At 61.1% G+C, this 57671-nt stretch carries 51 protein-coding genes, 3 tRNA genes and 3 pseudogenes (2 of these 57 cut by a window edge); 25 read left to right on the top strand and 32 right to left on the bottom strand.

The genetic code is table 11. The features are described 5' to 3' along the window. Window positions 1-1359, bottom strand: partial view of a 5-methyltetrahydropteroyltriglutamate--homocysteine S-methyltransferase gene (metE, locus tag FME68_RS07145; RefSeq protein WP_158396898.1) — the 5' portion only. It extends 906 nt beyond the left edge of the window; the window shows 1359 of its 2265 coding nt (coding positions 1-1359); its start codon is at window positions 1357-1359; its stop codon lies beyond the left edge, outside the window. Further along, window positions 1356-2279: a methylenetetrahydrofolate reductase gene (locus FME68_RS07140; RefSeq protein WP_070821462.1), complete on the bottom strand. Its 924-nt coding sequence runs from the start codon at window positions 2277-2279 to the stop codon at window positions 1356-1358. Before FME68_RS07140 ends, metE begins: the two co-directional genes overlap by 4 nt. Window positions 2280-2643: 364 nt before the next feature. On the opposite strand from FME68_RS07140, the gene FME68_RS07135 reads away from it, so the two are divergent. The 4 genes from FME68_RS07135 to FME68_RS07120 all read left to right on the top strand — a co-directional run bounded on the left by FME68_RS07135 (window position 2644) and on the right by FME68_RS07120 (window position 7319). Further along, complete coding sequence (locus tag FME68_RS07135; protein WP_158396896.1) at window positions 2644-3486, top strand: hypothetical protein; 843 nt, start codon at window positions 2644-2646, stop codon at window positions 3484-3486. 166 nt (window positions 3487-3652) lie between these two features. Next, window positions 3653-3856, top strand: a complete 204-nt coding sequence (locus FME68_RS07130; RefSeq protein ID WP_158396894.1) for a hypothetical protein — start codon at window positions 3653-3655, stop codon at window positions 3854-3856. An 83-nt stretch (window positions 3857-3939) separates the two neighbouring features. Further along, window positions 3940-5514 carry an ABC transporter transmembrane domain-containing protein gene (locus FME68_RS07125; RefSeq protein WP_158396892.1) on the top strand — a complete coding sequence of 525 codons (1575 nt, stop codon included), beginning with the start codon at window positions 3940-3942 and terminating at the stop codon, window positions 5512-5514. Continuing rightward, window positions 5511-7319 (top strand): ABC transporter ATP-binding protein, encoded by a 1809-nt coding sequence (locus tag FME68_RS07120; protein WP_158396890.1) that lies wholly within the window; start codon window positions 5511-5513, stop codon window positions 7317-7319. Before FME68_RS07125 ends, FME68_RS07120 begins: the two co-directional genes overlap by 4 nt. A gap of 45 nt (window positions 7320-7364) precedes the next feature. Here FME68_RS07120 and FME68_RS07115 read toward each other — a convergent pair whose 3' ends face one another. Beyond that, window positions 7365-7607, bottom strand: a complete 243-nt coding sequence (locus tag FME68_RS07115; protein WP_102234277.1) for a ribbon-helix-helix protein, CopG family — start codon at window positions 7605-7607, stop codon at window positions 7365-7367. Between the two features lie 150 nt (window positions 7608-7757). Here FME68_RS07115 and FME68_RS07110 point away from each other — a divergent pair, with 150 nt between their 5' ends. Continuing rightward, complete coding sequence (locus tag FME68_RS07110; RefSeq protein WP_158396888.1) at window positions 7758-8288, top strand: GNAT family N-acetyltransferase; 531 nt, start codon at window positions 7758-7760, stop codon at window positions 8286-8288. A gap of 59 nt (window positions 8289-8347) precedes the next feature. Here the strand turns inward: FME68_RS07110 and FME68_RS07105 are convergent. Then, window positions 8348-8420: transfer RNA gene (locus tag FME68_RS07105), tRNA-Ala, on the bottom strand. Between the two features lie 187 nt (window positions 8421-8607). On the opposite strand from FME68_RS07105, the gene FME68_RS07100 reads away from it, so the two are divergent. After that, window positions 8608-9522: a polysaccharide deacetylase family protein gene (locus FME68_RS07100; RefSeq protein ID WP_158396885.1), complete on the top strand. Its 915-nt coding sequence runs from the start codon at window positions 8608-8610 to the stop codon at window positions 9520-9522. A gap of 222 nt (window positions 9523-9744) precedes the next feature. Here FME68_RS07100 and FME68_RS07095 read toward each other — a convergent pair whose 3' ends face one another. Beyond that, window positions 9745-11517 carry a hypothetical protein gene (locus FME68_RS07095; RefSeq protein WP_158396883.1) on the bottom strand — a complete coding sequence of 591 codons (1773 nt, stop codon included), beginning with the start codon at window positions 11515-11517 and terminating at the stop codon, window positions 9745-9747. Window positions 11518-12101: 584 nt separating this feature from the next. Between FME68_RS07095 and FME68_RS07090 the strand changes: the two are divergent. Continuing rightward, window positions 12102-13312 (top strand): annotated as a pseudogene (locus FME68_RS07090) (IS1249 family transposase). 151 nt (window positions 13313-13463) lie between these two features. On the opposite strand, the gene FME68_RS07085 reads toward FME68_RS07090, so the two are convergent. From FME68_RS07085 to gyrA, 4 genes are all read right to left on the bottom strand, one after another. Then, a tRNA-Ala gene (locus tag FME68_RS07085) sits at window positions 13464-13536 on the bottom strand. Between the two features lie 9 nt (window positions 13537-13545). Continuing rightward, a tRNA-Ile gene (locus tag FME68_RS07080) sits at window positions 13546-13622 on the bottom strand. Between the two features lie 101 nt (window positions 13623-13723). After that, window positions 13724-14071, bottom strand: a complete 348-nt coding sequence (locus FME68_RS07075; protein ID WP_070512874.1) for a DUF3566 domain-containing protein — start codon at window positions 14069-14071, stop codon at window positions 13724-13726. A gap of 3 nt (window positions 14072-14074) precedes the next feature. Next, complete coding sequence (gyrA, locus tag FME68_RS07070; RefSeq protein ID WP_158396881.1) at window positions 14075-16663, bottom strand: DNA gyrase subunit A; 2589 nt, start codon at window positions 16661-16663, stop codon at window positions 14075-14077. 79 nt (window positions 16664-16742) lie between these two features. Here gyrA and FME68_RS07065 point away from each other — a divergent pair, with 79 nt between their 5' ends. The 4 genes from FME68_RS07065 to FME68_RS07050 are packed head-to-tail and all read left to right on the top strand — an operon-like array spanning window position 16743 to window position 18179. After that, window positions 16743-16964 carry a CopG family transcriptional regulator gene (locus tag FME68_RS07065; RefSeq protein WP_158396879.1) on the top strand — a complete coding sequence of 74 codons (222 nt, stop codon included), beginning with the start codon at window positions 16743-16745 and terminating at the stop codon, window positions 16962-16964. After that, the gene (locus tag FME68_RS07060; RefSeq protein ID WP_158396877.1) at window positions 16961-17221 is read left to right on the top strand and encodes a cell filamentation protein Fic; all 261 of its coding nucleotides are present in this window, start codon (window positions 16961-16963) and stop codon (window positions 17219-17221) included. The genes FME68_RS07065 and FME68_RS07060 overlap by 4 nt, the downstream gene beginning before the upstream one ends. A 54-nt stretch (window positions 17222-17275) precedes the next feature. Then, entirely contained in the window at window positions 17276-17722 is a 447-nt protein-coding gene (locus FME68_RS07055) for a hypothetical protein (protein WP_158396875.1), read from the top strand. Window positions 17723-17732: 10 nt separating this feature from the next. Beyond that, window positions 17733-18179, top strand: coding sequence for a DUF6918 family protein (locus FME68_RS07050; protein ID WP_158396873.1), 447 nt, complete (start codon window positions 17733-17735; stop codon window positions 18177-18179). Between the two features lie 116 nt (window positions 18180-18295). Here FME68_RS07050 and gyrB read toward each other — a convergent pair whose 3' ends face one another. The 5 genes from gyrB to dnaA form a co-directional block, all read right to left on the bottom strand. After that, entirely contained in the window at window positions 18296-20344 is a 2049-nt protein-coding gene (gene gyrB / locus FME68_RS07045; RefSeq protein WP_328287758.1) for a DNA topoisomerase (ATP-hydrolyzing) subunit B, read from the bottom strand. 129 nt (window positions 20345-20473) lie between these two features. Next, a complete protein-coding gene (locus FME68_RS07040) occupies window positions 20474-21016 on the bottom strand; it encodes a DciA family protein (protein ID WP_049155655.1) in 543 nt (180 codons plus the stop codon). Continuing rightward, the gene (recF, locus tag FME68_RS07035) at window positions 21009-22187 is read right to left on the bottom strand and encodes a DNA replication/repair protein RecF (protein ID WP_158396871.1); all 1179 of its coding nucleotides are present in this window, start codon (window positions 22185-22187) and stop codon (window positions 21009-21011) included. The genes FME68_RS07040 and recF overlap by 8 nt, the downstream gene beginning before the upstream one ends. A gap of 5 nt (window positions 22188-22192) precedes the next feature. Then, a complete protein-coding gene (dnaN, locus tag FME68_RS07030; protein ID WP_046648700.1) occupies window positions 22193-23374 on the bottom strand; it encodes a DNA polymerase III subunit beta in 1182 nt (393 codons plus the stop codon). Window positions 23375-23946: 572 nt separating this feature from the next. Beyond that, the gene (gene dnaA, locus FME68_RS07025; protein ID WP_158396869.1) at window positions 23947-25596 is read right to left on the bottom strand and encodes a chromosomal replication initiator protein DnaA; all 1650 of its coding nucleotides are present in this window, start codon (window positions 25594-25596) and stop codon (window positions 23947-23949) included. A 796-nt stretch (window positions 25597-26392) separates the two neighbouring features. Here dnaA and rpmH point away from each other — a divergent pair. Genes rpmH through FME68_RS06985 form a run of 8 tightly spaced genes read left to right on the top strand, consistent with a single transcriptional unit; the run spans window position 26393 to window position 31329 of the window. Further along, window positions 26393-26536 carry a 50S ribosomal protein L34 gene (gene rpmH / locus FME68_RS07020; protein WP_003847033.1) on the top strand — a complete coding sequence of 48 codons (144 nt, stop codon included), beginning with the start codon at window positions 26393-26395 and terminating at the stop codon, window positions 26534-26536. A gap of 3 nt (window positions 26537-26539) precedes the next feature. Continuing rightward, a complete protein-coding gene (gene rnpA / locus FME68_RS07015; RefSeq protein ID WP_046648702.1) occupies window positions 26540-26908 on the top strand; it encodes a ribonuclease P protein component in 369 nt (122 codons plus the stop codon). Further along, complete coding sequence (yidD, locus tag FME68_RS07010; RefSeq protein ID WP_175975006.1) at window positions 26896-27174, top strand: membrane protein insertion efficiency factor YidD; 279 nt, start codon at window positions 26896-26898, stop codon at window positions 27172-27174. The genes rnpA and yidD overlap by 13 nt, the downstream gene beginning before the upstream one ends. A 9-nt stretch (window positions 27175-27183) precedes the next feature. Then, entirely contained in the window at window positions 27184-28173 is a 990-nt protein-coding gene (gene yidC, locus FME68_RS07005; protein WP_049155646.1) for a membrane protein insertase YidC, read from the top strand. Between the two features lie 23 nt (window positions 28174-28196). After that, window positions 28197-28826, top strand: coding sequence for a 16S rRNA (guanine(527)-N(7))-methyltransferase RsmG (gene rsmG / locus FME68_RS07000; protein WP_328287757.1), 630 nt, complete (start codon window positions 28197-28199; stop codon window positions 28824-28826). Window positions 28827-28836: 10 nt separating this feature from the next. Continuing rightward, entirely contained in the window at window positions 28837-29685 is an 849-nt protein-coding gene (locus FME68_RS06995) for a ParA family protein (RefSeq protein WP_046648705.1), read from the top strand. A 6-nt stretch (window positions 29686-29691) separates the two neighbouring features. Further along, a complete protein-coding gene (locus FME68_RS06990; RefSeq protein WP_328287756.1) occupies window positions 29692-30747 on the top strand; it encodes a ParB/RepB/Spo0J family partition protein in 1056 nt (351 codons plus the stop codon). Between the two features lie 6 nt (window positions 30748-30753). Continuing rightward, a complete protein-coding gene (locus FME68_RS06985) occupies window positions 30754-31329 on the top strand; it encodes a hypothetical protein (protein WP_071409613.1) in 576 nt (191 codons plus the stop codon). Window positions 31330-31334: 5 nt separating this feature from the next. Here the strand turns inward: FME68_RS06985 and FME68_RS06980 are convergent, their stop codons facing one another. The 9 genes and pseudogenes from FME68_RS06980 to FME68_RS06940 all read right to left on the bottom strand — a co-directional run. After that, window positions 31335-32519: an N-acetylmuramoyl-L-alanine amidase gene (locus FME68_RS06980; protein ID WP_328287755.1), complete on the bottom strand. Its 1185-nt coding sequence runs from the start codon at window positions 32517-32519 to the stop codon at window positions 31335-31337. Between the two features lie 65 nt (window positions 32520-32584). After that, a complete protein-coding gene (gene trxA, locus FME68_RS06975) occupies window positions 32585-32908 on the bottom strand; it encodes a thioredoxin (protein ID WP_046648711.1) in 324 nt (107 codons plus the stop codon). Between the two features lie 7 nt (window positions 32909-32915). Then, window positions 32916-33842 carry a thioredoxin-disulfide reductase gene (gene trxB, locus FME68_RS06970; RefSeq protein WP_049155640.1) on the bottom strand — a complete coding sequence of 309 codons (927 nt, stop codon included), beginning with the start codon at window positions 33840-33842 and terminating at the stop codon, window positions 32916-32918. Window positions 33843-33896: 54 nt separating this feature from the next. Further along, window positions 33897-34472 (bottom strand): RNA polymerase sigma factor, encoded by a 576-nt coding sequence (locus FME68_RS06965; RefSeq protein WP_158396865.1) that lies wholly within the window; start codon window positions 34470-34472, stop codon window positions 33897-33899. A 105-nt stretch (window positions 34473-34577) separates the two neighbouring features. Continuing rightward, window positions 34578-37088 carry an aminopeptidase N gene (pepN, locus tag FME68_RS06960; protein WP_158396863.1) on the bottom strand — a complete coding sequence of 837 codons (2511 nt, stop codon included), beginning with the start codon at window positions 37086-37088 and terminating at the stop codon, window positions 34578-34580. Between the two features lie 158 nt (window positions 37089-37246). Continuing rightward, complete coding sequence (locus FME68_RS06955) at window positions 37247-37780, bottom strand: YceI family protein (protein ID WP_158396861.1); 534 nt, start codon at window positions 37778-37780, stop codon at window positions 37247-37249. Window positions 37781-37991: 211 nt separating this feature from the next. Continuing rightward, window positions 37992-41234, bottom strand: a complete 3243-nt coding sequence (gene murJ, locus FME68_RS06950; RefSeq protein ID WP_158396859.1) for a murein biosynthesis integral membrane protein MurJ — start codon at window positions 41232-41234, stop codon at window positions 37992-37994. Window positions 41235-41243: 9 nt separating this feature from the next. Further along, on the bottom strand, window positions 41244-43385 hold the full coding sequence (locus tag FME68_RS06945; protein ID WP_328287754.1) for a hypothetical protein: 2142 nt from the start codon (window positions 43383-43385) through the stop codon (window positions 41244-41246). Further along, window positions 43382-43966 (bottom strand): annotated as a pseudogene (locus FME68_RS06940) (NUDIX hydrolase); the annotation flags it as partial. The gene FME68_RS06945 and the pseudogene FME68_RS06940, both read right to left, overlap by 4 nt. A 46-nt stretch (window positions 43967-44012) precedes the next feature. Here FME68_RS06940 and FME68_RS06935 point away from each other — a divergent pair. The 4 genes from FME68_RS06935 to FME68_RS06920 are packed head-to-tail and all read left to right on the top strand — an operon-like array spanning window position 44013 to window position 47117. Then, complete coding sequence (locus FME68_RS06935; protein ID WP_144013728.1) at window positions 44013-45446, top strand: CCA tRNA nucleotidyltransferase; 1434 nt, start codon at window positions 44013-44015, stop codon at window positions 45444-45446. 2 nt (window positions 45447-45448) lie between these two features. Next, the gene (locus FME68_RS06930; RefSeq protein ID WP_070512915.1) at window positions 45449-46048 is read left to right on the top strand and encodes a YqgE/AlgH family protein; all 600 of its coding nucleotides are present in this window, start codon (window positions 45449-45451) and stop codon (window positions 46046-46048) included. A 35-nt stretch (window positions 46049-46083) separates the two neighbouring features. After that, window positions 46084-46800, top strand: coding sequence for an AzlC family ABC transporter permease (locus tag FME68_RS06925; RefSeq protein WP_158396853.1), 717 nt, complete (start codon window positions 46084-46086; stop codon window positions 46798-46800). After that, complete coding sequence (locus FME68_RS06920) at window positions 46785-47117, top strand: branched-chain amino acid transporter permease (protein ID WP_144013730.1); 333 nt, start codon at window positions 46785-46787, stop codon at window positions 47115-47117. Before FME68_RS06925 ends, FME68_RS06920 begins: the two co-directional genes overlap by 16 nt. Before the next feature lie 10 nt (window positions 47118-47127). Here FME68_RS06920 and FME68_RS06915 read toward each other — a convergent pair whose 3' ends face one another. The 4 genes from FME68_RS06915 to FME68_RS06900 form a co-directional block, all read right to left on the bottom strand. Then, a complete protein-coding gene (locus FME68_RS06915) occupies window positions 47128-47436 on the bottom strand; it encodes a hypothetical protein (RefSeq protein ID WP_158396851.1) in 309 nt (102 codons plus the stop codon). 6 nt (window positions 47437-47442) lie between these two features. Continuing rightward, a complete protein-coding gene (locus tag FME68_RS06910; RefSeq protein ID WP_144013731.1) occupies window positions 47443-48402 on the bottom strand; it encodes a bile acid:sodium symporter family protein in 960 nt (319 codons plus the stop codon). 74 nt (window positions 48403-48476) lie between these two features. Beyond that, complete coding sequence (locus FME68_RS06905) at window positions 48477-48848, bottom strand: Rieske (2Fe-2S) protein (RefSeq protein WP_158396849.1); 372 nt, start codon at window positions 48846-48848, stop codon at window positions 48477-48479. Between the two features lie 511 nt (window positions 48849-49359). Beyond that, window positions 49360-49824, bottom strand: a complete 465-nt coding sequence (locus tag FME68_RS06900) for an SdpI family protein (RefSeq protein WP_158396847.1) — start codon at window positions 49822-49824, stop codon at window positions 49360-49362. 156 nt (window positions 49825-49980) lie between these two features. Between FME68_RS06900 and FME68_RS06895 the strand changes: the two genes are divergently transcribed. After that, window positions 49981-51216, top strand: coding sequence for a dicarboxylate/amino acid:cation symporter (locus FME68_RS06895; RefSeq protein WP_158396845.1), 1236 nt, complete (start codon window positions 49981-49983; stop codon window positions 51214-51216). Between the two features lie 359 nt (window positions 51217-51575). Continuing rightward, the gene (locus FME68_RS06890) at window positions 51576-52781 is read left to right on the top strand and encodes an HNH endonuclease signature motif containing protein (RefSeq protein ID WP_230308921.1); all 1206 of its coding nucleotides are present in this window, start codon (window positions 51576-51578) and stop codon (window positions 52779-52781) included. Window positions 52782-52871: 90 nt separating this feature from the next. Here the strand turns inward: FME68_RS06890 and trpA are convergent. The 5 genes and pseudogenes from trpA to FME68_RS06865 all read right to left on the bottom strand — a co-directional run. Beyond that, window positions 52872-53701: pseudogene (gene trpA / locus FME68_RS06885) on the bottom strand (tryptophan synthase subunit alpha). Next, entirely contained in the window at window positions 53701-54915 is a 1215-nt protein-coding gene (trpB, locus tag FME68_RS06880; protein ID WP_158396841.1) for a tryptophan synthase subunit beta, read from the bottom strand. The pseudogene trpA and the gene trpB overlap by 1 nt, the downstream one beginning before the upstream one ends. A gap of 45 nt (window positions 54916-54960) precedes the next feature. Next, window positions 54961-56343: a bifunctional indole-3-glycerol-phosphate synthase TrpC/phosphoribosylanthranilate isomerase TrpF gene (trpCF, locus tag FME68_RS06875; RefSeq protein ID WP_158396839.1), complete on the bottom strand. Its 1383-nt coding sequence runs from the start codon at window positions 56341-56343 to the stop codon at window positions 54961-54963. Further along, entirely contained in the window at window positions 56321-57358 is a 1038-nt protein-coding gene (gene trpD, locus FME68_RS06870; RefSeq protein WP_158396837.1) for an anthranilate phosphoribosyltransferase, read from the bottom strand. Before trpD ends, trpCF begins: the two co-directional genes overlap by 23 nt. Further along, window positions 57358-57671: the 3' portion of an anthranilate synthase component II gene (locus FME68_RS06865; RefSeq protein ID WP_158396835.1), read on the bottom strand. Its footprint extends 331 nt past the window's final position; only the last 314 of its 645 coding nucleotides appear in the window; its start codon lies off the right edge, out of view — the gene reads right to left on this strand; its stop codon occupies window positions 57358-57360. Before FME68_RS06865 ends, trpD begins: the two co-directional genes overlap by 1 nt.

The raw sequence follows: 57671 nt of genomic DNA, 5'->3' as shown, positions 1-57671 counted from the left end.
GAGCTCGCCCTTGCGGTGTGCGGCGCGGGCGGCGCGAATCTCAGCAGTCTGCGGGAAGGAGCCGATGGTGGTGGTCGGCAGCTGCGGCAGGCCGAGGGCCTCCTGTGCCTTGTTGCGCTCGGCGAACTCCGGCTGGCGCTGAACCTGGCCCTCCGGCAGCTGCGCGGTGCGGTCCTGCACTGCCTGGTCGTGGGTGCGGGAGGACTCGGCGCGGGTGCGCACGGCGCGGTCGGCCTGCGCATAGGCCTCCGGGGTGTCCAGCGGGCCGGCGGCGAGTGCGACGACCTCGCGGATCTTCTCATCAGCGAAGGCGAACCAGGTGGCGACGTCCACCGGAAGGGAGGTCTCCGCCTCCACGGTGTGCGGCACGTGCTGGAGGGACACGGAGGTGGTTACGGAAACGCCTTCGCCGAGGCTCTCGAGCTTCTCGCGCAGGTCGCGCAGGTTGGCGGCCCAGACGTTGCGACCGTCGACCAGGCCGGCGGCGAGGTGGGTGGCCTCGGCGAGCTTGGCCACGCGCTCGAGGTAGGAGTTGTCTAGGGCCAGGGTACCGACGGAGAGATCCACCTGGACCGCTTCGGGCTGAAGCTCGGCGATGGCGTCGAGGCCAGCATTGAGGGAACCATAGGGCGTGGTCAGGTAAACCTGCGGGCGCTTCTCCGCGCTCAGGATGCGGCCGTAGGCACTCTTGAGTGCGGCGGCGAGGGTGGAGTCGTCAGCGGCGGCGAGGTCAGCCACGAGGGCTGGCTCGGCGAGCTGGATCCACTCGACGCCGGCGTCGTGAAGCTCAGCCAAGACAGTGAGGTAAGACTCGACTGCCTGATCGAGGTGGTCCAAGGGCTGCTTGGTGGCACCCTCGGCCTGCTTGGACAGTGCCAGCAGGGTCACCGGACCAACGAGGACTGGGCGCACGGTGTGGCCGGCGGCGCGGGCCTCCTCGACGATCTTCAGCACGCGCTGCGGGCGGGCGCTAAAGGCCTGGTCATCGGTGATCTCAGGGACGATGTAGTGGTAGTTGGTGTCGAACCACTTGGTCATCTCCAGCGGCGCGGTGTCCTTGTTACCGCGGGCCAGGGTGAACTCATCATCGAGGCTCTCGCCCTGGGCAGCGCCCACGGTCAGCGCGGTCTCGAGGACGTGGTCGTAGTAGGCGACGTCGGCCGGGATGGCGTAATCCTCAGTGAGGCCCAGCTCCTTGAGGCGGGCGTAGGTGTCGAGGCGCAGGGAGTGCGCGGCGGATTCGAAGGTCTCGGCGTCGATTTTGCCGGACCAGTAGGACTCCAGCGCGCGCTTGAGCTCGCGGTGGGCACCGACTCGTGGGTAGCCCTCAATCGTGGCCTTGGGGAATGGTGCGGTCATGGGGTGACTCCAATTCGATGTAGCAGGTCAGTCGTAATGTCTGGATTGTTGTGCGTGTAGATGTGCAGCCCGTCGGCGCCGGCGTTCATCACCGACTTCGCCAACGAGGCTGTAATCTGCATGCCGATTTCTTTCTCTTCCTCGGGGGAGGTCGCTGCCGCGAGCTGGTCAAGGACCTTGGTCGGCCCGTCCAACCCGGACAGCTGGCACATTCGCTCCACCCGAGCACGGCTAGTCATAGGCATGATCCCGGGGATCAGCGGAATGCGCACACCCGCCAGCCGGGCGCGCTGGGCGAAGCGGACGTAGTCCTCCGCGTCGAAGAAAAGCTGGGTGATGGCGAAGTCTGCGCCGAGGCGCTGCTTGGCCAAAAGGACGTCGATATCCTCGTCCGGCGTCGCGGACTCGGCGTGGCCGTTGGGATAGCAGGCCACGCCCACCGCCAAGCGCCCGGCCGCCAAGCGCGCCACACGGTCGGATTCCCAGCGGCGGATGAGCCGGACCAGGGAATCAGCGTGCGGCAGATGACCTTCGGGCATGCCGCCCTCCGGCAGGTCGCCGCGAAGGGCGAGGAGGCCGCGGACGCCGGCGTCGACCAGCGTGTCGATCCAGCCAACGAGCTCTTCCTCTGTGCCGGCGGTGCAAGCCAGGTGGGCCAAAGGACGCATCGCGGTATCGCGCGAAATCTTCTCAATAAACGCCGCGGTTCCCTCCAGCCACCCGGAGCGCTGGGAGCTGGTGACGGCGATGTAGTCGGGGTTATACGCGGCGAGCGTGGCCAATAAGCGGTCAATCTTGGCGGCGTCCGCATCGTGACGCGGCGGGATCACCTCGAAAGAGAGAGCGGTGCGCTTGAGCTCCTTAGGCGTATCTTCGCTGATTTGGTCTAGTGGCGCGGATGCGGAGAGTCGCGGGGACATGCTCACCTCCTCTGCAGGTTATCGTTGTTTATCGTCGGTGTTGATGTCCCAAAACGTACCAAGCTGTCCATTTCTCGCGAAAGGGTTTTAGTATTGGTGATACCTTTAGAACCCAGTCAGCTGCACCGTTAACGCAAACCCACAATGAATAAAAACCCGCCTCATCCGTACAAAGCTGTCTATTTTCTTTGAACAGCTCGCGGCCTTTGCGCATATGGTGGCGGGACCTGCGCGCCGCCACTACGCTGAAAGGGAGTATCCAGCGCGAACGCGGGCACACCCCGGTTCGGCGCCGACAATCACTCCATAAACAGTTGTCCAACACACATCACCTCAGTATTGACATAAAGGAGCACCTGAGCCCATGAACCCCGCCGCCCTGTCCACAGCCATCAGCGCCACCTCCGCCCTGGTGGAGCGCCTCAAGGAACGCCGCGATGAAAAGGCTCGCGAGGCCTACTCCGTCCTGGAGACCGCCGCCGCCCGCATGGAAGAGCGCGATGGTGATTGGTTCTCGGAGGCCCGTCGCGAAGCGGGTGCCGTAACCAAGGCCGCGCACTCCCGCCTCGAGCGCGCCCTGGAGGAGCTGAAGGAACGCAGCGAAGAAGCCACCGAGAAGCTCTCCGAGGCTGCCGCGGAGGCCCAGGACAAGGCCTCCAAGCAGTGGGAGAAGACCCAGAAGCAGGCGGAAAAGAAGGCCTCCAAGGCCCGCAAGCAGGCTAAAAAGAAGGCTTCCAAGGCCGAAAAGAAGGCCCGCCGCATCAGCGGTAAGGACAAGAAGAAGGGCTCGAAGATCTGGCTGATCTCCGCGCTCGTTGCCGCTCTTGCTGCCATCGGCGGCAGCATCTACTACTTCTTCACCCAGAAGAAGGAGAAGGAGTCCGCCGTCCCGCCGCGCGTCGAAGACTTCTCCTCCCCGTCTGCACCGCAGGGCTCCACTTTGGTCTACACCTCCACCACTGAGGACGATGCCAAGAAGGAGTCCGACCTGGCTGAGGAAGGTGTCGTCGAGCGCGACGAGGAGCTGCTGGGCTCCCTGGATGAGCAGCTGGCCAAGCACCGCGAGGAAGAAACCGCTATTCAGGACGCCGTCGAGACCGAGATCGAGGTCAGCAACGCCGACAAGAAGGATGCCGACACCTCCCGCATCACCGACGACCACGAGTCCGAGGGCAAGCACCGCCTCCACACCGAAGAGGAGAACTAATCCCCCATCCTTGGGGGTGCGTGTTTCGTTGCCTTGATCTCACTCCTTTGCCTGCACGGGCCCGACCTGCTTGAATCGAGGGTTAATCGGCATCGATCGTGAAGGATCGGTGCCCGCGCGCAGTTTTGCGCCGCCACCGTATCAGCAGCAGGCAAGGAGATCAGGAATGAGCTTCGAATCACTCATCGTCAAGCTCAAGAGCGGGGACACCTTCTATTTTCCGGCCGGTGCCGTCAGCGGTGATCCGTCCACCCGCGTGGATAACCTGCGCTTTGCCATCGAAAACGGCACGCAGTTCACCTCCGTCGATGACTACGGCGTCGACCGCGAGTTCAACGGCTACGACGTGGACAACTACCACTTGACTTAAGCCGCGTACCCCATTACAGCGATCCTTCTTTGCTGTAATCTGAATCACCACCTTATGCGCATTGCGCTATAAGATGAGTCCTTATGACTCACTATCCACGCATGCGGACGTGGTCGTGGTACCTCCCCGATGAACCACCTACCGGGGAGGTATCCCTCACTGAGACCACCGACTTCTCTCGGCCCGGCGCCGCCACGTGGCGGATGCTGGGTGCCCAACGCACCGGCGTCATCGGCATCTTCATCGCTACCCTCATCAACGCACCGCTGGGCGCATTAGTCTCGGTCATCATCGGCCACACTACGCAGTATGCCTTTTCCGATCCCTCCTGGCGCACCGTAGCCTTGCCGCTTGCGGCTACCGCGGTCATCCTCTACGTCGCCTATATCTGCGAAGCCACAGCGGATGCTTTCACGGATCTGAGTCAGGCCCGCAGCACCCACACGCTGCGCCTGAACCTGCTGGATAAGCTGCTGGGTGCCTCGACCGCCGGGATTAGCCCCGGCCGGCTGCTCAACACGATGGATGAGGATTCGCATTACATCGGCCAACTCAAGCAGATCCTCAACTTCCCACTCGTCATGGTCGGCTACCTCCTAGGCGCCGTGGTCAGCCTCGCTCCGGTTTCCTGGCAGGTCTCCGCCGCCCTACTGATCGGTGCCCTCGCCACCGCGCTGGCCTCGTGGGCCACCACCAAGCCGCTGACCAAGGTTGCTGCGCGCCGCCGCCAGCTGGAAAACACCGCGTTGTCACTCGCCACGGACTTCGCCCAAGGTTCCCGCGTTATCAAAGGCCTGGGCGCCAAGGACATTGCCCGCCAGCGCTTTTCCGACGCCGCTCACGAAGCCCTAACCACCATGCTCCACGAGGCCAAGCTCTCCTCCCTCATGGCCTGGGTGCGGCAGATGGTCCCCGCCTCCTTCGCGGTGGGCATCCTGGCCTGGACCTCCTGGGAAACCTTCGAAGGCCACATTGCCCCCGGCGGCATGATGGCGATTACCATGCTCGCACCCCCGGCATTGACCGCGCTCGGCGTATCGCTGGGCCTGCTCACCGAGAACTGGGCCAGAGCACGCGCCTCCGTGGAGCGTGTTGGCGAGCTGCTCGGCCAGCTCGATACCACTACTGAGAAGACAACCGGCACGCCCATCGAGCTCTCCCCTGGCCTGCACGTGTGGATGCCCACGACCGCCGCGGGCCGCAGCACCGTGGATTCCTGGGTGCGCTACCTCAACGACAACGGCGCTTTGTGTCCGCCGCACCGCATCTCCGTGCTGGAAGGCACCTTGCAGGACAACGTCGATCCGCTGCGCGCGGCAACCCAAACCCAAACCCACGACGCCCTGCACGCCTCCGCCTGCGAGGACATTGTTATCCGCCTAGGCGGGCTAGGCCCGGGCGGCGAGCTTCCCACCGCACCCATTGGTGAGGCCGGCCTCAACCTCTCCGGCGGCCAGCGCCAGCGCGTCGCCCTGGCCCGCGCACTCGCACTCGATCCCGACGTTCTCGTGCTCGATAACCCCACCACGGGGCTGGATTCGTTGACCCTGGCGGACGTCGCCAAGCGCGTGCGCGAACTGCGCGCCGACAAGACCACCGTGGTAATCACTTCCGCCTCCACGTGGGCCGCCAACGCCGATGAGGTGGTGGAGCTATGAGCAACCACCCCACCACCACAGACCGCGCGGATGCCTTAGCGCCCGCCTCCCCACAGGAGTGCCTGCGTTTTCTGAAGACCCTGCCCAGTGCCCCCAGCAGGCTCGGCATCGTCCTCTTCTTCGGCCTGTTTACTGTCACCGTCATCATGATGAACCTGGTCTCCCAGGTGCTCGGCCGCGTCGTCGACATCATCCAGGGCGTGGAGCTCCCCGTCCTTGGCACGGGACGCACAGCCATGGTCGGCGCACTCATCGTCATCGCGGTGGGCTTCCTCGTGGAGGTCACCGGCCGCACCCTGGGCCGCTACCTGGTCACCTCCACCACCCGCCGACTCTCGGTGGATCTGCGCACCTCAGCACTAGATTCCACCCTCGGTGCCCCCGTGCCGGCCGTCATGGAGCTAGGTACCGGCAACATCATCACGCGCCTGTCCAAGGACATCGACACCGTGGTCATGGCCATCTCCATGATGGGTGACCGCTTGGTGCTCACCCTCTTCATGCTGCCGCTGACCGCGCTCATGATGATCTTCATCCACCCCGCTTATGCGCTGCTCTTCATAGCGGTGAGTTGTCTGCTCTACCCCTTCATCCGCGGCACCATGCGGGATATCCCCGCCATCGCCAACGAGGTCTCCTCGGTGGAGGCCTACCGCAACAACGTGCTGTTGGACACCATCCGCGCACTGGAGACCCTCCGCCAGTTCTCACTCAAAGACTGGGCGCACGCGCGTATGGAGCGCTACTCCTGGGACACGGTACAGGCCTGGGGCGACAAGGTTCCGCTCATCAACCGCATCGTTGGCCAGGGCGCCCTAGCCTTCGCGGTGCTGCTGCTGGGCTCTGTCCTCATGTCTGTGCCCATGGTGATCTGGGGCTGGCTGACCCCTGGTGAGGCCACCGCCGCCGTGCTCTTGGTCATGCGCCTAGAGATCCACGTCTTCAACATCCTCTTCTTCGCCGGTGAGATTCAGCATTCCGTGACCTCCCTCGGCCGCGCCGTCGCCCTGGCCACCCTCGAGGACAGCGCGCACACCAGCGCGAACCAGAAGGACACTCCCCGGCTTAGCGACGCCCCCACCATCACCATCGAGCACCTCTCCTACGCTTACCCCGGTGGGGCGCCAGTGCTTAACGACGTCTCCCTGACCCTCACCGCCGGCACCACCACCGCCCTCGTGGGCACCTCCGGCGCGGGCAAATCCACCCTCGCCTCCCTCGTGGCGGGCCTGCAGTACCCCACAACGGGCACCATCAGCCTCGACGGGATTGATACCGCCACGGTGCCGAATACCTGGATCACCGAGCACGTCGCCCTCATTACTCAGGAAGTCCACCTCTTCTCCGGCACGCTGCGCAGCGACCTGCTGTTGGCGAAACCCGATGCCAGCGATGAGGAACTGTGGCGCGCGCTCAACACCGTGGGCCTCGATGAGAATTCGCGCTGGCTACCCCAAGGCCTGGACACGCTCATCGGCGCCGGCAACGAAGAGATCGGCGCGGAGGCCGAGCAACAGCTCTCACTGGCCCGCATGATCCTGCGCCAACCGCCAGTACTCATCATGGATGAGGCCACCTCCGAGGCCGGCTCTGAGCACGCCGAGGTACTCGAACACGCCGCCAAGGCCGTCACCAAAGACCGCACCTCACTCGTCGTTGCCCACCGCCTGGACCAAGCCCGCGAGGCCGACCGCATCATCGTCATGGAACAAGGCCAGATCGTCGAGGACGGCACTCACGCCGACCTCATCGCTCTGGGCGGGCGCTATGCCTCGGCCTATGCCCAATGGGAGCATGGGAAATAGGTGAGAGCACAGCAAGCAGAACCAGCCAGGGAATAGTCGCGCATCTTATGCGACGATCTGCTTGATTGCCCGTCGAATCAACTCAGACCGGGTCACCTTCTCCTTTGCTGCAACCCGGTCAAGGTTTGTTAACTCTTCCTGCGTCAGCCTTACGGCCACAACTTTGGCAGGCTCAGAACCTCGTCCGGGACGCCCACGCCCTCGCTTTTTCAACTCCTGCGGGTTATAACCTCGCTCGGCTTCAGCGACCCAGGCATCCAATTGCTTATCAGTAACTTTCACAGTCATGGGATTATCGTATAACGAAAAGTTGTCTCTGTCACCGCCTAGAGAGTCACTAGAAAAGTGCAATTGGAACCTCCGCTGACAACGAACCTACGAATCTTCCTCCCCGTCATCGGCTCTTGCCATTCAGCGCAGCTACTTTTAGCCCTTACCATGGAGCTCATGCATCTTCTTTCCCTTACTGAAGCCGACCGCACCTATCTGGCCCGTATCAACTTCCTTGCCGATACTTTCGGCGATGAGCACAAGGAACTCCCTGAAGGTTTCGAGGAAGGTTTTGACTATTACCTCGGCGATTGGGAGCCTTCCCGCGGAGGTTTCATCGCTTGGGACGGCCACGTCCCCGCCGGTGGCGTGTGGCTGAACTGGGGCACGGCTGAACGCCATGGATTTGGACACGTGGCGGAAGGTATCCCGGAGCTCGCCTTGGCCGTGGAGCCCCGCTTCCGGGGCCAGGGTGTTGGCACCCTGCTGATCGACGCCGCCACCGACCTCGCCCGTGAAATGGGCGCCCCGGGGATCTCGCTCTCAGTGGCTAAAGACAACGACCGCGCACATCGCCTCTACCTCCACCTGGGTTTCGAGCCAGTCAGCGAGTGGGACGGCCACATCGTCCTGGTCAAGCGCTTCGACAGCAACGCCAATGCCAAAGACATCGACGAGGCCACATCAGACGAAGACTGAACAGCAAGCAGAAGACCTAGGCAGAAAACCTAAAAGGCGCTCACACAGTGAGCGCCTTGTGGAGCATAGGAGAATCGAACTCCTGACCTTCTGCTTGCAAAGCAGATGCTCTACCAATTGAGCTAATGCCCCAGCAGCTACATAGCGTACTCCTTGTGCGCCCATCTACGAAATCATGACTGGCAGAACAGTCCCCACCAAGCGCGGTAACTTTCGTCACTTTAGTTAACTCACTCCTCATTAGTTGCGTGTCACCTGAGAAAACAACACGCGGAAGAGGGACAATGAGTCGTCTCTGAAACTTTAGTGGAAGGTCGTCATGCGCCGAATACTCCTCCGCTCCGTAGCCGCCCTCACGCTGGCTGCCACCGTTACGGTGCCACAGCAGGCAACTGCCCAACAACTACCCACACTGCCGCAGCCATCCATCCCGCAGCCAACGATTCCGACTGTGCAGGACATGCGCAAAGAAGTAGACCGCATCGAATACGAGGCCTACAAAGCGCTACCCAAGGAGCTACAAGACAATCCCGTCTTTGCAGGTTCCTCACGCCCAGCAACGAAGCAGAGCACCAAACCACGGACAGACATGCCCAACCAAACCGATAAGGATAAATCCCAGTCGGTAGCGGACGAAACCTGCTCCAATTGTGTAGCCATCACGTACGACGATGGCCCAGATGCATTGACGGGCCAGCTTCTCGACACCTTGAAGGCCAAGGACGCCCACGCCAGCTTCATGGTCCTAGCTCCTCATGCCTATGCCCATCCCGAGCTCCTCCGCCGTATGAAGGCGGAAGGCCACACCGTGGGCAACCACACCGACACACACCGCGAGATGAACAAGCTTCCCGCGAATGAGGTTGACGCCGAGATCAAATCAGGTGCCGCTGCCATCGAGGCAGCAACAGGCGAAAGCCCTCATTGGGTGCGACCCCCCTATGGTGCAACAAACCAGACAGTCGCCAACGCGGCCAGGAACAACGGACAAGCGCAAGCCCTATGGAGCGTTGACACCCTAGATTGGAAGGACCGCAACTCCGACCATGTTTGCTCAGCAGCCGTGGACGGCGCCCAAGCAGGCGACATCATTCTCATGCATGACATTCACGCCACGACTGTTGAGGCCGCCCGATGCGTTATTGACGGCCTCCGCGCCAAAGGTTTAGAGCCAGTATCGCTAGACACCCTCATCCCTAACCCCGAACCTGGACGCCAGTACCTCAGCAGGTAGAGCAAAAGTTAACAACCCAAGGTCAGCTCACGCCGTAGGACAAGCTAACACAAGTAGCTTGTCCTACGGCATCTTCTTTGCGTAGATCCGTCTGAGGTCGCAGCCCTCCATATACCCATTTTGGAGTCGTGCTAAAAACAAAGAGAAGCACCCCACCAAGTGGTGGGGTGCTTCCTAAGCTCTGGCTCCGTTAGGGGCGAAGCCGATTCAAGCTAGCTTGAATTAGAAGGGGAGCTTGATGTTCAGAGCCTTAGCAATTGCCGGGAAAGCAGCTGCGATTGCGGCCAGGACACCAGCGACGATACCGAAGATAGCGAGCGGGGTCGGCTTGCCATCGTTGGACAGCTTGTCCTTGATGTCGGAGGACTTGTCGTCCTTGTTGTTGTCGCCGCCCTTGTTGTTGTCGCCGCCCTTGTTGTTGTCGCCGCCCTTGTTGCCGCCAGCCAGGTTCTCGAGGGCGTCAGCAATACGCTGGCGGTCCTTGGCCTCCTGCTCAGCGCGCTCCTTCTCAGCCTTAGCCTGCTCCTCGGCAGCCTTGGAGTCAGCGATGACCTTCTTAACGCCATTGTCAGCGTTCACAACCTGGCGGTAGGCCTCTTCGTACTCGAGGTTGTAGTTGTTCGGTCCGAACCAGAGCTGCTGTGCAGCAACCTTCATTGCCAGGTAGTCGAGGCGCTCCTGGTCAGTGCCACCGTCCCAGACAGCAACCGGGGAGTCGCCGTACGGGCGCTCCGGGTTCACGAAGTTGCCCGGAATCTTCGGGGTCCAGATGCGGTTGCCGTCGAAGTTAGCCTCGTCGGAAGCCCACTCCTTGAAGCCCTTGAAGTCTTGGATCTGCTTCTCGTAGGTCTCCATGTTCTTCTGCTTAGCGATGGAGACGATGCCGGTCTTGTGTGCGATGAGCTCAGCGTAAGCCTCGCGCAGGGTCTTCTGCTCGCCGTTCACAACGACGGTGCCGTTGTCGTTGGACTCACGCAGCTCGAGGACGCGAGCACCGATAGCGAACTCAGCCTCCATGGCGCGCAGGACGCGAACCTGAGCGTGTGCCTGGTCCAGGTAGCCCTGGCGAACCAGGATGTCGGCACCCTGAGCGTTACGGGAAGCCTCGAGGGCAGCCTTGCGAGCCTCTTCCAGCTCTGCACCGTCAGCCTTGAGCTGCTCCAGCAGCATCTCAGCGTCAGCAATCAGCTGCTTGAGGAGCGGGACATAGTCGCGAGTGATGTAGCTATCCTCGCTCTTGTCAGCACCGCGCCAGCCAGCGTAGTCGAGGCGCTCCTTGTAGGTCTTGATGGTGTCTTCGAAGATCTTGATGTTCTTCGCCGGGGTCTTCTGAACGGAGTCGAAGCTCTCCGGATCAATCGGGCTCAGCTTCGGAGCCTGGAGCGCCGGGAGGCCAGACTTATCCTCGTCGTTGACCTTGTTCTCAACCCACTGGTTAGCCTTGTTCAGGTCGCTCTCCAGCAGACCAAGCTTGGACTCGTCCTTGCCGTAGCGCTGGCCGCCGGCGGCGTTGGTAACGGTGTTGTTGTAGTCGAAGGCCTTCTCTTCGTAGTTGGCCCAAGCCTTGTCAGCGCCCTTGTCGTTCTCCAAAGCGTAAGCTACGGAAGCGCGAGCGTCCTGAACGTTCTTCTCAGCCTGTGCGAGCTGCTTGGTAGCCTCGTTGGCTGCAGCCTGGTAAGCCTTGTGGTCTGCCTGCTCGGAGCGGTCGAGACCGTCGGTGTTAGCAGCAGCGGCAGCTTCGTAGAGCTCGCGGAACTGGTTGTTGTTGACAATGTAGTGGTGGGTTGCGCCTACGAGGTCGCGCAGCTGAGCCTCGGTGACATTCTTAGCTTCTACATCCTTACCCAGGGATGCGTCCGGCTCGTTGAAGCCGCCGCCCTGGATGTTGGAAGTGTTGGTGTCCTGAGCGAAAGCCGGGACTGCAACACCGGAGACACCGGTGGCAACTGCGATAGCACCTGCGAGAGCGGCGGTGCGAACACGGTTCTTGAACATGTAATTCCCCTATGAGAGTTGAGGTCGGACTGTGAAAATTATCTTACGATAACCGTCGTGTAGGGCGACGCTAGCAATCGTTCTTCATGAATGATCTTCACATTCTCAACGAGTAGTGCAGCTTTTGTCGCTGCAGCAAGATTATCGAAGTCTGGCGGGTCTTTCCAGTCAAACACAACTTATTTTTAAAGTTTTTCCAACCAGCTGGCGGCGATGTCTTGTATTTTTGCTGGTAGATGACATTGTTTTATACAGAAGTTGAAATTGAAACTATTTCGAACCTTTGTGACAGCTGTGAATGATCTACCCCTATCTGGGTAATAATTACACGAATGTCATTGCACTTGCTAGGGTGTCGGCCCAATTTTCACCCCTTGCTCCCCCTGATACCTGGCACGGGTGAGTTGGATGGGCTTAAGGGACATTTCGTGTGGATAAACCGATACGGATTCCCGGAACAGCCTGGGATAATGCGGTGATCTTGATTTTGGATCGGTTCCAACAGCCCGATCGATGAAATCAACACCGGATAGTCCTAGGTCTGTGATAGGGGGACTGCAGCTGGTGCGGTAAGGCCAATTCCTATGGCTAATAGGAATCGACCGTCGTGTGACATATGCGGGCACGGACTGGTTAAGAACGGCAAAACCGCGGCAGGAACCCAACGCTGGCTGTGTCCTCAGTGCAACGTTCATCGATTAATACCCGCGCACACACCAGCGAGATACGGCACTTCAAAATCTTTATTGACTGGATTCTTTCCGGTGAATCCGCAGACCATTTAGCTAAACGCCTTGGGGTAACAAGGCGGACTTTAACCCGGTGGTTCAAGCTTTTGTGGTTTATCACCGTGCCCACTTCTTCTGACCCCTATCGGGTTTACGACCAGGTCTTTATCGACGGTACCTACTTCCACAAGAAATGCCTGCTGGTCGCCTGCACCAATACACACGTCATCGCCTGGCACTGGTGCTTGCGTGAAAGCTCATACGAGTACCTGAAACTGCTCGACAAAATCGCTCAACCACTCATCGTCACCACCGACGGGGCAGGCGGAGCGTTAAAAGCGCTGCGCATTAAATGGCCCGACGTGAGAATCCAGCGCTGCCTAGTTCACGTCCAGCGCAACACCTTCGCCGACATCAGCCGCAACCCGATTCACCCAGCGCATAAAGCAATCCGGAAACTGGGCTACATGCTCGTCCAGGTACACAACCGTGAAGATGCTGCGCGGTTTACTGCTGCAGTCCACCACACCCGCATCACCTTTGCTGATTGGCTTAAACAGCGCACCTACCGCAGTGCTATACCGGCAGGCCAAGTACCGAAATGGGTCAGCGCTAACCAGAAATGGTGGTACACCCACCGCAACGCCCGCAGGGCTCTAAAACGTTTGGAAAAACTCATCCACGCCGGACAATTATTTACCTTCCTTGACCCGCCTGAAGGTGTCACACAGGATTTAAAAGCCACCACAAACCTGCTAGAAGGCGGCATCAACAAACAACTCAAAGACTTAGCAGGCAATCATCGTGGCATGTTCGATGAGCATCAGCGCATCACCATGGACTGGTGGCTCTACACCCACACCGAAGACCCAGTAGCGCCACTGGAGTTAGCCAAGCAACAAGACTTCGGACGCCAAGGAGAAAAAGCCGCACGCGCAGCCTGGGCAAAAGAAGAACGTAAACGACGCGGCCACCCAGACGGGCGACCTGCCACATTCGACACCGGCATCGACAACGAGTGGAACCCCAGCTTAGGCGTAAGAAAAGGCTGGGCCGGACGCTCCTAAATCCACACGAAATGTCCCTTAGTGCGACACGCCGCAAATCCACACGAAATGTCCCTTAAGCCGTTGGATGAGCCTTCGTGGGGCTTGTGAGGAAAAAGGAAAGACGCCCAGCTTCGTTTTCGTCGCTGAGCGTCTTTCCGTATTTATATTGTGGAGCATAGGAGAATCGAACTCCTGACCTTCTGCTTGCAAAGCAGATGCTCTACCAATTGAGCTAATGCCCCATTGTTCCGTGGTGGGCCTAGCTGGAATCGAACCAGCGACCTCATCGTTATCAGCGATGCGCTCTAACCGACTGAGCTATAGGCCCTTGACCGGAACGAGTAGTTACTCTACATAGGACCGGCGATTTATTACAAATCGCCTGGTCATATGCAGTATTTGAAGCGGTTTTTACTTCTCTTTGTTTCGCTATTGATGCGGCTCATCTTGCAGGCGGATCTTGAATCCACCGAAGACGTCCACGATGGCGTTATATATAACAGCCATGAGTGGCGCCAAGATCGTCATCAGGACGGCGATAATGGCGCCGAACAGAGCGGCTGCAGAGACGACCAATCCGAAGGAGACCTCAAAACCGCCACCGACACCGCCGACGAGGCTGTTGAGGGAATCCCAGATACCTGCCTGGTCAAGGCCGATGTACAGCAGGCACACGGCGATGATCCAGGCCACGAGGCCGACGAGGGACATGGCCAAGCCAACGCGGAACGCCGACATGGGCGAAATCCGGGCTAGGTGAAGCTCTCGTCCAATCATGGGTTACTCCTCGTCCTTATCGGTGTCCTTATCTTCGCCCTTTTCCTGCTTGGAGTTCTCTCCAAGCTTGAGGTGCTCGGGCTTGACGTCCTCGACGGTCTTTTCACCCTTGGCCACTGCCTGGGCGTCCTCCTCGCCGTCGTCCTCCACATTGCGGTCGATGGCCAGCAGCTCGACATCGTCAGCCAAGTTAACCAAGCGCACGCCCATGGTGGCACGGGAGCTCGGGCGAATCTGGTTGACCTCGGTGCGGACAACGCCGCCAGCAGAGGTAATCGCGAAGATCTCGTCGTCTTCGTCCACAGAGATTGCTGCAATGAGCTTGCCGCGCTTCGGGGTGTACTTGAAGGTCATCACGCCAAGGCCACCGCGGCCCTGCGGGGTGTACTCCTCAATGGCGGTGCGCTTGCCGTAACCACCAGAGGTAGCCACCAAGAGGAACTGGCCATCGCTGACCACAGACATGGACAACAGCTGGTCGTCGCCGCGGAAGCGCATTCCCTTCACACCAGCGGTAGCGCGGCCCATCGGGCGCAGCTGGTCATCGTCCGCAGTGAAGCGGATGGCCTGGCCCTGCTCAGAGGTGAGCAGGATGTCATCGCCTTCGTTGACGAGCTGTGCACCGATGAGCGCATCGCCCTCGTTGAGGTTGATGGCGATTAGCCCGGCGGAACGTGCGGACTCGTAATCGGTCAGGCGGGACTTCTTCACGCGGCCCTGCTGGGTAGCAAGGACTAGGTATGGAGCGTCCTCGTAGGACTGAATCTGAATGACCTGGGCAATCTTTTCTTCCGGCTGGAACTCCAGCAGGTTGGCCACGTGCTGGCCGCGAGCGGTGCGACCCGCCTCCGGGAGTTCGTAGGCCTTGAGGCGGTAGACGCGGCCGAAGTTGGTGAAGAACAGGATCCAGTCGTGCGTGGAACAGACGAAGAAGTTCTTCACAATATCGTCCTGCTTGAGCTCCGCGCCGCGCACGCCCTTGCCGCCGCGCTTCTGTGCCTTATAGGCATCCACCTTGGTGCGCTTGGCGTAACCGGTAGCGGTAATAGTAACCACGACGTTCTCACGGGCGATGAGGTCCTCATCGCTGACGTCGCCGGAGGCGGCGACAATCTGGGTGCGACGCTCATCGCCGTATTTCTCGACGATTTCCTCCAGCTCATCGTGGACGATCTGACGCTGACGCTCGTCGCGAGCGAGGATGTCTTTCAGGTCCTCGATGATCTCCTCGATCTCGGCCAACTCATCGATGATCTTCTGGCGCTCCAGGGCAGCCAGGCGACGCAGACGCATAGCCAGGATGGCATCGGCCTGGATCTCGTCGACGCCGAGAAGCTGCATCAGGCCCTCGCGTGCCTCCTCCACCGTCGGGGAGCGGCGGATGAGCGCGATGACCTCATCGAGCATGTCGAGCGCCTTGACCAGACCGCGCAGGATGTGGGCGCGCTTCTCGGCCTCATCGAGGCGGAACTGGGTACGGCGGACGATGACCTCGATCTGGTGAGCCACGTAGTAGCTCAGCATTTGGTCCAAGCGCAGGGTGCGCGGCACGCCATCCACGATGGAAAGCATGTTGGCGCCGAAAGAGGTCTGCAGCTGGGAATGCTTGTACAGGTTATTAAGGACAACGCGGGCTACAGCGTCACGCTTGAGGGTGACAACGATGCGCATGCCCACACGGTCGGAGGACTCATCCTCAATCTTGGCAATGCCGGCGATCTTGCCGTTGACCACAGACTCCGCGATATTGGAGATCATGTTGTCCGGGTTGACCTGGTAGGGCAGCTCAGTGATAACGATGGTCTGGCGGTTGCCCACCTCCTCAATGGAGGTCACGCCGCGCATACGGATGGAGCCGCGGCCGGTGGTGTAGGCATCCTTGATGCCCTGGTCACCCACAATAAGACCCGCGGTGGGGAAATCTGGGCCCTTAACGCGTTCCATGCAGGCTGCCAAGGCTTCTTCCTCAGAAGCATTCGGGTTATCAAGCAGCCAGTAGATGGCATCCGCCAGCTCGTTGAGGTTGTGCGGCGGAATGTTGGTGGCCATACCGACGGCGATACCGCCGGAGCCGTTCATCAGCAGGTTCGGAACGCGGGAGGGCAGGATGGTCGGTTCCTGCGTCTTACCGTCGTAGTTCGGGGCGAAGTCGACGGTGTTTTCGCGGATGTCGCGGACCATCTCCATGGCCAAGGGCGTCATGCGGCACTCCGTATAACGCATAGCTGCCGGGCCGTCATTACCACGGGAGCCGAAGTTACCTTGGCCGTCGACCAGCGGATAGCGCATGTTCCACGGCTGGGCGAGGCGCACGAGGGTGTCGTAGATAGCAACGTCACCGTGCGGGTGGAACTGGCCCATCGTGTCCGAGACCGGGCGGGCGGACTTTACGTAGCCACGGTCCGGCCGGTAGCCGGAGTCATACATGGCGTAAAGGATGCGGCGGTGAACCGGCTTGAGGCCGTCGCGCACCTCTGGCAGGGCGCGGCCGACGATGACGGACATGGCGTAGTCGATGTAGCTCGACTCCATCTCCTCATTGATGTCAATTGGTTGGATGCGATCGAAAAGATCACCGTTGTTATCACTCATGAGGCCCTATCTTACCGTTTAGGGCTGTCTGAGACGGTTTCTGGCGCGGCAGTGGTATCACAGTGATACCATTTCTACCATGGCTATGACACTGCGCCTGACCCCAGAGCAAGACCACGCGCTGACCTTGTTGGCTTCTGCGCAAGGTACTTCCAAGCACGAGGCGGTGGTCCGCGCCGTCGTCGCGGCGGCCGCACGGACCTTGTCGGATGCTGAGGTACAGGACACCGCACGCCGGCTGCTGCCCGGACGTTCGGAGTTGGAGGCGGAAATCCGCCAAGCCCGGGGCTCGCGCAAATGAGTGTTGAGCAACTGGTTGTGATCGCGCGGGAGTTTTGCCGGGTATATCGCGTGCGGATAACCAACTTCGCCGCCCTAGCCGCTGCCGCCGCCGCGAGCACGGCGAGCATCGAGGGAATTGCCGTGCACGGCAGCCGCGCTGCAGCGGCACACTCGCTGGAGACGGTCTTGCGCTCAGTGCCCGCGCTGAATGGAAAGAATGAAGAATTCGCGCGATTGTGCGCGCAGGTCTATCTTTCTGTTGCAGAAGTTATGTAAGTTAAACAAGATAAGGAAGTCTCCCTCCCCTATCTTTCGAGAAAGGAATCCCCTATGTCCTCTGTGTCTTTGAAGAAGTTCCTCGCTGCCAGCGTTGTGGCCACCACCCTCACCACTGCCATCGCCCCCGCCGCGAGCGCTGAGACCGCAGACGATTCCTGGAAGAAGAACGTCAACCCCGACTTCGAGCAGGGCGAAGCCGGCTCCTCCCTGACTGGCTCCACGCCCATCGACATGACGCTCATCATCGGCGGTTCCATCGCTGCTGCGATGGCGCTGCTCAAGCTCGTCGTGGACAACAACCCAGCTCTGCGCGCTCAGGCAGACGAGTTCGCCGCCCAAATCGGCATGGCAGGCTCCTCAGGTTCTTCCGAGCACAACCGTCTTTACGAAGGTGGGCTCGACTTCGACCTCGAGCGCCTCGCCCGCACCAATGGTTTCCCGGAGATTGCTGACCAGCTTGCCGCGCTCAAGGCAGGCTCCAGCGCCCCGGCACAGTAAGCTCGCCTGTATGACAAACCTCTCCCAACTCCTCCAGTCCCCTACCCGCAACGCCGTGGTGGCGGACTTGTCCACAGCAGCAGACGATGCCGTAGCATCCCTCACCGGTATCACCGGCATGGCCTTCAAAGGCGCCTTGGTGGCCGCAAAGAAGGCGGACTCCAAGGTTCTGTCGAAGGGAATCAACCAGATGCTGCCGGAGCTGCTCAACAGCCTGGATTCCTACTGGAAGGAATTTGAAGGCTCTGAGCAGTCCGATTTTGGCACCTACCTCGACGGGCGCAGCGGCGAAGTTACAGAGGCCCTTATGTCTGCAGCTGATAATTCCGCCGAAGACATTAAAGCCCCCGGCATTGCGCGCACCTACAAGTCCCTGCGCGGCAAGGCCTCGTCCATTGTGGAACCCCACGTGGCGACCATCGGCCGCGTTCTGCAGCGCCACATGGATACCGTATAAGTGGATTAGCTATCCGGGCCCAGGCCCCGAAGAACAAAAGACCAGCACCTCTTTCTGAGGGCTGGTCTTTTTCTTGCTTTCTCTTGTTCCCCTGTGGGCTCGTGCTCTGAGATGCCTTAGACGTCGAGGAAGCGAACGTCCTTCGCACGGCGGGTAATGAAGGAGCGGCGAGCGGCCACGTCATCACCCATCAGGATGGAGAAGAGCTCATCGGCGCGCTGCGCATCTTCCAGATCCACGCGGCGCAGGACGCGGGTGGTCGGATCCAAGGTGGTTTCCCACAGCTCGGCAGCGTTCATCTCACCCAGACCCTTGTAGCGCTGGATGCCGTCGTCCTTGTTGATTTTGCGGCCCTCTTCCAGGCCCTCAGCCAGCAGCTTGTCGCGCTCAGCATCGGAGAAGGCGTAGCCCGGTTGGCCCTTGGCCCACTTCAGCTTGTACAGCGGCGGATTCGCCAGGTAGACGTGACCATCCTCGACCAGCTGCGGCATGAAGCGGAAAAGCAGGGTCAGAAGCAGCGTGGCGATGTGCTGGCCGTCCACGTCGGCATCGGCCATGAGCACGATCTTGTCGTAGCGCAGCTTCGAAATGTCGAATTCTTCGTGGATACCGGTGCCCAGAGCGGTGATGATGGCCTGGACCTCAGCGTTCTTGAGAACCTTGTCCATGCGGGCCTTTTCCACGTTGAGGATCTTACCGCGCAGCGGCAGGATGGCCTGGAACATGGAATCGCGGCCGCCCTTCGCGGAACCACCTGCGGAGTCACCCTCCACGATGTAAAGCTCAGAAAGCTTCGAATCCTTGGAGCGGCAATCCGCCAGCTTGCCGGGCAGGCCGCCGAGGTCGCCGGCTGACTTGCGGCGAACCAGCTCACGTGCCTTACGCGCGGCTACGCGGGCGTGCGCGGAGGACACGGCCTTGTTGATAATGACCTTGGCCTCAGCCGGGTTAGCGTCGAACCAATCGTTGAGATGCTCGTTGACGGAGCGCTGGACAAAGCCGCGGATCTCAGAGTTACCGAGCTTGGTCTTGGTCTGGCCCTCGAACTGCGGATCCGCTACCTTCACGGAAATAACGGCAGCAAGGCCTTCACGGCAGTCTTCACCGGAGAGGTTGCCGTCCTTTTCCTTGAGGAGCTTGTGCTCCTTGGCGTAGCGGTTCATCAAGGTGGTCAGCGCTGCGCGGAAGCCTTCCTCGTGCGTACCACCTTCATGGGTGTTGATGGTGTTGGCAAAAGTATGGACGGATTCCTTGTAGCCCTGGTTCCACTGTAGAGCGATTTCGACCTCGTGGTCCTCACCCTTGGCGTCGAAGGCAACGATGGTGGGGTGAATGGAGGTCTTGTTCTTGTTGAGGTGCTCAACGTAGTCCTGCAGGCCATTTGGGTAGTGGTAAGTGACTTCCTTCTTCTTCTTAGAAGTCTTGTCCTCGCCGTCCTCACCCTCCTTGGCGGACTTATCCTTATCATCGAGGGAACTCAGGCTGACGGCAGCGTCGCCTGCCTCGGCGATCTCTTCAAGCTCGGCCTGCTCCTTGGAGATCGCGCGCTCGTCACGCAGCACAATGGTCAGGCCCTTGTTCAGGAAGGCCATCTCCTGCAGGCGGCGAGCGATGGTGTCGTAGTTAAACTCAACGGTTTCGAAGATCTCCGGATCCGGCCAGAAGCGGATGGTGGAGCCGGTACCGCGAGCATTATCGCCTTCAACGAGTTCCTCGGGAATAGCGTTGTTGAAGTTCTGGTACCAGTGCTTTCCATTGCGCTTGATGTCCGCTTCGACACGGGTGGACAGGGCGTTGACCACAGAGATACCCACGCCGTGGAGACCACCGGATACGGCATAAGATTCAGAGTCGAACTTACCGCCGGCATGCAGCTGGGTCATAACCACCTGGACGGTAGGGATACCGGAGGCGTGCATTTCGACCGGGATACCACGGCCGTTATCGATAACCTCGATGCCCCCGTCCTCACGGAGGGTGACAATGACCTTGTCGGCATAGCCCGCCATTGCCTCATCGACGGAGTTGTCGACGATCTCCCAGATCAGGTGGTGCAGGCCGCGGGCACCGGTGGAACCGATGTACATACCGGGGCGCTTACGGACGGCCTCAAGGCCCTCCAGAATCGTAATTGACCCCGCATCATATGCGTGTTGTTCAGCCACGGATTCGTGTACTCCTTTTGGCTAGAGCTAAATCTAAGACTTTAGCCATTCTACACTGTGTCCCCCCACGCGAGGACACTGCACGCCCGTGAGAGCCCCAAATTTGCGTGAATTTCGCGATCGCCCCGATCAGCCGTACGTATCCTGTGAACCTTGCGGCTTGACCCATTGGCGGCCCTCATAGTTGCGGTGCTGCTTGGGGCCCTGAATGTGGAGCTTAACCACCACGTCCGGGCCCAGGCGGTCGGCGATCTTTTGCAAGATGGGCCGCTGCAGGTAGCGCAGCTCAGTGGCCCAGCTGGAGGAATCGCACGCCACGTAAACAACCTGCTCCTTGATGTTCAGCGGCTGAGTATGCGCGGCGATGCGTTCACCCACGAGGTTTTCCCAATTGCCCATGACCCAGCCATGAGCTAATTCGTGCTCCCAGCCGCGCTTGCCAATCTCGCGTTGGATCTGCGCGCCCAGGCTAGGGATGTCGAGGCTCCGGCGCCGGCGGCGACCGTCGGGTCCACTCGGCCGCCCGCGCCGAAAAGGCTTCGGCTGCTGTTCTTGTGACGTTGGCGCCAGGTTCATCTTGGGGGCCGGTTTATTGAACTTCGGCGGGTTCTTGGAATTACTCCGCGTGCGCTCAAAGAGCGCTTTGACCGGATCAAATTCCTGCTCAGTCATCGCTTTCACCGCCCGCATCGTACGGTGCGACCTCTGATACCCGGCCCTCGTCGGTATCGCGCACGCTGACGGTGAAGCGCTCAATGGGCTGCAGGTTGCCGGGCAAATCCTCATCCACCGCCGCGGTGATGAGTACCTGTTCCGCACCTGCGGCGAGATGGACGAGCTTCTCGCGGCGCTTGGCATCGAGTTCAGCGAAGACATCGTCGAGGATGAGGATCGGATCAGTGCCATCCTGGCGCAGCAGGTTGAACTCCGCTAGGCGCAAGGAGATGGCATAAGACCAAGTCTCACCGTGGCTGGCAAAGCCCTTAGCGGGACTCGTCCCCAGGTTGAGCACAAGGTCATCGCGGTGCGGGCCAACGAGCGAGATGCCACGCTCGATCTCGCGCTGGCGTTTATTTGCTAGCTCGGTGAGCATCATGGCCTCGATAACCTCGCGGTCGGAGGTATCCACCGTGGACTTGTACTCGATGGCCGCCGGGCGCGATTCCGGGGCCAGGCCGGCATAGGCGGCGGGGATGAGCTCGCGGAGTTCGTCGACAAGCGCCAGGCGTGCCTGGATCACCTTCGCGCCGAGCGAAGACAACTGCGTATCCCACACGTCGAGGGTTGCCAGCGCTGAGGCGCCGTCGCTGTCGTTGTAGCCGCGGCGCAGGCTCGGTGACGCCGACTTCAACAGCGCGTTGCGCTGCTTGAGCACCTTGTCATAGTCGGCCTTGATACCCGCCAGGCGCGGAGTGCGGGAGGCAATGATGTCATCCAAATACTGGCGGCGCGTTGCCGGTTCGCCCCGCACGAGAGATAAATCCTCCGGGGAAAAGAGCACGGTTTGCACCACGCCGAGCAGCTCCCGCGGGGATTTCAGGCGCGTGCGGTTGATCTGCGCTTGGTTAGCTGCATGGGGTTTGATGAGCAGGTGCGCGGTGAGCTCGCGCCCCTGGTTGACCGCCGTGGCGGAAATGCGGGCGTTGGTTGCGCCGTGGCGCACGAGGGGGGCGTCGTGGGCGACGCGGTGCGAGGACAGGTGGGCAACATAGCCGATGGCTTCGACGATATTGGTCTTGCCAAAACCGTTGCGGCCGATAAAAAGGGTAATCCCCGGTTGCAGCCTGAGAGTGAGCTCGGGCCAGGAGCGAAAGTCCCTGACATCGAGATCGCGAATAAACATATGGCCTAGCCCGGCAAGCGCACTGGCATCAGCAGGTAGGTGAAGTCAGTCTCCGGGGTGGGGAAAGAGCCATCCTCGTTGGCCTCCGGCAGCTCCTCCGGCTCCGGAATCATAATCGCCGGGCGCGAGGGCTCGGTAAAGCCGAAGACCACGCGGTCCGTGTGGACCACGGCCAAACCATCCTTGAGGTAGGACGGGTTAAACGCAATGACGAAGTTGTCGCGGCCGTTGAAAGCACAGGGCAGGGACTCGCTTGCGCGGCCGGAATCGGCGCCGGCGGCCAAGGTCACTTCACCTTCGCTGAACTCCATGCGGATCTGAGCGTTGCGGTCCGTCAGCAGGGATACGCGGCGGATGGCTTCCTGCAGCGGTGCGACCTCAATGCTGGCCATGGCCGTGTGGGTCTTCGGCAGCAGGGGTGCCACATTCGGGAAATCTGCATCGAGCATGCGCGTGGTGGTCTCGCGGTTATCGGCATGCAGGCCGAATAAACCTTCCGCAGCGATGTTCTCACCCGTGCCTACGGCGATCTCCACCGGGATGTTGAGGTGTGTGTCGAGGGAGCGGCCGGTCTCCTGCAGCGTCTTTGCCGGGACGAGGAGCTTGGCCTCCACGTCGGGGGATACCGGATCCCACTCGAAGGTGCGCATGGCCAGGCGGAAGCGGTCCGTCGCCGTCATCTGCACGTGGGAGCCATTGATATCGATGTGCACGCCGGTGAGCATGGGCAGGGTGTCATCCTTGCCGGCAGCGGCGACAACTTGGCTGATGGCTTCCACGAAAAGCTGCGGGTTGATCGTGCCGGTGACCTCCGGAAGGACCGGCAACTGCGGGTAATCATCCAGCGGGATGAGCGGCAGCTCGAAGCGGGAGGAACCACAAACCAAGAGAACCTTGTTGTCCTCCTGCGTCATCTCAATTTCCTTGTTGGGCAAGGAAGCGACGATGTCAGAGAGCAACTTACCGGCCACCGCGATACGTCCCGGCTCATCCACCATGCCGGCGATGCGCACGCGAGTCGACACCTCGTAGTCGAAGCCCGTGAATTCCAAACCATTGTCATCCGCGGTGATCAGCATGGCGCGCAGTACTGGTTGGGTGACCTTCGAAGGAAGGCTGCGCGCGACCCACGCTACGGCGTTAGCGAGATCATCTTTGGCAACGCGAAATGACACGGACTGCTCCATGATGGTGAGACGCTCCTCTAGTTCCGGATGGAAGATTCTTGCAAGCTCACTCCAACTTACAGGATCAGCACCGAACCACAGGAGTTTTGTCATTCGCCTCTTCGGCCCTCGATGAGACCGTGCGGCCAGGCTGGGCGCCGGCGAATCACACACATCCTTTTTCTTCTTAGTTAGGGAGAAAACAAAATAGGAGTAGTAATAAGCGCTGTGGGATCTGTGGACAACCCAGCAAAGGCCAAGCTCTCAGCCGCGAACCGATCTGTGAGTGAGGGTGTGGGATCACTGTGATCAAATGACAAGAAATGTGAGTAACTCGGTCGGGGCCGAAGTTATCCACAATCCATCCCCAGATCTATCGCCGCTGATCACAGGGTTGCTCACAAGGCTGAAGAGGCTGCTGATCTGCTGTGGAAGAAGAAAACGTGACGAGGATCTACAAATTACAACAGTGAAATTACACAGCTGTGAATAACTATGTGGATAAGTCTTCACCGATCAAAAAGACGCCCCGGCCCACGCCCGCGCGGAGGTTGTGCGGGGTGGGAGGGGACGTCGCCAAGCGCTGCGTGGTGCTAACGCTGGTTGTGGTTCTTCACGCGCTGGGTCAGCGCCTGGATCTCGTCGTAGGTGTTGCGGTTTTCTGTCATTTCCTTGCGGATCTTGCGGTCGGCATAGATGACGGTGGTGTGGTCCTTGCCGCCGAACTGATCACCGATCTTCGGCAGGGACAGCTCGGTGAGCTCGCGGCACAGGTACATCGCCAGCTGGCGGGCGTGGGCAACGGCGCGCTTCTTCCCGGAACCGCGCAGGGTGTCCACGTCGATGTTGAAGTAGTCCGCCGTGACCTCGATGATGGCCGCCGCGGTGATCTGGCGATCCGCGGAATCCGGGGCCAAATCGTGCAGGGCAATCTCCGCCATCTCTAGGCTGATCGGCTCATTGACCAAGGAAGAGTAAGCAGACACACGGATGAGCGCACCTTCCAGCTCGCGAATTGAGGATTCGAAGCGGGAGGCGATGAGCTCGAGGACCGAGCGATCGACGTCTGTGCCGTCCGCAGAAGCTTTCTTCATGAGGATGGCGATGCGGGTCTCCAGGTCTGGCGGCTGAATATCCGTAATCAGACCACCCTCAAAGCGGGTGCGGAGGCGATCCTCCAGGGTGGTCAGCTGCTTCGGCGGGCGGTCGGAGGACAAAATGATCTGCTTATTGGCCTGGTGCAGCGCATTGAAGGTGTGGAAGAACTCTTCCTGCGTGGACTCCTTGCCTTCCAAGAACTGGATGTCATCGACCATGAGGATGTCCAAGTTGCGGTAGCGGCGCTTGAAGGACTCTTGGCGGTCATCGCGTAGCGAGTTGATGTAATCGTTGGTGAATTCCTCCGAGGACACATATTTCACCCGCAGGCCCGGGTGCAGGACCTGGGCGTAATTTCCGGCCGCGTGCAACAGGTGCGTCTTGCCCAGCCCGGAGCCGCCCCAAATGAACAGTGGGTTATAGGCGCGGGCGGGGTTTTCCGCCACCGCCACGGCGGCACCGTTGGCAAAACGGTTGGAGGAACCGATGACGAAGTTCTCAAAAGTGTGTTTCGGGTTGAGAGACTTTTCGTGGTTCGGGTTATGCGCGGGTTCCTCGCGCGGAATGCGCGCGCCGGCTGCCTCCGAGTAGTCCGGGTAGCCGCTGGGAGCGGTGCTCTGCTGCTCACTGTAGTGCTGCGCTAACTCATCCAGGCTGGCCGGGGAATGCGCGGCATCCCATGAGCGCGGCTGATGATGAGCGGGCGGAGCGGGTTGGGCCGGCTGGGTCGGTGGCGTGGGCGGCATGGCTTGCTGGAAAGACTGAGCCTGGTGGCCCATGCCGTACTCCGGCGCCTCGGTCTGAATGGGGCGTTGGGGTGCGGGAGCTTCGGGCTCTTCCTGTGGAGCAGGCTGCGGGGGCGCGGCAATGGTCACAGCCAAGGAACACGGCCGGCCCATGTGCTGCGACAGAGCGCGGGTGATGTACTCTCCCAGCTCAGCCTCAATAACACTCTTGGCATTCTCGTGCGGGGCGGCAATCAACGCGTAGCCATCCCCGATCATGATGGGCTCTACGAGCTGGAGGTTGAGGCGTTGGCTGTGGGTGAAGTTGGGAACGTCCGAGTTCGGTTGTTCGGACTGTGCCAGCAAATCACTGACCACAGCTTTCCAGCTGGCCCTTAGGGCTGCTTGCGGATCAGACAAAACGCCTACCTTCTGTGTGCTTCACGGCCACGCGGTGCCGGCGGATGAGGCCGGCCACAGCTACTTACGTGTCTGAAGGAGAGGCTTCAGGGCCGCAGTATGTACTGCGTGACTGTGGGTTGGATCGGGGACGGATGGACGGATGAGGAAGAGACGGTGGTGCGGAAATTCCAATTTCTTGTGATTTCCACCGGGGATTCCACACGATGTTTTAGCGTGTAACCTCGGATTCCACAAAGTTATCCACAGGTGTGAATAGGTGGTTTATCCACAGCCTATCTCATGGCTGTGGATAACTTTACATCGGCTCCTTAATGCAGTTGACCTGCGCAAATAGCAAAAGTCTCAAGTTATGATTGAGAGTTATCCACACCCTGTGGGCGGCTGTGGAATTAGATTCCTCAGTTGTACCGCGTTATGGGGATGCTGTCTAACGCACTTCTTTGCACGCCTGGCGCGACCGCGGCTCGTCCGTGCCACGGTCGGTGCGAGGAGGCATTGACCGCGCAGCATGTGGGTGAAAAGTGGCGCTCTAGCTGCGGATAAAAACATCCTTGTAATTTCGGGGACACCCAGTGTGTCGATTTGTTTAGCGCGCTACCTGTCACGTAACCTGTGATGGTCTATCGCAACAGTGCATGGTGCACATGTTGCATGTGGGAATGCCTCGCCACGCCTCATGGCGCTTCAAGTGCGAAGCCTCATCCCCACGTACACCATTCATCAGTGGATGTTTAAGCCTGAGCGCCGTTGGCGCTGGGCTGTGCCATCCACCAACAACTTCAAGGAGTTAATCGTGGCAAAGGGTAAGCGTACCTTCCAGCCGAACAACCGTCGTCGCGCTCGCAAGCACGGCTTCCGTACCCGCATGAGCACCCGCGCCGGCCGCGCTATCGTCGCCGCTCGTCGCAAGAAGGGTCGCGCTAAGCTCACCGCTTAATTCATGCTTCCAGCCCAGCACAAGCTCACGTCCCCGAGGCAGTTTCGGCGGACCATCAAGGGCGGGCGCCGGGCGGGCACGCGCACTGCCGTCGTGCATTTGCGCTTTAATGACGGTGAAGACGACATCGCGGCCACTGGGCCGCGGTTCGGCCTCATTGTGTCGAAAGCCGTCGGGAATGCCGTGGTTCGCCACCGCACCTCCCGGCGGCTTCGTCATGTGTGCATGTCGCTCATGCGCGATGGAGTCAACGGGAAAGCTTTACCCGCCAATGTCGACATCGTTATTCGTGCGCTGCCCGCCAGCAGCGAGGCCACCAGCCAGCGTCTTGAGCGTGATATCCGCAAAGCGTTAAGCACATGGGATATCTGAACTCCCAAGGCCAAGAGATCCCCGAAGCCCGCGGGTTCGGCAGGGTCTTGGTTTACGGGGTGCGCTTCTACCAAAAGCATGTGTCAGGCCTTAAGATGGTCTCCACCTGTCGTTTTGAACCGACGTGCAGTGCCTATGCCCTCGAAGCCATCTCCATCCATGGAGCCTTCAAGGGAACGGGCATGGCGCTCGCCAGGTTATGCAAGTGCGGTCCCTGGCACCCGGGTGGGTTTGATCCGGTACCGACCAAACAACAACTGAGGTAAACAACTCTCGTGCTTAATTTCATCTATTGGCCAATTTCAGCCGTCTTGTGGTTCTGGCATTGGCTCTTGAGCTTCGTTCTTGATTCCGCATGGGGCGGGACCTGGATCATCGCCATCGTCCTGCTGACGTGGACGCTCAAGGCCATCATGGTCAAGCCGACCATCACGCAGCTGCGCTCTTCACGCAAGATGCAGGAGATCCAGCCGCAAATTCAGGAACTGCGCACCAAGTACGCCAATGACCAAACCAAGGCGGCGCAGGAGATGCAGCGCATCTACAAGGAAGCTGGCGTCCGCCCCGTGGCGGGCTGCCTGCCCATGTTCGCGCAGATCCCCATGTTCATTGGTCTCTTCCACGTGCTGCGCTCCTTCGACCGCACCGTGGCCGTCGCCGGTGGCATCGGGCACCCGGCCGGTGAGGCGATGTCAGAGGAAATGAACGCATCCATCGCCAACTACATCTTCAAGCCCGAGCTGGTGAAGCAGTTCGTGGACGCGAAGATCTTTGGCGTGCCGCTGGTGGCTAATCTGAGCCTGAACTCCGGTTTGGAGATCGTTAAGGAGACCACCACCATGCAGGCGGCCGTTATTATCGTGCCGCTCATCGCCATCATTGCGGTGCTCACGCACTTCAACGCCCGCATGTCCCTCAACCGCCAGGAGGCACGCCGCGCCGCCGGCAAGACCGCTACCCCGCAGGGCCAGAACGCGGAAATGATGCAGCAGCAGATGGCCATGATGAACAAGATGATGCTGTGGTTCATGCCGGCCATGCTGGTCTTCTCCGGCTTCATTTGGCCCATCGGTCTGCTCTTCTACATGCTGGCTAACACCGTGTGGACCTTCTTCCAGACTCGCATCGTCTACGCCAAGATGGACCGCGAGGAAGAAGAAGAGGCAGCCGCCAAGGCTGAGCTCAAGCGCACCTCCGCGCCGAAGCCGGGTGCACGCAAGAAGGACAATCGCTCCAAGAAGCAGCGCCGTAAGAACAATAACTAGAAATTAACCCAGGAGTTTTCACAGTGACTGAATCTGTGTCCGACACTGTGCCACTGGACCCGTCTGACGTCTTCGGATCGCGTCTGCCGCTCGCGCAGAAGTATCACGATTCGCTCGCTACGGACGGGTCCACTCGTGGTTTTATCGGCCCCCGCGAGGTTCCGCGCCTGTGGGAGCGCCACCTCATTAACTGCGCCGTGGTCGCCGAGGTCATGCCGCAGAACGCTACGCTTATCGACGTCGGCAGTGGCGCCGGCCTGCCCGGCATCCCGCTTGCCATCGCGCGCCCTGACCTGAAGATCACTCTCATCGAGCCGTTGCTCAAGCGCTCGACCTACCTCAACGAGGTCGTCGACCTGCTGGGTCTGGATAACGTCACCGTCATCCGCGGCCGCGCCGAGGAAGGCCCCGTGAAAAAGCAGGTGCAGGGCGCCGACATCGTGACCTCCCGCGCGGTGGCCCCGCTGGGCAAGCTGGCCAAGTGGTCCTTGCCGCTGGTGTGTAAAGGCGGCGAGATGATCGCTCTCAAGGGCTCCTCAGTCCATGAGGAGCTGGAGCGCGACGCTGCCGATATCAAGCGCGCGGGTGGCGGAAAAGCCGAGGTCATGACCATCCACGGCACCACGATTATCCGTGTCCCGCGCGTGAACTAAAGTAGACGGCATGACTCATCCTCGTCTTATCACCATCGCGAACCAGAAGGGTGGCGTGGGTAAAACCACCTCCGCCGTCAACCTTGCCGCCGCGCTCGCTGAGGCCGGCAAGAAGGTCTTGGTGATCGACTTGGACCCGCAGGGCAACGCCTCCACCGCGGTAGGCGCGGAGCATACCTCCGGCACCAAATCCAGCTATGAGGTCCTTTTGGGTGACTGCAGCGCGGACGAAGCAATGCAGCACTGCCCCGACGATGAGAACCTCTACTGCATCCCGGCCACCATTGATCTGGCCGGCGCTGAGATCGAAATGGTTTCTCTGGTCCGCCGCGAGTTCCGCCTTTATGACGCCCTGCACAACGGTTTTCTTGAGGAGCACGGCTTCGACTACGTCTTCATCGACTGCCCGCCCTCCCTGGGCCTGCTCACCATCAATGCGATGACGTGTGCGGAGGAAGTCATCATCCCCATCCAGTGCGAGTACTACGCGCTGGAGGGCGTGGGCCAGTTGCTGGGCAATATTTCCATGATTCGGGAGCACCTCAACGAAGACCTTCACATCTCCGGCGTGCTGCTCACCATGTTCGATGCCCGCACCAAGCTGGCTGAGCAGGTGGCCAATGAGGTGCGTGAGCAATTCGGCGCCGTCGTTTTGGGCAACGTCATCCCGCGTTCCGTGCGCGTTTCGGAGGCGCCGGGCTATGGTAAGACGGTTATCGCTTATGACCCGTCGTCGACAGGCGCCCGCGCCTACTCCGCCGCCGCACGCGAGCTGGACAAGCGCGGAGACTACACGCCGCACCCCACCACGGGTGCCATCGGCGTGAGCCCAGAGATTTTCGCGGAATTGGAAGGATAGGACATCGTGGCAGATAAGAAGGCAGACCAGAAGCCGGAGCAGCGCCAAGGCGGCCTGGGTAAGGGCCTGGCCGCGCTCATTCCGTCTGGCCCGGGTGCTCCCTCCCGCAAGCCGCGCCTCGGGGATTCGGCGGCTGACATTATTCTCGGCGCATCCGCCGGCACTCCTAAGGATGGCGGCACGAAAAGGGTGCAGGGTGCGCCGACCATCCAGCAGTCCACTGGCTCGAAGAAGCGGCAGGCGAAACCTTCGGTGATTGGCGCGACGTACCGCGAGATCTCCGTCGGGGACATCATGCCGAACCCGAAGCAGCCGCGTTCTGTCTTCGACGAAGATGAGCTGGCGGAGCTGGTCCACTCGATCAAGGAGTTCGGCCTGCTGCAACCGGTCGTTGTGCGCCCCGCCGAGGAGGGCGGCTTCGAGCTCATCATGGGTGAGCGCCGCTGGCGCGCCTCCTCCAAGGCGGGCCTGGCCACCATCCCGGCCATTGTGCGCGATACCAAGGATGATGATCTGCTGCGGGATGCGCTTCTGGAGAACATCCACCGCGTGCAGCTCAACCCGCTGGAAGAGGCCCACGCCTACCAGCAGCTGCTGGAGGAATTCGGCGTGACCCAGAACGAGTTGGCTGATCGCATCGGCCGCTCCCGCCCGCAGGTCACCAACATGATTCGCCTGCTCAAGCTGCCGGTCAACGTGCAGAAGCGCGTCGCCGCAGGCACCTTGTCCGGTGGCCATGCCCGCGCGCTGCTGGGTCTGCCGGATGCCGAGGCCATGGAGCTCATTGCTAACCGCATCGTGGCTGAGGGCCTGTCCGTGCGCGCCACGGAGGAAGCCGTCACCCTATACAAGCGCGACGGCAAGCCGGCCGAGCCAAGCAAGAAGCCTGCCGCCCCGCAGCCGCAGTTCTTTACCGATTCCGCTGAGCGTCTGGCCGATCGCTTTGATACCAAGGTCACCGTCACCATGGGCAAGCGCAAGGGCAAGATGGTCGTCGAATTCGGCGACCAGGAAGATTTCGAGCGCATTTTGGCCCTCATTGAGGGCAAGGAAAGCAGCTAGCTGACCATGCTTGTCCAAGCCGTCAAGGAAGGTGTTGCCATCAACCCCTTGGCGGCCCGATCCATCTTCTGGGAGCTGAAGACCACGGTCGCTGATCCGGCTTTCGAGAAGGAAGCATGGATCAGCGCCACCCTGCTGCGCTGCGGCGAGTGCGGTTTTACCGTGGGCGATGAAGCCACCGTGTTCTTCTGCCCGCCCGATCTTGCCCCCGGTGCCGCCAAGCTGCCCACCTCCCCTGTTTCGGAGGACGCGGTGCTGGTGTCCTCCCTGTTCGTGAAGTCGCACCGTGCGGCGAAGGGCCTCGAGGCAGTGCTTCTCGACGCCACCATCATGCATCTCACCTCCCGCGAAGCCAGCGCCGTTGAGGCCTTTGGTTACCGTGATGCCCGCGCCGCCGAGAATCTTTTGCGGGATAAGCCCGGCCGTATCGGCCTACTACCGGTAGAAACGCTGGAATCCGCCGGTTTCAGGGTGGAGCGCGATCACCCCATCACGCCGCGCCTGCGCCTCGAGCTGCCGCCTGCCTTCGATCTGCTGACCGCAGCCGCCGTGGAAGACCTCCTCGCCCGCGCCTTGGCCTGAGCCCGTTAGGAGGAGCGCTCCGCGCGCAGGAGCTCGTCGAAGCGGTAGGTGCCGGTCACGGCGGTGTCGTCGTCGAGGAGGTAGAGGCGCTTGACGGAGACGACGATGGCCTCGGCGATGTCATCGCGGCACTCTGGGTTAGTCAGAATCGCCACGTCCTTCGGGCTGGTCAGGTAACCCAGAACTACCTGCACCACCGGCATCTGCGTCAAGCGCAGCAGCGCCCACGTGCGGCCGTGGTTGCGGCAGTTGCCCAGCTCGGTGCGGGCAACGATCTCGCGCTGGATGAAGCCGGAGAGCGTCTCCCCAATGAGAGAGGAATTGCCGGACTCAGAACCGAAGTAGAAGGTGGCTACGCCATTGGCTTTTTCCGTGGGGTACTCATCGCAGGCGAGTGAAATAACCAAGTCAGCGCCAAAGGCATTGGCAATGTCGGCGCGATCGTGGATGGAGGGATCATCGGTACGCGGGCGGGAGATGATGGTCTCCATGCCGGCGGCAATCATGCGGCCGGCGACGCGCTCGGCCAGATCCCAGAGGATCTCTTCTTCCGTGATGTCGCCATATCGGCCCTTGACCGTGCGGCCCTTGTTGAAGCCGCCGAGGCTGGGGTCGATCACCACGCGCTTGCCCGCCAGCTTGGGCCCCGCGTTGCGCACGCGCTCGCGCTCTTGGATATTGTGCGCCGAGCCGCCCGTGATCCGCCGGCCCAGCAGATTGAGCGCGTTGATGGTGGCTGGGCCGCAAATGCCATCGCTGCGCAGGCCGGAGTTCAGTTGGTATTCCGCCAGCGCCGCGTAGGTGCGGGCGCCGAAATGGCCATCGATGCGTTCTTGGTAAAAGCCGAGTTCCTGGAGCTGTTGCTGCAGCTGGGATACATCATCTCCCACCTGCACGTTGCCCGGTTCATAAGCCAGCACGCGCGCGCCCAAGGTGTAGGAAGCCTGACGCAGCTCACGCAAAGTAAGGTCATCAATATCGCCACTGGGCACGATGCCACGGGATTGCTGGAAGGCTTTGAGCACTTGCGCCAGCTCGCTATCAAAGTGCTTATCGGCTTCGGAGTACTTCTGCTTCTTCCAGTCGGACAAGGTCCCCTGGTAGTCAGTCATCAGGCCGAGGCGGGCAAGGGTTGCGCGTGCTTCGGCGACCCGAACGCTCTGGTCACCTACACGTAAAACGCGGTTCACACCTACCCCTTTCGTGATCAAGGAGGCGCACCTTAGTGCGCCGTCAACGAGTTAAAGACTACCAGTTAGAGCTGCTTCTTTACCTGTGCCACGATGTCGGCCTTAGAACGCAGGCCAACGAACTCATCGACCTTCTCGCCGTTCTTGAAAATCAGGACGGAGGGAATGGACATGATCTGGAACATGGCACCCAAAGTGCGCTCTTCATCCACGTTGACCTTGACCACGGAGACGTCATCACCGAGCTCCTCGGCGACCTCCTCGAGGATCGGGGACAGCTTCTTGCACGGCCCACACCATTCGGCCCAGAAGTCCACGACGACGGGCTTGCCTGCCTCCACGACGTCGGCGCGGAAGGAATCAGTAGTGACGTTTTTAATGTTGCTCATGTGATCACTAACGGTTCTCGGCGAGGAAATGTTCCGCATCAATGGCCGCGCGGCAGCCGGAGCCCGCAGCGGTGATGGCCTGCTGGTAGTGGTCATCCACCAAGTCACCACAGGCAAAGACACCTGGCAGCGAGGTCTTGGTGGACGGCTGCTCTACCACCACGTAGCCAGCTTCATCGGTCTCTACCTGGCCGTTAAGGAAGCCGGAGCGCGGATCGTGGCCAATGGCCACGAACATGGCGGTCAGGTCGAGTTCACTGGTCTCACCGGTCAGCACGTTTTTTACCTCGAGGGCACCGACCTTGCCATCCTTCTCCAGGACGCGCTCGACGGTGGTGTTGGTCAGCCACTTAATCTTTGGATTGTCCTTGGCGCGCTCCAGCATGATCTTGGAGGCGCGGAAGTTCTCCGAGCGGTGAATAATGGTGACGGTCTCGGCGAACTTGGTGAGGAAGGTAGCCTCCTCCATGGCGGAATCGCCGCCGCCGACGACGGCGATGTTGTGGTCCTTGAAGAAGAAGCCATCGCAGGTGGCACATGCGGACACGCCGCGGCCGGTCAGCTCCGATTCGCCCGGAATACCCAGGTAGCGCGGAGCGGCACCGGTAGCGAGGATGACAGCACGGGCTTCATAAACCTCGTCGCCCACGTGCAGCTTCTTCACCTCGCCTTCGAGCTCGACGGAATCTACGACTTCCATGCGCAGGTCGGCACCGAAGCGGATGGCCTGGGCGCGCATCTCTTCCATGAGCTCAGGGCCCATGATTCCCTTCTGGAAGCCCGGGTAGTTCTCTACCTCGGTGGTGTTCATGAGTTCGCCACCGTATTCAAAGCCCTCGAAGACGATGGGATTGAGCTCGGCGCGTGCTGCGTAGAGCGCTGCGGTGTAGCCGGCGGGGCCGGAGCCGACGATGGCGACATCGTGGATAGTCACTAAAAACTCCCTTGAAACGATAATTTTTAAGTAAGACTCAGATTCTACTCGCCCTCAGTCTATCGCCGCACGCAACACTTGCCGAGCCCGGGCTCGGCGCGACTTCACCGTGCCCGGCGCAACCCCCTGCACCTTGGCCACGGTATCGATGGGATAGCCAGCCACGTCGGTGAGGTACAGCGCCTCGCGCTGGTCCTCGCGCAAGGTTTCCATCGCTTGGGCCACCGTGATGCGTTCCGCCAGGTTTTCGCTGGGGTTGTGTGCGAGCGCATAGTTGCGGTCATCCTCAATGATCTCCGCATCCAGGGATGCGTTCTCTCGGTTCGATCGGTGGTTGAGGAAGTCATAGCCGGAGTTCATCACCAGCCGGTGCAGCCACGTACTCAGGGTGGCATCGTGTCGGTAGGAGGCCATATTGCAGCTGGCCTTGAGCAGGGCCTCCTGCACGATGTCCTGCGCATCATCATCGTTGCGTGTGTAGCGCCGCGCCATGGCGGTCAGGCGCGCGCGGTGCTTCTCGACGATTGCCGAAAAAGCCTTAGTATCTCCGCCAATGAAGGCGTCGACGAGTTCACGATCGGTCGGCTGTGCTGACACTAAGAATCCCCCCGGAAACTTGAGCAATGACATTTGGGTCAACACAGCCCCCAGCCGAAGCCGATGGTTTGTGATTGTCCCCCCGTTAATGTGTCTGCGAGTTTACGGGAAGATTCTTCTGTCCGCTACGCGAAGCGCTTATTGCGCGGCACGGACGCGTTGCGCGCGACGCAGCGCATCCTGGCATTCCAGCAGCACGCGGCGCAGCGCACGTGGGCGCTCGGTGGCCAGGAACTCGCTGGTGGCGGCGTCGGCCATTGCGAGATCCGGGTAGAGCCCGCGCACGAGGCGGTTGGCAATTTCGATGGGGTGCTCCTCCCACAGCTGAGACAACGAGTCGAAGTATTCCTGGGCAAAGGCCTCGGTGAGGTGGGCCGAGCGCGGCGCGTTGAACGCCGCGAGCAGGGAATCCACCTCCGCGTTGGAGTACTTACCCGGCGTGCGCACGAGGTCGAAGACTTCGCGCTTGAGCTCGGCAGACGGGAAGGCGTGGGAGGCGCCCAGGTAGGCGGCGGCACCGGTGAGCGTGTTATCGCGCTCCTTCTCCGCCTCGAGCTCCTCGGCGCTGACGGCATCGCGGGCGGCCAGCGCGCGCAAGATGGCCCAGCGGATGTCCGGGTCGAGGGCGAGGCCGTCGAGGGAGCCGTCGTAAAGCGCGCGCAGGCGCTGCGTGCCGGACTCCGCCGGGGTGGCGGCAAGTGCCTGGATGGCGGCGCGGGCGACGGTGAGCTGTGCGTCGGAGCCTGCCGGTGCTTGCTGTAGCACCTCCCAGAGGCGCTCGGCGTAGTCGGCGCGAATCTCCTCGCGAGCCTCCTCGCCCACAAAGTGGTTGATGGCATAGGCGGCGTTGGCGAAGGCCGTGGTCAGAAGCGTCGGGTTGGACTCCGCCGGAGCGTGCTTCAGCACGGTGTCGAGGTAGGAGCGCACCGGCCACTCGCCATCGCGGGTGAGGTTCCACAGGGAGGTCCAGATGACCGCGCGGGAGAGCTCATCCGGAACGTCAGACAGGCGCGTGCGAATGGTCTCCAAGGAGGTCTCGTCGAAGCGGACCTTGGCGTAGGTGTGGTCGCCGTCGTTCAGCAGCAGCAACGCCGGCGCCTGAAGCCCAGAAGCCTCGTCGAGGATGGTGCGCTCGCCCTCCAGATCGACGTCAAGGGTGGCGTATTTGTTCAGGGAGTCATCGAATAGCGTCACGTTGAGGCGGTGCGGGCGCGTGGTGTCTTCGGCCTCGACCACGATGGCGAGCTCGTGAATCTTGTCGCCGTCCGTGTGCAGTTCCGGGGTCAGCGTATCCGGGCCCCACGTGCGCAGCCAGGCGGTGGACCAGGCATCGAGGTCGCGGTCGGTGTGCTTCTTCAGCGCCTTGAGCAGGTCCTCGAAGGTTGCGGCAGCAAAGGCGTGCTCCTGGAAGTAGTCGCGCGCGCCGGCGTAGAAGTTCTCGCGGCCCACGTAGTGCACCAGCTGCTTGAGCACCGCCGCTCCCTTGGCATAAGTAATGCCGTCGAAGTTCTGGCGCGCGGCATCCACGTCCGGGATCTCGGCCTTGATCGGGTGCGTGGTGGGCAGCTGATCCTGCAGGTAGGCCCAGTTCTTGCGCTGGCCTGCGAAGTTGACCCATGCCTCGGTGTAGTCGGTGGCATGCACCGAGGAATCCGCGCCCATGAACTCCGCGAAGGACTCCTTGAGCCACAGGTCATCCCACCACTGCGGGGTGACTAGGTCTCCGAACCACATGTGCGACATCTCGTGCAGGATGGTGTTCGTGCGCCCGGCATGCTGCGCGCGGGTGGCGGCGGAACGGAAGAGGTAATGCTCCGTAAAGGTCACCAGGCCGGGGTTCTCCATCGCACCCAGGTTGTACTCCGGAACGAAGATGGAATCGTACTTGCCCCACGGGTACGGGTAGCCGTAGTTGCTGTGGAAGAAGTCCATGCCCTGCGCGGTGACCTGCAGGATCTCATCATCCAGGTACTCCACCATGGAGGCGCGGGCAAAGGCGCGCAGCTCCACTTCCAAGGACCCATCGGGTGCGGTCCAGGTGCTGTGCTTCTCGACGTACGGCCCCGCCGCAAACGCCGTCAAATACGTCGACAGCAGAGGCGTCGGCGCGAAGTGCGCTACTTCCCTGCCCTCGGTCTTCTCGCGGCCAACCTCCGGCTGGTTGCTGAGCAGCTGCCAGCCTTCCGGGCCGGTGAGGTGCACCTCGTAGCTGGCCTTGAGATCCGGCTGGTCAAAGCAGGGGAAGATGCGGCGGGCATCAGAAGGCTCGAGGTGCGAGTAGAGGTACGTGGTGTCATCGGCTTGGTCGTGCATGCGGTGCAGGCCCTGGCCGGTGCGGGAGTAATAGGAGGAGCCGGTGATCTCCACGGTGAGCTCTTCCCCCACTGGAAGATTGCGCAGGTACACGCGTCCGCCGTCGAAGGTGTTCTCCACCTCCTCGCCGTTGACGCGCACTGAGTGCACGGCCTTGCCCAGGTAGTCCACGAAGGTTTCGGGTTCAGTGGTGGTGAATGTAATACGTGAGGTGACCTCGTAGGAATCGGCGTCGGTTGCGGCGCTCGTGACGTCGAGGTATAGCTCGTAGGTGCTCAGGCGCAGCGCGGCGCTGCGGGCGGAAGCTTCTGCATGGGTGAGGTTTGCGGTAGTCATGCGCTACATCTTAAACGTCACTGCGGTGCGTATCACAGGTAAGCTGCTCAAAGTTGTTTCAAACAACTCCGCAAAAACTGTTGCCCGTAGTGCCGAAATGGGCACTACGGGCAACAACTTAGAACTACTTCCTACGGTGAGGTTTCGCGCTTTATGGCTTACTGCTTAATCGCAGAAACCTCGAGCTCGATCTTGATCTCCTCGGAGACCAGCACGCCGCCGGTCTTCAGCGGGGCGTTGAAGTCGATGCCGAAGTCGAGGCGGTTAATGGAGGTCTTGGCCTCGAAGCCTAGGCGGGTGTTGCCAAAGGGATCCTCAGCGACGCCGGTCTCTTCCACCTTGAAGTCGACAGACTTGGTGGTGCCCTTGATGGTGAGGTCACCGGTGACGGTGCCCTCGCCTGCCTCGTTAACGTCGAATTTAGTCGCGGTGAAGGTCATCTCCGGGAACTTCTCAACGTCGAAGAAGTCCTCACCCTTCACGTGTGCATCGCGGTCAGCGTTCTTGGTGTCGATGGACGCGGTCTTCACCGTGGCGGTGGCGGCGGAGTCAGCAATGTTCTCCCCTACGGTCAGGGTGCCGTCGAACTCGTTGAAATTGCCGCGCACCTTGGTGATCATGGCGTGGCGGGCGACAAAGCCGATGGTGGTGTGTGCCGGGTCCAGTGCGTACGTTCCTGCAGTGATAGTCATGGGGGTTCCTCAGTTCTCTAGTTTGTTGACGTGACAACAACAATTATACGCCCCTCCCCTTATCTGTCAAGGGAAGAGAGCGCAAGAACTACAAAGCCCCAGACCTGCAACCCGAAACCTGCAGGTGGGCGTCGTCAAGCGCGTTGCACATCTGAGTCAGCGAGCAGGGAGTTGCGGGATCGAGGTCTGGGGAAATGCGTGAGGAGGTGCGTTAGTTGGTGGGGATGCCCACCAGGGTGGCCTCCTCCAGCGTGACGGAACCGGACTTGGGCATGTCAGTAAAGAGGATGAGGGCGCCGTCGAAGGCCACGGGCTTCTTCTTCAGCTCGATGTCCTGGCGTGCGCTGGTCAGGGTGCCGTGCGCGAGTTCGGTGAGCGTGCCGGATTCCGGATCCGTGGGATCGAAATCCTTGGTATCCACCCCGTAGACCACGTACTTCGCGCCGATGGAATCCTTCTGTTCCAGCGGTAGCACGTGCAGCTGCGTGGGCTTGTCAATGCTGAGCAGAAGTCCGGATTCTGCTTCCTTCGTGGTCCATTCGCCCGTGACCTCCTTGCCCTCCGGAACGGACGTGCTCTTGACGTCCTTGAACAAGACCGGCGGGACGTTGGGGAACGTGGCCTCCGTCGAGGCTTCGCTCTTGGTCACCACCGGGGAAGTCTTTTCGTTACCCACCTGGGAGAGGATCCACACGCTCAGCGCGGCCATCGCCACGACGAAGAGGGTGGCAAGAACGCCCAGCACGATGGTGCCGGAGCCCGAGTAGCCGCGGCCGCCGAAGCCCGGTGCGGGGCTCGGATCCTCCTTGCGCGGGGTTTCCTCCACTGGAACCTGGAGGGTTTCCTCGCCCTCTTCGCCATCGCCGGCGAAGGCCGCCAGGCGGTGAGCGATGTCCTCGAGATCGGAGTCCTCGCCCTCTTCGGCATCGGCGGCAATCTCCTGCAGCACCTCCGGGGTGGGCTTGGTGGACTCCACGAGGAGCGAGATGGCGGAGGACAGCGCCGAGCGGTCCGTCTCCTCATCGTTGCTGTGCAGTACCGCGGGGAAGGCCAGCGTGGCAACGCCCTCGGTGGAAATGCGGATGCGGTTGCGGTTCTCAATACCCAGCACGAGGTCCGCCGCGTGGGCGGCGGCCGTGGTGCGCACCAGCGGTACCAAGGCGTGGGCCACGGCGCGCGGATCGAGGTCCTTGTCTTCCGACACCGTCTTCAACGAGGTGCCCTCGACCCAGTCCGCCACGACGAGGCAGCCCTGGCGGTAGGACAGGATATCGATGTTCTCCGCCACGGCATCCAGCTCCATTTCCGCCAGGCGGCGCGTGGCGCGGGAGACCTCTGCGGAGCGGCGGGCGGCCACGGCCGGGGTGGCCGGAGCCATGGGGGCCTCGCCCGTGGTGTCCACGAAGGTCAGCGATACCAGGCGTCCGGTGGCCTGTTCGCGGGCCTTCCAGAAGCGGGTACCCGGGGCGGAGCCATAATCCTTGAGCAGGCGGAAGCGGCCATCGGAGACTGGGGCACCCGGCACCAGGCGCGGGCCGCGGACGATACCGGCAGACATCGGCGGCGGCACCGGCGAGGAGTTGAAGGCATCTACGCTGAAGATGGGCTGGAACTCCAGCTGCTCCGGGGCTTCGACCTCGATGGCCTCGGCATGCTCGATCTTGATGATGCGGGACATGCCGGGGATGCGCTGCAGCTGGCGGCCCAGGTTGATGACTTCCGGCAGACCCGAACGCGAGAGCACGATGCCGGTCACGATCACGAAGACCAGGCCCACGACGGCCAGCTTGAGCAGGTACACAAACGGCGGCACCTGTGCTGGGAGGACGAGGTTGATGCCGTAGTTGATGGCGTAGGCAACGACCAGACCCACGAGGGAGGCCAGCACTGACCAGATAGTCGTCGCGATGACCGCGCGGCCACCCAGGCTGCCCAGCTTGCGCTTGAGCAGGAAGCCACCGATGACCGCGCCGGCCACGAAGCCGAAGCCGTTGGCCGTGCCCAGCAGGATGACCACGCGCTCCGGGGAGTCCGCCACGTGCGGGGCCAGCAGGGAGAGCACCACCTTGGTCAGCGTGATGCCGGCGATGATGAACGTCGGCGTCCACGCTTCCTCGCGGGCGTAGAACACGCGCAGGTGCAGCAGCACGAGGGCATAAGGAATCAGAGTAAAGGCAGAGAAGCTCAGCGTGAGGCCGAGCAACTCGGCCGCATCCGCGTCGAAGGCGCCGTACTGGAAGAGGCCGCGGGCAATCGGGATGCCGAAGCCCGTCATGAAGATGACGATCGGAATCAGGGCGATAAACGTCAGCTTCGTGCCCAGCGTGAGATCCCGAACCACGGCCTTGACGTCACCGTCCGCGGCGTTGCGGGACAGGCGCGGCATAATCGCGGTCAGCAGGGTGACACCAATGACGCCGTAGGGCACCTGCAGAAGCAGCCAGGCCTGTTGGTAGGTAAAGGGCGCGCCGTCGTCCGCATGCGCCGCCACGCGGGAGGTGATGACATAGCCCAGCTGGGAAATGGCCACGTAGGCCACGATGGCCAACGCCATGCCACCGAACTGTTTGAGCCGGTCATCTAGGCCCCAGAGCGGCTTGAGGTTAATACCCGCCTTCTTGAGGTACGGGAACAAGATGAGGCATTGAACCACGACGCCCGCCGTGGTACCAAGCGCCAAGAGCAGCACGTGCCCGTCCGTGATCGGCGAGGGCGCATTGGGATGTAGGCTGCCCGGCACCAGCTGATAGGCCACGAGCACCGAGATCGAGATGATGTTATTGACCACCGGCGCCCACGCGCCCGGCCCGAAGATGTTCTTGGTGTTGAGCACCGCTTGGAAGAGCGCGAAGAGCCCGTAGAAGAAGATCTGCGGTAGCAGCAAATAGGCAAAGGAGGTGGCCTGCACGGCGTTGACCTTGCCGTCCTCCGGCAACATCATGCGCGTGAGCTGCGGGGCAAAGATGCAGGAGAGCACCGTGATCGTCGCCAGCAGGGAGAAGGCCAGCGTGAAGAGGCGGCGGACGAAGGCCTCGCCGCGGTCGGAGTCTTCCTTCTCCGCGCGCACGAGCACGGGCACGACGAGCGAGGTGAGCACCGCGCCCAGCACGATCTCCGTGATGAGGTTGGGCAGCTGGTTCGCCGTGGTGAAAGCGGAAGAAATGGCGGGGCCGAGCGACGAGCCGATGAGAACGTTGCGGATGAATCCCGTGATGCGGGAGATCATCGTCGCGATGGCCATCGAACCGGTGGCGCGCACAACGGCGCGGTCGGAGTTCTCTTCGCCGGGGGACTCACTCGGGGCCGAGGCAGACTTGCCCTTCAGTCCCGAACGGTCCTCGAGTTCGTCGTCGACAGCAACGACGCCGCTCGGCGCGCGCTTTTCCGGGACCGGTGCCGGCGGCGAGGGCGTCACAATGCGTCGACGGGCACCAGACATAGGTTCATGTGTCATAGAGAAAAACTATCCGTGAGACTTCTTTTTCTTCCGCTTACCCAGCCGGAACAGTGCGGCAAGGACGAGGGCGAGCGCGGCGATCGCGCCGACTCCATAGACGCTAACGATACCGGCACGCGTCTGCACCGTAATGTCGATTGGATCCGAAATGAGGTGCTCAGATGGTGTTGCTAGCCACAGGCGCAGCGACATCTGGTCAACGTCGCTCGGCAGGTCAGCGGTCATGGACACGGTAATGGATCCCTTGGCCGGAATGTGAATCAAGTCCTGCGTGTTCAAGGTGGCGCCGTCCGGGGCATCGTAGGCCAGGTGGGCGTCGACAGGCAGCGGCAGGCCGTTCTCCGCCACGATGAGCAGCGGCGATGACTCCGAAACGCGAGTGTAGACGTTGCCTGGCGGGATGAGGGAGACGGAGGCGCGGAGCTCGCGCAGCATATTCGCGTTCTTCTCCAGCCGCGCGCGGCTCTGCTTCACCGAGGGCGTGAAACCGTGCAGGCTGGAGCGGTCGGTAGCGCTCAGCGCCGTGAGCAGATCGTGGCGCAGGGGCGCCGTGAAGCTATAGCGCGTCATGGCGATGCCTGGATCATTAACCATGATGGACATCAGCTCGTCGGTATAGCGCGCCTGCTGTGTCACCTGCGTGATCTCGGCGTCGTGAAACGCCGCGGGATCTGGATACGGGCTGCCGGGGGTACCGCTGCCCTCCTCCACATCTAGCGCGGTGACGGGGCGCGGCTGGAGGCGCCCAGAATCAAGGAGCCTCTGCGCTGCTTCCATCACCGCACGCGCGGCGGCTGGGTCCTGGTAGTTCGGCAACTTGGCCACGGTCTCCTCTTGTGCGGACGCCACGCTTATCGACGCCCCCGCCGTCAGCGCCCGCGCCTGCTCCGAATCCATGGAAAAGTCATAGCGCAGCTCCGGGTTGGAGTACCCGGTGGTCTGTGGTTTCGAGCCGGTTTGGGCTAAGAGTGCGCCGAGGGAAGCATCGAAGGTGGCGGCCTTGCCTGCCCATTCGGAGTTATCCGCTACCAGCAGCGGGACTGGCATTGCGTGCTCGCTTGTCCCGGAGGCCGGCGCGGTCAGTGGCGTGCTGAGCGGGGCGCCGAGGATGCGCTCGATGGTGGCCGCGCCCTGCTCGACGGCCTCGTGGGTGAGCCACTCGTTTCCTACCTGGGCCACGGCGTCGGTGTCTGCGTTGGCCCACGGCATGAGCATGCGGCAGTCCACCTTTTTCAGTTTCTCCAGCCACGCGGCGGCGTCTTGGGCACCCGCGCCCGGTTCACCGCGATCGGAATCGGACTGGGTGAACCAGGAATCGCGCAGGCGGGTGGGGCGTTTGGCAATGGAGGGGCGGGTCTCGTTGACGGTGTAGCCGGCGGACATGCGGTCGGCGGCGTCGACAAGCGCAGGGTCCAGGGCCACGCAGCCGGAGCCGTGCAGATCATGCTCCAGGTAGGCATCGAGCAGCTGATCGAGGCGCCCGCCCGGCGAGAGCTGCTCAGCCAGCTGCTCGCTTTCTAAGATGAGCTCCTCGCCGCCGGTATCACCTGGGACCACGTCCACTTGGGCGGTGATGGGATAGACCAGGGAAAAGGAATGCTCGCCCTCCTCTTCGGCATCCGGCTCTTCTCCTTGGAAATCCAGGATCGTCCGCTCCTCCGCGAAACTGGCCGCTTGGCCGTCGCGGGTGCCGGTCAAGGTAAACAGGAGCGGGTACGCGCCGGGCTCCGTGATGGCCAGGGTCGAGTCCTCCCCCAGAGCGGTGGGCACCTTGACGGTGACGTCGCGGCTCTCCCCCGGTTGGAGCGTCCCTGCGCCGAGCGAGGCCCCATAATAAGGAAAGGATCCTGCGGCCAGCTCTTGGCGGGCCTGCGTAGTGGAGGTCACGGCAGTGCTGCGGCGGGAGGTGATCTGGAGATCATCAACGGCGCTCTCGGTTGGGTTGTGGATGCGCAGCTGCAGCTCCAGCGTCTCCCCTACCCGCGCCTCGCTCGCGCTGAGCAGGCTCAGCTCCAGCTCATCAGGTCCGCGGGAGCCGAGCCAGTAGTGGGAGTCGGTGATCCCAGTATCGAGGGTTTCCGCCTGGGCCACGGGGACGGTGCAGCCCACCGCCAAGGCCGCGATGGCCGCCGCTGCGCGCCAGCTCACCGCGGGGTCGCCTTTCCTTCGGCAGCTTCCTTTCGCGCGAGATCCGGAAGAAGGTCGTGGGCGATGCGCGCCAGCTTGCGCTCGTCGGCATAGGCCAGGTGCTCGATGAGCTCGGAGACCGGGATCCAGGACACCTCCGTGACCTCCGGGTCTTCGTCGTTCATGATGCCATCGACAAAACGCAGCAAATGATGGTGCACGGTCTTGTGAATGCGCACGCCATCGGAGACGAACCAATAATCGATCATGCCCAGGTCCGCGAAGACCTCGCCGTGGATGCCGGTCTCCTCCCAGACCTCGCGCTCGGCGGTCAGCTCCTTGGCTTCGCCGTTTTCTACATGGCCTTTCGGCATGGACCACAGCAGGCGGCCGCGGCGGTCCAGCCTGCCGATGAGCGCCACATAGATCTGTGAGAGGTCTACGTTGCCGTCCTCGTCGACGGCCTCCGCCAATCCGGACACGACGAGTCCGCCCGCGGACGTCTCGTCCCGCGTGGTCATGCGGTTGGTGGACGTGCGCTGGGGGCGTCCCGTGCGGTGGTTCCGGTGGCCCGTGCCCCGCCGGCGGCGGCGCTTGGACCCTGGCGTGTTCTTAGTCATCCCTGCTAATCGTAGTAGACTTCGATCCGTGAATTTTCAGGACACTCAGCTAATCGGCGTTCTCGCCCGCGCGGACGCCACCGTCGCCCGGCTCAGTGGCCTCTTAAGCGGCCTGGTGGAACGCTTTGCGCTTCACGACGCCCCCCTCTACCTCGTCGGCGGTTCCGTCCGCGACGCGCTGCTCGGCCGCCTGGGCAACGATCTCGACTTCACCACCCCGGCCCGGCCCGACGTGGTCTATTCCATCCTCGAGGAGTGGGCGGAGACCGTATGGGATACCGGCATTGACTTCGGCACGGTCTCGGCGGCCTATAAGGGCCAGCAGATCGAGATCACCACGTTCCGCTCAGATAGCTATGACGGGCAGTCCCGCAACCCCGAGGTCATGTACGGCGATACCCTCGAGGGCGATCTCGTGCGCCGCGATTTCAAGGTCAATGCCATGGCCATCGAGCTGCGCCCCGACGGTACCCGCGAATTCCACGATCCGATGGGCGGCCTCGAAGACCTGGCGAACCGCATCCTCGATACCCCGGATGCGCCGGAGATTTCTTTCCACGATGATCCCCTCCGCATGCTCCGTGCAGCGCGGTTTGCAGCGCAGTTGGAGTTTGACGTCGCCCAGCGCGTGCGCGATGCCATGACCGACATGGCGGGCGAAATCCAGCGCATCACCGTGGAGCGCGTGCAGGTAGAGCTCAACAAACTCATCTGCGGAACTGCGCCGTGGAAGGGCATTGACCTGCTCGTTGACTCCGGGATTGCTGACTACGTTTTTCCGGAGATCCCTGCTTTGCGCATGGCGCCGGACGAGCACGCGCAGCACAAGGACGTGTACGCGCACTCGCTGACCGTACTTCGGCAGGCCATGGAGCAGGAGGAAGACGGTCCCGATCTCATTCTTCGGTGGGCCGCCCTGCTCCATGACATTGGCAAGCCGGATACCCGCGACACCACCGACGGCAAGGTGAGCTTCCACCACCACGAGGTGGTGGGCGCGAAGCTCACCCGTAAGCGCCTGCGCAAGTTGAAGTTCCCCAAGGCGACGACCGAGGATATTGGCCAGCTGGTCTACCTCCACATGCGTTTCCATGGTTTCGGCGATGGCCAGTGGACCGATTCCGCTGTGCGCCGCTACGTCACCGATGCCGGCGATCTCCTTCCGCGCCTGCACAAGCTCGTTCGCGCTGACTGCACCACCCGCAACGAACGCAAGGCCCGCCGCCTGCAGCGCACCTACGATCAGTTGGAGGAGCGCATCGCGGATATCGCCGCCAAGGAGGATCTTGCACGCGTGCGCCCGGATCTCGATGGCAACGAGATCATGGAGATCCTCGGCCTTGAGCCCGGCCCCGAAGTGGGCCAGGCCTGGTCTTACCTCAAGGAGCTCCGCTTGGAAGAGGGGCCCCTCGAGCGCGAGGTGGCTATTGCGAAGCTGCGCGAGTGGTGGAATTCTAGATAGGGATGTACGCAGACAGACTTTTCAACGCCCTCGAGCGCAACGATCCCGCCCCTGGCCAGCTCCTTGTGGCGGCGCCCGACACTCTCACGCCCCACTACAACCGTTCCGTCATTCTCATCACGGAGCAGCACGCCGGGCGCACGTATGGTGTGGATCTGACCAACCGCTCTGAGGTCGCCCTCTTCAATGTCATGCCGGAATGGGTACCCGTAGCGGCCAAGCCGCAGGCCCTCTATATCGGCGGCCCGCACAACCAGCAAGCGGCCATCGGTGTGGCGCTGACCCGCCAGGGCGTGGACATTGAGAAAGAGCCTTCGCTGAATCGCCTCGCCCCGCGCGTGGCGCTCGTCGATCTGCGCGTGAGCCCGGAGGACGTCACCGATCTGGTGGAGGGTATGCGCTTCTTCGCTGGTTTCTTTGAGTGGGGCCCGGGCGAGCTGGATGAGGAAATTGACCGCGGCGAGTGGTACGTGGCCCCCGCCCTGCCCCAGGACGTGGTCTCCTCAGGCTCGACCGATACGTGGTCGGACGTCATGCGCCGCCAAGCCATGCCCCTGCCGCTGTTTGCGACCTTCCCGCGCTACATCGATGAAGATAATTAGAGCTCTTCGCTTCTCCCTGCGCTAACATCTCTGCCATGCGCGCGGAGATCATCAAGGCTATACGGACTTGCATGCCCATCGCTGTGGGGGTGGTGCCGCTGGGCCTCGCCTTCGGCGTGCTCATGGTCCAGACCGGCTTCGACTGGTGGTGGACCCCTATCTTTTCCATCGTTATTTACGCCGGCTCGATGGAATTCCTTGCTATTTCCATGGTGACCGGCGGCGTGACGCCCGCCGTGGCTGCGCTCACGGGTTTCATGGTCAACTTCCGGCACATCTTTTATGGATTGACCTTCCCGCGCGATCAGATTTCGGTACGCCTCGGCCGCGCCTATTCCACGTACGCGCTTACCGACGAATCCTATGCCGTCCTCTCCACTTTTCCCCGAAACTTGCAGCCGAGCGGCGCCTTCGTCTTCACGGTGCAGTTGTACTGCCAAGTGCTGTGGGTCGGTTCCGGCATCGTCGGCGCGGTGGCCGGGCAAGCAATCCCGCCCTCTGTGAAGGGACTGGAGTTTGCCCTCGTCGCACTGTTCATCGTCCTTGCCATCGATTCCTTCCAGAACAACAAGGACTACTCGCTTCCCCTGTCCGCGGCGGCCCTGGGAATCCTCTCGGGCTTTGTATTTCCCGGACAGCTGCTCATGGTGGCGCTGTCCGCCTACTTTGTGTTGCTCGTGGTGCGCTACCTCTCCCCTCGCGTCGATAGCGCACTGATTCTGCGGAGGGAGGCGTCATGCCAGCCGGAGTAACCCTAGCCAGCATCTTCGCCGTGCTGATCCCCGTCGGGATTGTGACCGTCGTGCTGCGTTGGCTTCCCTTCGCCTTCGTGAAGGCCCTGAAGGGTAGCCAGTTCATCAGCATGCTCGGGTTCACCATGCCGGTCGGCGTGATGACAGTTCTGGTGGTCTATACCTTATTCGGTCAAGCCCGCGATACGGGAAGCATTGTTGCTCCCCTCGTAGCCGCCGCTGTGACCGCCGCGTTGCACCTGTGGCGCCGCAATTCCGGTCTTTCCATCTTCGGCGGGACGGCCTTCTACATGGTGCTGGTGAATCTCGTTCTGTAGCGCGGGTGCTCTAAAAGTCGCCGAATAGCGCGATGGCCCCGGTCCACAGGGAGTGGAACTGGAAGGCGTCGATAAGCTCGGCGTCGATGTCGGGGAACGTGTCGTAGGTGTCAGGGTGCGGCACCACTTGCTGTGGGATGTTGGCGTCACCCACCGAGGCGGTCGGCGTTGCGGCGCCGACGATGGCGTCATTCGGCGCGAGGGCAATCATACGCAACATGGAGCAAGCCTCGTTGCTGATTTCCTCGAGTTCCGCGATGTGGATGGCGGTGCCGACCTCCGGGACAGTCATGGTGGTGCGAACGTAAAGCTTTTTCATGTGGTCTCACTCTACCCGCGAATAGCGAGCCGCCATAGACGCGCAGATCATCAATTGCACCTGGTGGTAGATCATGAGCGGGAGGATAAGGAGCCCCAAAGACGTGCCACCAGAGGCGAAGATCACCGAGGCCATGGGCAGACCCGTGGCGAGGGACTTTTTCGAACCGCAGAACTGGATGGCGATGGTGTCTTTTCGGTCGAAGCCCAGCTTTCTGCTCACCACTTTGGTCAGCCAGAGCATGAAGAAGACGAATGCAGTTGAGAACACAATCTGGAACAGAATCTGCCAGACGCTAATTGACGCCCATATCCCGTCCACCATTCCCTTCGAAAAGGCGGCATACACCACCATCGCGATGGAGCCGCGATCCACCACTTTGGTGGCTTTGCTGGCTGCGACTTTTCCTACCCACTTTCTTGTTAATTGCCCGAGCACGAAAGGCAGAAGCAGAAGCACGGAAATCTCGAGGAAGACGGAGCTATCGATGTGGATGCCGTCGCCGGCACCCATGAGCGCCATGACAAGTAGGGGCGTGAGAAAGACGCCGGCCAGATTCGATGCGGACGCGGAGACAATTGCGCCGGGAACGTTTCCGCGCGCGATGGACGTGAAGGCTACCGATGATTGGACCGTTGATGGAACCAAGGTGAGGTAAAGAATGCCCAGGTATAGATCGGTTGGGATGAAAGCCGTGAGTGGACGGAGTGCGAGACCGATGATCGGATACACCACGAAGGTAAAGACCAAGATGGTCAGATGGAGTTTCCAATGCTTGACGCCGTTGATTGCTTCGCGCGTTGACAGCCGGGCTCCGTAGAGAAAGAAGAGGACGGCGATTGCGATGTTCGTGAGGACGTCGAAGGTATCCGCAAAGCTGCCTCGCGCGGGAAGAACGATGGCGACCGCAACGGCGCAGAGGATGAGGACAATGAGGGGATCGAGTCTTTTGAGGCGCTCAAGCATATAACAGAGTGTAGACGCCCCTCAAGGTTTCACGTGAAACATCTTTTCAGTCCCGGAGTACCCGGGGATGCTCTTTAGGCTGACACATTCTTGATTGTTCCCCCGTCATTCTCCACGCCGTACTCCGTGAGCGGCTTGGCGCTGGGACCTCCGGTCACTTCGCCGGTGCCGAGGTCAAAGCTGGAATAGTGGCTGGTGCAGGTGGCGGTCATGCCCTCGATTTTTGTAATGAGGGATCCCTGGTGCGGGCAGGTTTGGGAGTAAGCTTTGAACTCCCCTTCCGTGGGTTGAGCAAAGATCACCTTGTCCACGATGATGGCTGATCCAACGGGAATATCCGTCGCAGCTATTTCGGCGGAAGGTTCTTTGCCGCAGGCGGCGAGATAGGCACCGGCGAACGAGGTGGCAGTACCGAGGAGGAAGAGGCGGCGGGAACACGTAGTCATGGTGCTTACTCTATCTGATCGGCGTGTTCCATAGTGTGCGGTATAGCGTTCTTAACTGAGTTTGCCATCCCACACAGGTAACTCTTCTTCCCTACTGCCGCTGAAATCGTAGGATCCGTACGATGTACCGACATCGCTATAGATGGTCCCTGGCGAAGCTACGTGTCGTCCGCCCCGTGAATCGTTCGTGAAGGCATAGGTTGCCCCAGCGCCCAGAACGCTAATGCTGAGTGCGGCTGCGGCGATGATTCGGATTGCTCGGGTGTTAACGCTTTTCTTCATGCCATCCATAGTGCGCCGTAGGTTAAAGGTTGTCACGAGACGATGCCGGCTTCCCACTAAGTTGGCGTTGAGTTCCCAGTCATCTTTCAGACTGGGGTCTGTACACAAAGGGCCATTCCGATGGTGAGTATCGCCCACCATTGGAATGGCCTTTGGAATAATAATGTTAGTGACGAAACGCGAGCAATCAAGATGTCACTATAATAACGTCACTGTACGTTATTGATTGCTAGCGAGGATTGCTGTTATCGGCACGCTTTGCAGCAGTGCGGGCCGCGGAAACGTCGACAGTCGGTGCCTCTCCCCCGCACCCACCGTCGCCACAGTTGCAGGATTCACCGCAACCCTCATCCTCTTTGTGGGCTTGATCCCAGAGATACGCCGCGCGGGCGCCCATATTGGAACCGACCGAGAGTGCGAGAACAGCTACGACGAACGTGAGTGCTGGGATCAACCACATCCAACCCTCGGCCCGCAGCGCGATGATTCCGCCAAACACTAAAGCGACGCCGGCGAGGAACCAGAACGGTCCTGCAACGGCGTGGGCATTATCCCAAGCTTCCTTAGTCTTGCGGATCTCCGCGAGGCGCAAACCGACGACGCTATTACCCGGGAGCTTCCGGAGCGAGGCTAGGCCGCCGACGACGATAAAGATGGCGGCCACGATGAGGAAGATGATTCCGACTACGAGCATGCCCATAGTCTATCCCGCCCCATAGTTAGGGAGAAAGTCAGTTCAATTTATTCGCACGCTGCTGTAATATACATTTCGTGTCGCTTGGTAGATATTAAAGACTTTATTATCGAGCGAACTGATCAGCGTGGTAGCAACCATAGAAAAGATTCAATCATGACATTTAAGAGTGTTCTCAACTCTCTGTTGTTCAAGATTATCGTCGCGATAGTCTTGGGCATCATCGTTAGCCAGTTTGCCCCGGAATGGTTTGGCAGGGCTTTCGCAACCTATAACGGCCTGTTTTCAAACTTCCTCGGCTTCTTCATTCCAGTCCTTATCCTTGCTCTCGTGGCCCCGGCAATCGCAGGCCTTGGGCGTGGTGCCGGTAAGTGGTTGGGCATTACTGCGGGAATTGCCTACGGCTCGACTATCGTGGCAGGGCTTATCGCATACGGCTTGACCCAGGTCCTCTACCCCACTTTGCTGGCCGGGCAAACGCTCAATACCGAGGTTTCTGACATCGATGCGGGAGCTCTGGAGCCGTACTTTACGGTTGAGATGCCAGCGCCTTTCGAAGTGATGACGGCGCTGCTGCTGTCCTTCTGTATCGGCGTAGCTATGACGACTGTGAAGTCGGATAATCTTTACGCAATTACGAAGGAATTTGAGAACGTCGTCATTAAGGTCATTTGGGGTTTCGTGATCCCCCTTCTGCCGATCTACATCTTCGGTATGTTCCTCTCCTTGGGTATGAATGGAAATATCGGTACCGTGATGATCGCCTTCACTAAGGTGCTTCTGCTCGCGGTTATGATGACCTTGGTCTACCTGGTCCTGCAGTACATTATCGCTGGCGCGATTGCGGCCAAGAATCCATTCTCCGCACTGAAGAACATGGCCCCGGCGTACTTTACTGCGTTGGGTACGTCTTCCTCTGCGGCTACTATTCCGGTCACTCTCGACGCCGCACTGAAGAATGGAATCTCCAAACCGGTGGCAGGTTTCGTGATTCCGCTTTGCGCGACGATTCACCTTTCTGGTTCGATGATCAAACTCACCCTGTACGCTTTCGCGATCGTGTACATGGCTGATGGTATGGAGGCTGACCTTGGGAAGGCCCTTGGCTTCATCTTGCTGTTGGGTATCATGATGGTCGCTGCTCCTGGCGTTCCGGGTGGCGCGGTGATGGTCGCGGTCGGACTTCTGCAAGCGAATATGGGCTTTGATGACTCGATGGTCGCATTGATGATTGCCGCCTACATCGCTATTGACTCCGTGGGTACCGCCGCAAACGTTACTGGCGACGGCGCCATCGCCATGATCGTCGACCGCTTCGCGCGCGATAAGATTGAGGGCCTAGAGGCCGAGGCAGATGCCGAGGCTGCTGACGAAGAGCTCAGCAAGGCCTAAGTTCACGTGAAACCCTGAAGCTTCTACTCCCCCTTTTCCGACATGATATCCGCGATGGATAGTTGGGCGAAGGGGGATTCTTCTTGCCCTAATTTCGGAGAGTTTGCGCAGCCGTGTAGGGGGCTAGTGGCCCGATGCGTAGACTGCGGTTCTGGCCGTGGCGGTTCGGGCCTAAGCCCCATTTTCTTGGGAGAGGTCTTGCGCCTCATTGTTAGAACAGGTATTCTATAGATGGGTGTGGGGGAACGAATTGTTCCGCAAATTTAGGGGTGCAGCTACCCATGGCAACCACAGCACAATCATCTAGGTCACTTCCCACTGCATACTTTTCCCACTCAAATCCGCGTGATCCTGAATGCATGGCTGGTCAGCTCATGCGCAGAATCGAGTACGAATTCTGGTCAGGCGTCCAACCACCACTCGATGAGGACTCCGATACCGCCTTTATGCGCATCGGGCAAAAGACCGGGATATCTCCGGCTCACGTTGCGCGCAATGTCATGGCGCTGATCCGTCTTGATGAAATGCCGAAGCTGCGTGCCCTGCAGAAGGCGGACTGTTTACTGGACATGCAGATGCTAGTTGCTATCGATCAGGTGATGGCAAAGCTTGGCAATCCGACGGCGGCTGTTATAGCGGAAGTGGATGAGAAGCTATCCGTCTGGTTAACGCCGACCAAGCCGAATCAAGTCTTTCCCTCAGTAGAGAAGATACGGCGCAAGGTTCGAGACATCTGCAAGGTGCTCGATGACTCCGTATCCTTCCGTGACAAGCGCAAGAAGAATCGCTACTCTCTTCTCACCCGCGGGGAACGTGGGTTAATCGAGCTAGAAGTGGATAGCAACGTGGGTGTCGTCATCCACGAAACCATCAAGTTGGCAGCAAAGGAACATGGCGTCTCCATGGCCGATGCGCTGGTACTGCTCATTACCGGCAAGATCGAGCCAGAGGCGGGTAAGGTCGTCGTCCACGAATACAAGGCAAAAGACGTCGAGGGTGCGCCGGTCTATGTCCAAGGACATGGGTGGAACGGCGAGGGCGTTCCGGCTTCGAAGACCGTGAGGCGCGATTTCACCACTGCCCCGGAAGCTTGTCAGGGCTACCAGCCGTCGGAATTCTTGAGAAAGTATGTCGAAGGCCGCGACGGCACATGCCGGGCGCCTGGTTGCAATCGTCCTGCATGGGCCTGCCAGTTGGATCACCGGATTAACTACGCGGATGGCGGCCCGACGCATCCGGATAACATGGTGGCCCTGTGCCAGCACCATCACAATATGAAGACAGATGGGCGGGCCTTTTACATCCTGGATCCCGTAACCGGCGATGTCGTGTGGCTGTACGAGGACGGAACCTGGGCGGTCACGGAAGCGACCGGCCCATTGGCACCAGCCTCGAAGGTGTGGGCCCGGACCATTGCGGAAGATGTGGTTGCGCACCGTCGCAAGATGCACGAAGCCGCGCAGGCCCTGAAGGTGGAAATGGATAACGGAACCATGGTCGAAGTATTCGACATGACTGATCCGGCAGATCGCTACACGAATGGCGGAGAGGAGATTCCCTTCTAGGGAAGTGTTTCACGTGAAACGGCCCCCTTCCGCCCTGCCGCGCGTAGGCGCGGATTCTGACGGAAAGAGGCCGTTATGATTTGAACTTAGCTAGGACTGCTTCTGCCTGGTGGCTGCCTTCATGGTGGAGACGAAGTCGGTGACCGCAGCGGCGAGAGTGTCGTTGGGGCGGTTGTCATCGTCGAGGTGGGCATCAACGACCTTGGCCAGAGCGGAACCGGTGATTGCTCCCGCAGCGCCAGCAGCAATGGCGTCGGCAACGTGTTGCGGGGTGGAGATTCCAAAGCCAAGGAGAATTGGTGCACCTCCGAATCGCTTCACGTTGTCCACTACGTCAGCGAGCCCGCGTGTCTCTGACTCCTTCTCGGTGCCGGTAACGCCGTCGCGGGAAATCGCATAGATATAGCCCTTGGAATACTTCGCTACGCCCTCGAGGGTTTTCTCGGAGGCTTGTGCTGGTGCGATGAAAATAGGATCGATTCCTGCTTTGTCGGCTGCGGCGACGAAGGGGGCGCCTTCGCGAACAGGGATATCGGGAAGCAGGATGCTATCGGCGCCGGCCTCGTGAAACTCGGAATAGAAGGTCTCTAGCCCGCGGGTGAAGGGCACGTTGCCGTAGATAAGCATGCCGATGGGCAGGTCCGGGAATTCACTGCGGATCTGACGGATCTGCTCGATAGCGGAATCCACCGTTGCACCGCCGGCGAGCGCGCGAATGTGGGAGGCCTGGATCGTTGGGCCGTCGGCGACAGGATCCGAGAACGGGACACCAAGCTCGAGGGCGTCGGCGCCACCGGCGACGGCGCGCGGACGATGGTGAGGGCGGTCTCGGGATCGGGATCGCTGAGCATGATGAAAGGAACGAAAGCGCCTTCACCGCGTGCGGCGAGGGTGGAGAAGAGTTTCTCGTAGCGGCTCATTACTTGTCCTCCGTGATCTTGAGTTCGGGGTGCTCGCTAAGGGTTCGGCGGACGTGGTCGATGTCCTTGTCGCCACGCCCAGACAGGGAAACGAGAATGGTGATGTCTTCATCCTTGCGCTTGAGGGCATAGGCCAATGCGTGCGAGGACTCGAGGGCGGGGATGATGCCCTCGCGGCGGCTAAGGAGCTGGAAGGCTTCGAGGGCTTCTGCGTCGGTGATGCCAACGTAGGTTGCTCGCCCCGTCTTAGCAAGGTGTGCGTGCTGTGGACCGACGCCCGGGTAGTCGAGGCCAGCGGAGATGGAATAGGATTCCTCAACTTGCCCGTCAGCATTGCGCATGAGGTAGGAGCGGGCGCCGTGGAGGATGCCGATGGTGCCGTTGTTGATGGTGGCGCCGTGGTGCCCGGAATCGAGTCCCTCTCCCCCGGGCTCCGCACCGACGAGTTCGACAGACTCCTCGTCGATGAAATCAGCAAACATGCCAATGGCGTTGGAGCCGCCGCCGACGCACGCGACGACGAGATCCGGCAAACCGCCGGTGCGCTCGATCATCTGGGCCTTGGCCTCTTCGGAGATCACCTTGTGGAATTCGCGGACGATCGTTGGGAAGGGGTGGGGTCCGGCCGCGGTGCCGAGGAGGTAGTGAGATTCGTGGAAGGTGGCGGTCCAGTCACGGAGAGCTTCGTTGACGGCATCCTTGAGCGTGCCGGAACCGGAGTCGACCGGAACAACCTTCGCGCCCATCAGTTCCATTCGGTAGACGTTGGGCTGCTGCCTCTCGACGTCCTTCGCGCCCATGTAGATCACGCAGTCGAGGTCAAGCAGAGCACAGGCTAGGGCGGTCGCCGTGCCATGCTGGCCGGCGCCGGTTTCAGCGATGATACGGGTCTTCCCCATCCGCTTGGCCAGGAGCGCCTGGCCGATCACCTGGTTGGTCTTGTGGGCACCGCCGTGGACGAGGTCTTCCCTCTTGAGGAAGATTCGTGCCTTGCCGCCGAGCTTGGTGGCTTCGGTGAGAGGGGTTGGGCGGCCGAGATAGTCGCGAAGGTAGCCGGCCAGCTCTTCGCGGAAGGTGGGATCGTTCTGGGCATCGACGAAGGCCTTCTCCAATTGGTCGAGCGCCGGGATGAGGGATTCGGGAACGAATTGTCCGCCAAACTCCCCGAAATAAGCGGGTAGGAGGGTCTCCCTGGTGTCCTGTTGGTTGGTCATAGTGTTCCTTTTAGCTAGGGCTTGGAGCAAAGCTTGGGATGGGGGTTAATACGTAAAGTGACGAATGGTGTCGAAGGCCTTGGCGATGAGCGCGGTGTCCTTCCTACCGTTAACCTCTACGCCTGAATTGATGTCGAGGCCAACGGTACCGACGCGGAGAGCATCCGGTAGGTTGTCGGGACTGAGGCCGCCGGCGAGTAGTGCCTTCTTCTTTACGCCGTCCGGAACCGTAGTCCAGTCGAAGGAGCTGCCGGTGCCGCCGGCGCCAGAGTCGAGGATGAGCATGTCGGCGGCGTCGGCAAGCGCGGAGGCAAGGGCGGGAGCATGGGGCGCCTTCATGTCGATGGCGCGCCAGACCTGCCGCTCCCCCGCCACGGCGCGCACTGACTCAATGAGTTCGAGCTCAGCCTCGGTGCTTCCTTGGTAAGGCGCGTGGAGTTGTAGGGCGGCGATGCCGTCGAAGGCAAGCTCCTCCCAGCCGGAGGTGCGGCGAGAGACCGCGACGTAGTTGAGGTCGGGTTCGTGGGCGATGATGTCGAGCGCGGTTTCACGTGAAACATTGCGCGGGGAGGCCTCCTCGAAGATGAATCCTCCGTAGACGGCACCGGCAGCACGGGCGGCCTGGGCCGCTGACCACGTCGTAAGGCCGCAGACCTTGTTGTGGCCATAGACTAGCTCACGGGCGGCCCGGTCGATATCGGGCGTGCCGGTGAGCTGGGAGCCAACGAGGAAGGCATTGGCATGAGAGCCCAGGCGGCGAACGGTCTGATTGTCTCGGATGCCCGACTCGGAGACGATGACCTTGCCAGAGGGAACGTGGTGCGAAAGGCGCTCGGAGCGAGTGAGATCGATGCTGAGGTCGTGGAGGTTGCGGTTGTTAATTCCGATCACGTCGATGCCAAAGGCAGTGGCGCGGGCGACCTCCTCCTCGGTGATGGCCTCGGTGAGGACATCGAGCCCAAGGGAATCCGCCAGCTGCTTGAGTTCCGCGTAGGTGTCGTCATCGACGATCGACATCATGAGCAAAATGGCGTCGGCGCCAAAATAGCGAGCGGCGTAGACCTGAATGGGGTCAACGATGAAGTCCTTACACAAGACGGGCAGGTGCGTGGATAGAGCCACGGTCTGAAGGTGGTCGTAGTCGCCACCGAAACGATCCGGTTCGCACAGCACCGAAATGGCCGAAGCGTAGCGCGAGTACACCCGTGCGATGGCCCCGGGCTCGTAGTGCTCACGAATCAGCCCCAGCGACGGAGAGGCAGACTTGCACTCCATGATGAAGCGGTTGGTGCCGCGGAGCGCATCGTAGAAGGAGCGCTCCGAGCGCGGGAGGGAAGCTAAATCAACGTGCGCCAGGCGCTCACGGATTGCGGGCAGATGCGTGCGGCGCTTGGCGACGATCCCCTCAAGCACGGTCGGCAGAGCCATAGTTTGCCTCCTCGTGCTTCTTCAGCCATGCGGCCACGGTGCCATCCTTGATGAGCTGGTCGGCATGCGCGCCGCCCTCTTGGATGGAGTCGGTCGTGCCATTGAGGTAGAACATCGCGCCGGCGGTCGCGGCGATCGCATCGTGGTGGGCGGGCTTGCCGGTGCCGGCGAAGACGGCGCGCAGAGCTTCGGCGTTTTCCTTGCCGTTGCCGCCGGCGAGGTCAGCTAGCTCGTGGCGGGAAATGCCGAGGTCCTCAGGGGTGAGTTCGTAGTGGGTTATGGTGCCGTCGCGAAGCTCCCAGACCTGGGTGGTGCCGTGGACAGCGATCTCATCGGTGCCGGCGCCGTGGACGACGAGCGCGCGCGTGCGGCCAAGATCCTTGAACACCTCAGCAATGAGCTGACCCTGTTCGGGGTTGGCGATGCCCATGATCTGGAACTCCGGGTGGCCTGGGCTGAGCAGCGGGCCCATGGTGTTGAAGAGTGTGGAGACGCCAAGGCCCTTACGCACCGGTTGCACGTGGGCAACCGCCGGGTTATACGCGGGAGCGAAGAGGAACGTGAAATTCGAGGCCTCGAGTTGGCGGACCGCGCGGTCCGGATCGAGATCAAGCGGAATGCCGAGGGCCTCAAGGACGTCCGCGGAGCCCGACTTGGAGGATACGGAGCGGTTGCCGTGCTTGACCATCTTGACCCCGCCGGCGGAGGCGACGAGGGATGCGCCGGTGGTGACGTTGATGGTGTTAGCGCCATCGCCGCCGGTTCCCGCGGTGTCCATGAGCCCCTTGCCGGTGACAGGGAATGGCCGGCCGGCCTTGATGAAAGCGCGTGCCGCGCCGGCGACATCAGCGAAGGTCTCGCCGCGCGTACGGATGTGAGTAAGGAGGGCGGCGATATGGATGTCGTCATACTCCCCTACCGTCAGCGGGGTGAAGACCTCGATTGCTTGCTCGAGGGTCGGTTCGGAGATATCGAGGAATTCCTGCAGTGTCTTGAGGGCGTGATTATTGGTCATTACTTGGTTCCTTCCATGGTGGGTAGAGAAGAAAGTTGTTCAATGCAGCGTTCGATCATGATGGGACCGGTCGGAGTTAGCACCGACTCCGGGTGGAACTGCAGGCCGAGGGCCATGCCGTCGAGGGTTTCTGCCGCCATCGTGACAGGGCCGATGTCGGTCTCCGTCTCCGCGAGGCTGCGCATCTGGGTGGGAATGCTCGCGCAGCCCAAGGAGTGATAGCGCGCAACGGGGACGAGGCGGCCCACGTAGTTCGGATTATCTGGCTCGGAATCAGTTGTGAGCCCTTGGAAGAGCGGGTGCTTCGCGCCAG

The sequence above is a fragment of the Corynebacterium hiratae genome (assembly GCF_009708045.1).
Lineage (GTDB): Bacteria > Actinomycetota > Actinomycetes > Mycobacteriales > Mycobacteriaceae > Corynebacterium > Corynebacterium hiratae.
Note: the sequence above shows the minus strand (reverse complement) of the source record. Positions and strands in the feature narration are given on the sequence as shown.

Bases quoted from the DNA above. Each gene is read 5' to 3' on its own strand.
- FME68_RS07140 (WP_070821462.1), bottom strand. From the start codon at position 2,279: ATGTCCCCGCGACTCTCCGCATCCGCGCCACTAGACCAAATCAGCGAA.
- FME68_RS07135 (WP_158396896.1), top strand. From the start codon at position 2,644: ATGAACCCCGCCGCCCTGTCCACAGCCATCAGCGCCACCTCCGCCCTG.
- FME68_RS07130 (WP_158396894.1), top strand. From the start codon at position 3,653: ATGAGCTTCGAATCACTCATCGTCAAGCTCAAGAGCGGGGACACCTTC.
- FME68_RS07125 (WP_158396892.1), top strand. From the start codon at position 3,940: ATGACTCACTATCCACGCATGCGGACGTGGTCGTGGTACCTCCCCGAT.
- FME68_RS07120 (WP_158396890.1), top strand. From the start codon at position 5,511: ATGAGCAACCACCCCACCACCACAGACCGCGCGGATGCCTTAGCGCCC.
- FME68_RS07115 (WP_102234277.1), bottom strand. From the start codon at position 7,607: ATGACTGTGAAAGTTACTGATAAGCAATTGGATGCCTGGGTCGCTGAA.
- FME68_RS07110 (WP_158396888.1), top strand. From the start codon at position 7,758: ATGGAGCTCATGCATCTTCTTTCCCTTACTGAAGCCGACCGCACCTAT.
- FME68_RS07100 (WP_158396885.1), top strand. From the start codon at position 8,608: ATGCGCCGAATACTCCTCCGCTCCGTAGCCGCCCTCACGCTGGCTGCC.
- FME68_RS07095 (WP_158396883.1), bottom strand. From the start codon at position 11,517: ATGTTCAAGAACCGTGTTCGCACCGCCGCTCTCGCAGGTGCTATCGCA.
- FME68_RS07075 (WP_070512874.1), bottom strand. From the start codon at position 14,071: ATGATTGGACGAGAGCTTCACCTAGCCCGGATTTCGCCCATGTCGGCG.
- gyrA (WP_158396881.1), bottom strand. From the start codon at position 16,663: ATGAGTGATAACAACGGTGATCTTTTCGATCGCATCCAACCAATTGAC.
- FME68_RS07065 (WP_158396879.1), top strand. From the start codon at position 16,743: ATGGCTATGACACTGCGCCTGACCCCAGAGCAAGACCACGCGCTGACC.
- FME68_RS07060 (WP_158396877.1), top strand. From the start codon at position 16,961: ATGAGTGTTGAGCAACTGGTTGTGATCGCGCGGGAGTTTTGCCGGGTA.
- FME68_RS07055 (WP_158396875.1), top strand. From the start codon at position 17,276: ATGTCCTCTGTGTCTTTGAAGAAGTTCCTCGCTGCCAGCGTTGTGGCC.
- FME68_RS07050 (WP_158396873.1), top strand. From the start codon at position 17,733: ATGACAAACCTCTCCCAACTCCTCCAGTCCCCTACCCGCAACGCCGTG.
- FME68_RS07040 (WP_049155655.1), bottom strand. From the start codon at position 21,016: ATGACTGAGCAGGAATTTGATCCGGTCAAAGCGCTCTTTGAGCGCACG.
- recF (WP_158396871.1), bottom strand. From the start codon at position 22,187: ATGTTTATTCGCGATCTCGATGTCAGGGACTTTCGCTCCTGGCCCGAG.
- dnaN (WP_046648700.1), bottom strand. From the start codon at position 23,374: ATGGAGCAGTCCGTGTCATTTCGCGTTGCCAAAGATGATCTCGCTAAC.
- rnpA (WP_046648702.1), top strand. From the start codon at position 26,540: ATGCTTCCAGCCCAGCACAAGCTCACGTCCCCGAGGCAGTTTCGGCGG.
- yidD (WP_175975006.1), top strand. From the start codon at position 26,896: ATGGGATATCTGAACTCCCAAGGCCAAGAGATCCCCGAAGCCCGCGGG.
- FME68_RS06995 (WP_046648705.1), top strand. From the start codon at position 28,837: ATGACTCATCCTCGTCTTATCACCATCGCGAACCAGAAGGGTGGCGTG.
- FME68_RS06985 (WP_071409613.1), top strand. From the start codon at position 30,754: ATGCTTGTCCAAGCCGTCAAGGAAGGTGTTGCCATCAACCCCTTGGCG.
- trxA (WP_046648711.1), bottom strand. From the start codon at position 32,908: ATGAGCAACATTAAAAACGTCACTACTGATTCCTTCCGCGCCGACGTC.
- FME68_RS06965 (WP_158396865.1), bottom strand. From the start codon at position 34,472: ATGTCATTGCTCAAGTTTCCGGGGGGATTCTTAGTGTCAGCACAGCCG.
- pepN (WP_158396863.1), bottom strand. From the start codon at position 37,088: ATGACTACCGCAAACCTCACCCATGCAGAAGCTTCCGCCCGCAGCGCC.
- FME68_RS06955 (WP_158396861.1), bottom strand. From the start codon at position 37,780: ATGACTATCACTGCAGGAACGTACGCACTGGACCCGGCACACACCACC.
- murJ (WP_158396859.1), bottom strand. From the start codon at position 41,234: ATGACACATGAACCTATGTCTGGTGCCCGTCGACGCATTGTGACGCCC.
- FME68_RS06930 (WP_070512915.1), top strand. From the start codon at position 45,449: ATGTACGCAGACAGACTTTTCAACGCCCTCGAGCGCAACGATCCCGCC.
- FME68_RS06925 (WP_158396853.1), top strand. From the start codon at position 46,084: ATGCGCGCGGAGATCATCAAGGCTATACGGACTTGCATGCCCATCGCT.
- FME68_RS06920 (WP_144013730.1), top strand. From the start codon at position 46,785: ATGCCAGCCGGAGTAACCCTAGCCAGCATCTTCGCCGTGCTGATCCCC.
- FME68_RS06915 (WP_158396851.1), bottom strand. From the start codon at position 47,436: ATGAAAAAGCTTTACGTTCGCACCACCATGACTGTCCCGGAGGTCGGC.
- FME68_RS06910 (WP_144013731.1), bottom strand. From the start codon at position 48,402: ATGCTTGAGCGCCTCAAAAGACTCGATCCCCTCATTGTCCTCATCCTC.
- FME68_RS06905 (WP_158396849.1), bottom strand. From the start codon at position 48,848: ATGACTACGTGTTCCCGCCGCCTCTTCCTCCTCGGTACTGCCACCTCG.
- FME68_RS06900 (WP_158396847.1), bottom strand. From the start codon at position 49,824: ATGCTCGTAGTCGGAATCATCTTCCTCATCGTGGCCGCCATCTTTATC.
- FME68_RS06895 (WP_158396845.1), top strand. From the start codon at position 49,981: ATGACATTTAAGAGTGTTCTCAACTCTCTGTTGTTCAAGATTATCGTC.
- FME68_RS06890 (WP_230308921.1), top strand. From the start codon at position 51,576: ATGGCTGGTCAGCTCATGCGCAGAATCGAGTACGAATTCTGGTCAGGC.
- trpB (WP_158396841.1), bottom strand. From the start codon at position 54,915: ATGACCAACCAACAGGACACCAGGGAGACCCTCCTACCCGCTTATTTC.
- trpCF (WP_158396839.1), bottom strand. From the start codon at position 56,343: ATGGCTCTGCCGACCGTGCTTGAGGGGATCGTCGCCAAGCGCCGCACG.
- trpD (WP_158396837.1), bottom strand. From the start codon at position 57,358: ATGACCAATAATCACGCCCTCAAGACACTGCAGGAATTCCTCGATATC.